The sequence below is a fragment of the Streptomyces griseicoloratus genome (assembly GCF_014534645.1).
In the GTDB taxonomy this organism is placed as follows: domain Bacteria; phylum Actinomycetota; class Actinomycetes; order Streptomycetales; family Streptomycetaceae; genus Streptomyces; species Streptomyces griseicoloratus.
Map to the genome: position 1 here is coordinate 57,672 of NZ_JACVQF010000101.1, position 56,482 is coordinate 114,153.

The following is a 56,482-nucleotide window of genomic DNA, read 5'->3' on the forward strand; positions in this document are numbered from 1 at the left end:
GCGGTCCTCCGGCCGGGCGGGGCCGGTGAACTCCAGTACCTGGCCCCGGACCAGGCGCTCGGACGCCTCGGCCTGCAGGGGTATCGCCTCGGGCGTGAGTCCGGCCGAGAGCTGGGCGGCCTTGGCGAGCAGCCAGTTGCCGGACCGGACGGCGACGGTGTTGCCCCAGCACGCGTTCACGCTGGCGACGCCGTGCCGGACACGGGCCTCGTCCATGACGTCGTCGTGGTGCAGGGAAGCCGTGTGGACCAGCTCGGAGACGACGGCGGCGTCGATGACGCCCGGGCGGCCGAGGTCCCCGAACTCGGCGCCCAGCAGGGTGAGCAGCGGGCGGAAACGTTTCCCTCCGGCGGTGACCAGATGGCCGGCCACGTCGGCGAGCACCGGCACGGACGGCTCCCGCACGCAGGCCAGCAGCCGGTCCTCGACCAGGCCGAGGTTCCGCAGCATGCGGCGCTCCAGCGCCTTCTCCCGCACGGTGAGCCGGGCGACGATGGACCGTCCGCGCACGCGGTCGGTGAGCGCGGGCATCAGGTGTCTCCTCTGGGTCGCGGCCCACGGGCCGGTCCTCTGCGACCCCAACATTAGGAACACGCCCCGGACCGGCCGCAGCGGAACTGTCAGCTACCGGACACCCGGCAGGAGCCCGACGACCGGAGTTCCCGGCTCACGGCACACCCGACGGCATCAACCTGCCACAACCGCGTCCGCCGCCGCCCGGCGGGGGCCTCCCTGGGCCCGTACTCGACGGGGTGCGGGCCGTCCCCCGGAGGCAGGCGTCGCTCACCGGGGGTGTCCTCCGGCCAGGGCGCCGGCCTCCGGCTCGGTCTCCGGCTCGGCCTCCTGCTCGCCGATGTCGGCCGAGGACAGCGGGATCGGCGTGAACATGGGCGGTTCCTCGTCCGGCGTCAGCGCGGTCGGGCCGTACACCCAGTCGGTGAAGGAGTAGTCGTAGGTGTCCCGCGCCCGCATGATCGCGTTGCGCCGGAGCCGGGGCTCCCCGTCGAGGTGCCACAGCTCGCCCCAGGCGCGGGCCGTGGTCTGCACCCGCCGGCAGTGCTCCACCCGGACCGCCTCGTACGCCGTCAGCACGGCGTCCCAGTCCGGTCGGCCGCCCGCCGGGGCGGCGCCGGCCCGCAGGGCGTGGTGCCGGGCGAGGACCCAGCCGTCCTCGATCGCCATGATCGCGCCCTGTGCCATGTACTGGAGGGGCGGATGGGCGGCGTCGCCGAGCAGGGCGATCCGGCCGTGCACCCACGTCTCGACCGGGTCGCGGTCGAGCATCTGCCACCAGCGGTCGCGCCACATCAGCGGGATGCCCTTGCGCACGGTGTCGCAGGTGGCCCCGAAGGCCGCGTCGAGTTCGTCGGGCGTGCCCCAGTCGTCGCGGCCGGCCAGCGCCTTGGGCGACTGGAACACGGCGACCTGGTTGAACATGTCGCCGCCGCGCAGGGCGTACTGGACGAAGTGGCAGCGGGGTCCGACGTAGACGGTGACGTCCTTCTCCGCGATGCCGTTGTCCCGGACCCGCTCGATCGGGACGGCGGCCCGGTAGGCGACGTAGTCGGAGCTGACCACGTCGTCGCCGACCAGTGTGCGGCGGGCCACGGAGTGCAGCCCGTCGGCGGCGACGACCAGCGGCGCCTCCTCCGTGCTGCCGTCCTCCAGGCGGACCCGGGCGCCGCCGTCGGTGTGCTCGTAGTCGACGACGGTCCGGTCGGTCAGCAGCTCGACGCCGGCGCGTTCGCAGGCGCGCAGGAAGATGCCGTGCAGGTCGCTGCGGTGGATGACCATGTACGGGAAGCCGTAGCGGCGTTCGAGGTCGCGCAGGTCCAGCCGGGTCAGCTCCCGGGCGTCGAGCGCGTCGCGCATGACCATGTTCTCGGGGACGACGCCGAGGGTCCTGGCCTCCTCCAGCAGGCCGTACTCGGCGAGGATGCGGGTGCAGTTGGGCGCGATCTGCAGGCCGGCGCCCACCTCGCCGAACTCCTTGGCGCGTTCGAGGACGCGCACGCGCAGGCCCTGGCGGGCCAGGGCGAAGGCGGCGCTGAGGCCGCCGATGCCGCCGCCGACGACGATCACGTCGGGCCGGCCGCCGGCGGGGCTGGATTCAGGGTTCATGATCTGTTCCTTCGGTGGCGGGGCCGGCCCGGGTCAGAGCCAGGCGCCCAGCGTGGGGGCGGGTGTGCCGTCCGCGGTGAGCGGGCCGGCGTCCCGTCCGGTCAGGTAGGCCGCGATGTCGTGCAACTCGCCCGTGACCAGGGCGGATGCGCCGTCGCCCGGCAGCTCCCAGGCGGCGCCCGCCTCCGGCGCCCGCAGCAGCACGGCCGGGCCGGGGAGCGCGGCGCGCTTGGCCACCACGTCGTCGCACAGGGCGGTGAGGAAATCGGGCGGCAGATCGGCGAAGGACACGCCGTTCGCCAGGTCGACGGCGTGCACGCAGACCTCCCGGGAGCGCAGCCAGGGCACCTCGGTGGCCGGCACGGTCCGGCCCTGCGCGGTGACGACCCGGGCACGCCACTGCTCCTCGCCTAGCGCGGCCATTCCCTGCTCCAGCGCGCCGGCCGAGTCGCGCAGCCGGGCGACCAGGCGGGCGGCCGGCAGGGCGCGGCCCCGTTCGATGCCGGCGGCGCGTTCCCCGGGCGAGGCGTACATCGGCGTGGGTTCGCCGGTGGCGGCCCAGTGCACCAGGTTGGACAGCGCCTCGGCGTTGGCGGCGACGTGCGCCGCCACGTGGGCCCGGCTCCAGCCGGGCAGGGCGCTCGGCGCGGCGAAGGCGTCGTCGTCGAGGTCTGCGGCGGCCTCGAGGACCAGCTCGGTGCCGAGCCGGGCCCAGCGGTGGGCGTCGTCGAAGGTCCGGCGCATCAGGACGTCTTCTCCCGGACGACCCGGTTCTCCAGTCGGCCGATGCCCTCGATCTCGGTGACGACCGTCTCGCCGCCGAGGAGGTAGCGCTCGGGCCTGCGGGCGTGGCCGACGCCGCCGGGGGTGCCGGTGGCGATGATGTCACCGGGGTTCAGGCGGACGATCGTGGAGACGTACTCGACCAGGTCGACCGGGTCGAAGAGCAGGTCGCCGGTGGAGTCGGACTGCATGACCTCGCCGTCGACGAGCAGGCGCACGTCGAGCGACGGGCGGACCCCGCCGGGCAGCTCGTCGGGGGTGACCAGGTACGGGCCGACGGGGGTGGTGGAGTCCCACGTCTTGCCCTGCAGCCACTCGCGGCTGCGGAACTGCCAGTCCCGGCAGGTGATGTCGTTCAGCACCGTGAAGCCGGCGACGGCCCGCTCGGCCTCCTCGCCGCGCGCCCGGCGCACGGACGCGCCGACGACGACGGCGAGTTCCACCTCCCAGTCGAAGCGGTCGGTCTCCGCCGGGCGCACGATCTCGTCCCGCGCACCGATCAGGGCGTCGGCGAACTTGGCGAACAGCGTGGGGTGTTCCGGCAGGTCCCGGCCCATCTCCTGGATGTGGTTGCGGTAGTTGAGGCCGACGCACACCACCTTCGACGGGGCGGGCACCACGGGCGCGAAGTCGGCGCCCTCCACCGGGTACGTCGCCCCGGTCGCCGTCGCGGCGCGCTCGGCCCAGCCCTCCTGGGCGAGCAGGGCCCCCAGGTCGGGGGCGCCGAGGTCGACCAGGACCTCGCCGTCGAGCCTGACGGCCCGGGTGGCGCCGCCGGTGCGGAGGGTGGCGAGCTTCATCGGGGGTTTCCTTCCACATGGGTGCGGTCGAGCCGCAGGGCTTCGAAGACGGGCGAGTCGCTGAACCGGAAGAGGTCCAGGGCGCCGGAGTCGGAGTCGGTGGAGCCGGCCTCGGAGCGGACCGAGAGCGGCTGCCAGGAGGGGACGGCGAACAGGTCGCCGCGGGTGACCGACCAGGTGGTCCCGCCGACGGTGACGGTGCCGGAACCGTCGAAGACCTGGTAGACCGACGAGCCGGTCTCGCGCACCGGCGCGGTCTCGGCGCCGCGTGCGATGCGGTGCATCTCGGCCCGGAGGGTCGGCAGCACGTCGGCTCCGGTCGCCGGGTCGGTGAACCGTACGGCGGCGTGACCGGGCTCGACGGTGCCGCCGTACCCTTCCGCCTCCAGGGCGAGCTGGTCGGCCAGGGCGCGGTCGGTGTGCTCCCAGCGGTAGGCGAGCAGCGGCGAGCCGGGGCCGGTGATGCCGGCCGAGACCGGGCGCAGGCCGGGGTGGCCCCACAGGCGCTCGGCGCGGGAACGCTCGGGGGTGATCCGCTCGGCGTCGCCGATCTCGTCCCGCCCGAACTCGAAGAACTGCGTCTCGGTGGCGTACTGGAAGGGGATGTCCAGCCCGTCGATCCAGGCCATCGGCTCGGCGGTGGCGTTGTGGTGGGCGTGCCAGTTCCAGCCGGCCTGCGGGAGGAAGTCGCCGCGCCGCATGGCCACCGGGTCGCGCCCGACGACCGTCCACACGCCCTCGCCCTCGACGACGAAGCGGAAGGCGTGCTGGGTGTGCCGGTGCTCGGGGGCGTCCTCGCCCGGCATGAGGTACTGGATGGCCGCCCACAGCGTCGGGGTGGCGAACGGCCGCCCGCCGAGGGAGGGGTTGGCCAGCGCGATGGCCCGGCGCTCGCCGCCACGGCCGACGGGGACCAGGTCGCCGGCCCGCGCCGCCAGCTCCCGCAGCCGCTCCCAGCGCCACAGGTGCGGCACGGCGCGCGAGCGCGGGTGGGCCGGCATCAGGTCGCCGATCTCGGTCCACAGCGGTACGAGCAGCTCCTGCTCGAAGCCCCGGTACAGCTCTTCGAGCGCCGGGGTGACCTCGGGTTGCCCCTCCGCGGTGACGGCCTGGAGCCGGACCGGGGAACCCGTAGCGGTGTCTTGGGCGAGGGAGGACTGAGTCACGGACCACAGCGTGCGCCGCGTCCTCATCGCGGGCATGTAGATTCTGGAGAGCAGAATCGTGAGGACGTGCCATGGACAAGCCGCTCAAGACACCACCGCCGTATCCCATCGCCAGCGTGGACCACGCGCTGCGGGCGGCGACGATGCTGCAGATGGAGGGCGGCGCGACCGTGTCGCAGATCGCCGAGCGGCTGGGTGTCGCCAGGTCGACCGCGCACCGGGTCCTGGCGATGCTCGTCTACCGGGATTTCGCCGTGCAGGACGAGGACCGCGTCTACCGTGCCGGGCCGGTGCTGGAGCTCGCGGCGCACTCCCAGTCCCTCGTGTCCCGGCTGCGCGCGGCGGCGCTGCCGCATCTGCACCGGCTCGTCGGTCTCCTGGACGAGACCGCGAACCTGATCGTGCGCACGGGGGACACGGCCCGTTTCATCGCCAGTGTCGAATGCCGGCAGGCGCTGCGGGTCGGCTCCCGGGAGGGCATGGTCTTCCCGGCCCATCGCACGACGGCGGGGCTGCTCCTGCTGGCCGACCTCACCGACGAGGAACTGGAGGAGGTCTACGCCCCCGGGCGCTACCGCGACCGCCCGGCCGACCGCCCGGATCTCGCCCGGCTGCGGACGGAGCTGAGGCGGCTGCGCCGCAACGGGTTCGCCGTCAACAAGGAGCGGTCCGAACGCGGGCTGGTCGCCGTCGGCGTACCGGTGCGCGACGCGCGGGGCACCGCGCTGGCCGGCCTGTCGGTGTCGATGCCGGGCGTGCGGTACGACCCGCACGCGCTCCAGTCCCTGGTGGCCACGCTGAACGCCACGGCACGCGCCCTGGAGAGGGACCTGGCGGAGGGGCCCTGAGTCGCCGGCGGCCGGGCTGCGCCCTCGACGGGCACACGGACCCCACAGCCCTGCCGGTGCCCGCCGCCGACCCGCGGTTGGACGCCGTCCGCGCGCACCTTCACGAGTCCTCGTCGTCCCGGTCTTCCGGAGACCGCTCGTCGACGACCCCGGCGAAGGCCGAGGCGACGAGCGCGACCGCGCTGTCGCCGTCGCGGGCCAGTTGACGAAGGATCTCCTGAGCGGCGGTCCCCGGCAGCTCGACCAGCGCCTGGGTCAGACGTAGCCGCGTCGCGGAGTCCGCGGTGGGCGCGGCGAGTTCGTCGGCCAGTGCGGTCGTGATCCGGTCCGCGCACCCGGGGTCCTGGGACAGCGCTCCCAGGACCTCCGCCGCTTCGACGTCGTTGCAGCCCTCGACGACCATGGCGACGAGCGTCGGCACGGCGCCGGTGACGCCACGCCTGCCCAACGCGAGAGCCGCGTACCTGCGCACCGTGGGGTCCGGGTCCCCGAGCGCGTCCGCCAGCACCGCGGTCGCTCCCGGGGCGTCGGCCATCTCGGCGATCGCCCGCACCGCGCGTCGCCGGACGTCGACGTCCGGCGAGTGCACGCCGGCGGCCAGTGCCGCAACACCGTCGCCGCCCGAGCGGGCGAGCGCCCAGCGCAGGGCGCCCGCGACGTTGGGGTCGGACTCGGCGAGGACCGCCCCGGCCAGCAGCTCGACGGGAACCGGCACGCCCTCCGGCTGGGCCAGCACGGCCTGCTGCCTGCGCGCGGCACTGGCCGAGTCGAGCCCCTGCATGAGCTCGACGATGCGCAGGACGTCCTGCCAGCCGGTGGGCGCCGACGCGTCGACGGCGCGGAGCCGTTCCAGCAGCTCCCGTTCCCGCTCCAGGCGGTCTTCCGTCCACCGGATGAGGTCGCCGACCAGGGCGGACGGTGTGAAGGCGGGGTCCTGCAGCGCGCGCCCGATCTGCTTGAGCGAGAGCCCGAGGGACCGCAGGCTCTCCACGTGGAAGATCCTGCGGACGTCGTCTGCGGAGTACTCGCGGTAGCCGCCGGCGGTGCGGCCCGTCGGTCGTACCAGCCCGAGGGCGTCGTAGTGCCGGAGCATCCGCGCGCTCACCCCCGAGTGCCGGACCACGTCACCGATCAGCATTCCGCGGCCCCCGCGGCAGCGGCTCGTTCCGGACCGAGGGTCACGATGCGCTCAGCCTCGTCGACGGCCGCGTGGAAGCCGGTCTCCGGGTTCCGCCGCAGCAGCTCGGTGGCACGGGCGTGCGCGGCCACCGCCGGGTCGGGGCTCGCCGCGGCCCTCTCCAGGGCGGGCCCGGTCACGTCGCCGAGGCCGACGAGGGCCCGGCTCAGGCTCAGCTGCACGTCGCGGTCGCCGCGGCCGAGCTCCCTGACCAGTTCACCGGCCAGGTCCGCCTTCTCGTCCTCGGGCACGAGGACGACCGCGACGCGCCACGCGGTCCGCGCCACCTCGTCGTCGGCGTCGTGCAGCATGTCGCGCGTGATCCAGGCCCACGCACTCCTGTCGCCGATCTTGGAGAGCGTGTGCAACGCCTGGCTGCGGGCCCGCGTGCGCCCGGAGTCGAGTTCCCGGCGCATCCGGGGCAGGGTGATCTCCGGGGGGAGGCGGGTCAGCGCCCAGGACAGCATGTCCCGCACGAAGAAGTCCGGCTCGACCGCGCACCGCTCGACGAGCGTCTCCAGGAATCCGGGGTCGGGGTTCGAGCCGGCCGCCAGGGCCGCCTGAAGCCGGACCGACGAGTCCCCGGCACTCAGGACGGCGGCCACGCGGGCGTTGTGCGGGGTTGCGTGGGCTGCGTTTGTCGGGTTGATCGAAACCACCTCCTGCGCCCAGGGGACACCTTGTCACCGTGTCAAGGTCAAGTCCGTGACCGGCCTGCGGGTCAGCGCACGGTCAGGCCGCGGACTCTTTCTTGAGCGAGCGATCCAGATAAGTTACGGTGGAGCCGTGGCAAGGACACGGGAGTTCGACACCGAGGCAGCGGTGACCCGCGCCATGGAGCTGTTCTGGACGCGCGGCTACGAGGCGACCTCGGTGCGCGACCTGACCCAGCACCTGGGGATCGGACAGGGGTCCCTGTACGCCGCGTTCGGCGACAAGGACGGCCTGTACCGGGCCGCGCTGGAGCACTACCGCACCACCCTCGCGGCGGCCGCCCTGCGCAGTCTGGAGGAGGGGGCGGACGCCCGCGCGGCGATCCGTACGCTGCTGACGGAGCGGATCCGCATCGCCGTCGGAAACGGCGGCCAGGGCTGCCTGGCCGTCAACGCGGTCTGCGAGCGGCTGCCCCAGGACGCGGCGACCCGGCGCACCGTGCGCGACATGCAGGACGCGAGCCGGGAGGCGTTGACCGAGGTGCTGCGGGCCGCGATGGAGCGGGGCGAGATCGCGGCCCGGCACGACCCGCACACGATCGCCGCGTTCCTGGTCACCTTCCTCAACGGGCTGCTGGTCTCCTCGAAGATCACGCCGGACACGTCCTCCCTCGAACCCCTCGTCGAGGTCGCACTGACCGCTCTCGACTGAGGGGCGCCGCGACCACGGCCGGACGTTTTTCATGCCCCGAATCTGTAACGCTCGCCAAAGAAAGACGCCGACCACACCCACCGCACCCAAGGCAGGAAGCACCACGTCGTGATGTACGACCACACCTCAACGCCCCTGCGCACCGGCCGTGCCGCCGTCAACGGCACGAGCCTGCACTACCGGACGGCCGGGTCCGGCCCCGCCGTGGTGCTGCTGCACGGCGTGCCCAAGACCGGCTACCACTGGCGCCACCTGGTCCCGAAGCTGACGCCCCACCACACCGTCGTCGTTCCCGACCTGCGCGGTCTCGGCGACTCCGCCCGCCCCGCGGACGGCTACGACTCCGCGACGATGAGCGACGACATCGCCGAGCTGATGGCCCGCCTCGGACACGAGACATACGCCGTGATCGGCGAGGACTGGGGAGCGGTGATCGGCTACCAGCTCGCCGCCCGCCACCGCGACCACGCCACCGCCCTCGTCTTCGCCGAGGCGCTGTTCCCCGGCTTCGGCTTCGAGGACCACACCGCCCTCACCCCCGAGAACGTCTCCAGCGGCATGCACCTGTGGCACCTGGGCTTCTACTTCCAGCCCGACGTCCCCGAGATGCTGATCTCCGGGCGCGAACGCGAACTGATCACCTACATGATCAAGAACGAGCGCAGCCACCCCGACACCGCCACCCCCGACGCGATCGAGGAGTACGTGCGCTGCTACTCCATGCCCGGCGGCATCCGCGCGATGCTCGCCGTCTACCGGGCGATGCTCACCGACGCCGAACAGAACCGGCAGGCCGCCCGCAAGAAGCTGGACATCCCGGTCCTGGCACTCGGCGGCTCCGCCTTCATCGGCGCACGCAACGAGTCCCAGGCACGGCTCGTGGCCCACGACGTCACCGGACACGTCTTCGAGGCGGGCCACGACCTCGCGGAGGAAGTACCCGACGAGATGGCCGAGGTGGTCGTGCCGTTCCTGGCGGCGCACCGGTAGCCGACGTCCGTCCGCCGGGGGCCGGAGGGCCCCTGGCGGACGGTGATCGCCAGCTCGGCCTGCGCCGCTGCCGACATCGGGATTTCCTGTGGCGGCCTAGCCGACCGGGAAGGTGGTACCGGGTGCGGCATAGTCGACGGGACCGTCGAACCGGGCCGAGGCGCGTGCCACCGCCTGGTCCGGGGTGAGGAACCGGCCGACGTGGGTGACGATCAACCGGCCCGCCCGGGCCGCGCTCGCCGTGTCGCCGGTGTCTTCCGGCGTGTGGTGCACCTGTTCGTCCTCGGCCGGCGCCTGGGCGCTCTCGGCCTCGCACAGCAACACGTCGCACCCCTCGGCCAGTTCCGTGAGGTTCGCGCACGGTGCCGTGTCGCCGGAGTAGACCAGCGACCGGCCCCCGGCCTCGATGCGCACCGCGAAGGCCGGTATGCCGTGTGCCACTGCCCTGCTGGTCATGGTGAGCGCGCCGACGCGTGCCTGATGCCCGTCGGCCAGCTCGTGGACGGCGAAGGCGCGCTCGACCGGGCTGCGCGTCGCGCCGTTGGTGAGGAAATGAGCCAACCGGTCGGCGATTCCGGGCGGTCCGTACAGGGGGATGGGCGCGGCAAGCCGAATGTCCGCGAAGAGCGCCGCGTAGTAGGCGGTGAGCAGGTCCGCGCTGTGATCGGCATGCAGGTGCGAGATCCAGATCGCGTCCACCTCGTCGAGCCCGACATGCCGCTGCAACTGCGCCAGCGTCCCGCTGCCCGCGTCCACCCAGACGTGAGTGCCGCCGCTGGACACGAGGTAGCCGGAGCACGCGTTGTCCACGCTCGCATAGGGCGTCGCACAACCCAGCACGGTGAGACGGAGGGGATCACTGGCCATCCGGGGAGTCTATAGAACGTCGGGACCGGCTAGTTGATGGTCAGGGTCCGCTGTGCCGTGAGACTGCGGGACGAGCGTGCGATGGCGAAGGTGTAGGAACCGGGTACGAGCACCCAGGCACCCGCCTGCCGGACCGTGAGGTCCTGCGCGGGGATGGTGAGGGTGAGGCCCGTACGGCGAGTTCCCGGAGCCGGACACCGATCCGCACCCGGCGGTCGTCGTCCCGGCCCAGAAAACCGTGGGCGACCAGTTCACCCACGAGCCGGGATCATCGTGTCACTCCTCGTCCGTGCGGAGCAGTCGGGCCCCGACCCGCGCGGCCGTCTCGCGCAGCCAGATGTGGGCCGCGTCATGGGTGTGGACCGGGTGCCACCACAACGCTTCCCGCAGCGGCACCGCCTCGTAGGGCGGTTCCACCACCCGCACCGCGGCGATCGGCGCCAGCATCCGCGCCAGCCGTGCCTGGATCAGGGCGATGCGCCGGGTGCCGGCGATCATCAGGGGCAGCAGCTGGAAGCTGTCGACGGAGACCTCGACGCGCGGCTCGATGCCGAGCATGCCCAGCTGCCGGACCGCGGGGGCGTCATAAGTGCGCTGGTACGTCACCCACGGCAGCCGGGCCAGGTCACGCCGGGTGAGCCGGTCCTCGACGCCGGCGTGGTCCCGCGCCACGAGGAACACCCAGCGGTCGTCGTAGAGGTCGGTGGCGGGGAAGTCGCTGATCACGCCGTGCGGCATGAGCAGGCCGTCGGTGGCGCTGAGCAGGGTGGCGGTGTCGTCGACGACGGTCGGCGGGGTCTGGGTGAAGCGGAGCCGGATGCCGGGGGCCTCCTCGTGCACGACGCGCGCGAGTCCGGTGCCGAAGACGGCGACGGCGTAGTCGGACGCCATCAGCCGGAACTCGCGGTTCTCCCTGGCCGGGTCGAAGTCGGCCTGGCTGGAGAAGAGGCGTTCGAGTACGTCGTAGGCGGTGGAGGTGCGGTCCAGGAGCACCTGGCCGAGTGCGGTCAGCTCGTAGTGGCCGCCGACGCGGGCGAGCAGGTCGTCGTCGAAGTGCCGGCGCAGCCGGGCCAGCGCCGCGCTCATCGCGGGCTGGCTCAGACCGACGCGCTGCCCGGCCCGGGTGACGTTCCGCTCCTCCAGCAGGGCGCGCAGCGCGACGACGAGATTGAGGTCGAGACGGGCCAGGTTCACGGGTCGGTCCCTTGCTGTTGGGCGAGGAGCAGGGGGAATAAACCCCGTGGATGCCGATCATCCACAGAATCGATTTCCCTGATCGCGGGGAGCGGGTCCAGATTAGTCCCACCGCAATCAGGAGGACACGTCCGTGAAACCCGAACCCTCGTCCGCCCTCTTCGCCGGACCGTTCGCCCTCGCCACCCTCTCGACCCCGGACGGGCCGGAGTTCCCCGCCCTCGTCACCCCCGACGGCCAGGCCCTCGACCTGCGGGACGTCTTCGGCGACGAACGGCTGACCACCCTCGACGTGCTGGACCGCTGGGAGACGGCCCTGCCGCGGCTGCGCGCCGTCGCGGCCGACGCCGGCCCGGCCCGCACGGCCGTCACGGACCTGCGCGTGCACGCGCCGGTGGCCCCGCGCCAGGTGTTCCAGTCGGGCGCGAACTACCGGCAGCACGTCATCGACCTGCACGTCGCCCACCGCGCCCCCGGTGACGAACGGCCGGAGGGCGAGCGGCGCGCGGAGGCGGCGGAGATCATGGACCGGCGGGCGGCCGAGGACCTGCCGTACGTCTTCACCGGTCTGCCGAGCGCGATCACCGGTCCGTACGACGACGTCGTCCTGCCCGCCTGGGCCGAGAAGCCGGACTGGGAGCTGGAGCTGGCGGTCGTGATCGGCAAGGCGGCCCACCGGGTGCCGGTGGAGGACGCGCCGCAGTACATCGCCGGCTACACCATCGCCAACGACCTGACCGACCGGGCCACCGTCTTCCGCCGGGACATGCCGCAGATCGGCACCGACTGGCTGCGCAGCAAGAACGCGCCCGGGTTCACCCCGCTCGGTCCCTGGATCGTGCCGTCCGAGTCCATCACGGACCCCGATGACCTTCGCGTCCGGCTCGAGCTCAACGGCGAGACGATGCAGGACGAGTCGACCGCAGACATGATCTTCAAGGTCGCGCGCATGGTGTCCTACGCCTCGCAGACCGCCCGTCTGCTCCCCGGCGATCTGGTGCTCACCGGCAGCCCGGCCGGCAACGGCATGCACTGGGGCCGGCTGCTGCGCGACGGCGATGTCATGGAGGGCACGATCACCGGTCTCGGGGTGCAGCGCACCCGTTGTGTCGCGGAGGGCGCCGCGTGAACCGCCACGACCCCGAGGGCGCGATCGCCGAGGCCGCCAAGGCGTACTCCAACTGGGGCCGTTGGGGCGAGGACGACCGGCTCGGCACCCTGAACTTCCTCACCGAGGACAAGCGCCGCGAGGGCGCCGCCCTCATCCGGCGCGGCGTCAGCTTCTCCCTGTCCCAGGCGTTCGACATGAACGGCCCGCAGAAGGGCTGGCGGCGGCGCACCAACCCGGTGCACACCATGCTGGACACCGGCACCGACGCCGCCCTCGGCATCCAGGGCTTCCCGCACGGCATCGGCGGCGCGGACGACGTGATCGCGATGCCGCTCCAGTGCTCGACCCAGTGGGACGGGCTCGGGCACATCTTCGACCACGGCAAGGCGTGGAACGGGCGGGCGGCCGAGCAGGTCGTCACCTCCGACGGCGACCTCGTCACCGGCATCGAGCACATGGCACCGTATGTCGCCGGGCGTGGCGTGCTGCTCGACGTGGGCCGGGTGATCGGTGAGGACGGGGAGCTGCCGGACGGGTTCGCCGTCACCGAGGAGCATCTGACGGTGACGGCCGAGGCGCACGGGGTGGCCGTCGGCCGGGGTGACATCGTGCTGGTCCGCACCGGGCAGCTGGCCCGTGCACGCCGCGAGGGCTGGGGCGACTACGCCGGTGGCCCCGCGCCCGGTCTGTCGTTCACCACGGCCGGCTGGCTGCACGCGACCGAGATCGCCGCGATCGCGACGGACACCTGGGGTTTCGAGGTGCGGCCGAACGAGTTCGAGAACGCCTTCCAGCCGCTGCACCAGGTCGCCATCCCGAACATCGGGCTGCTGATCGGCGAGATGTGGGACCTGGACGCGCTGGCCGGGGACTGCGCGGCCGACGGCGTGTACGCGTTCTGGCTCACCGCCGCGCCCCTCCCCATCACCGGCGCGGTCGGCTCCCCCGTCAACCCGATCGCCGTCAAGTAACGTACGGAACAAGGGAGTTCCCTCATGAGCACAGCCCGCACGGTCCTGGTGATCGGTGGCGGCGCGGCAGGCAACGCCGCGACGGTCTTCCTGCGCCGAGCCGGCATCGCGGTGGACCTGATCGAGGCCAAGGACGACTGGAACGCCACCGCGGGATCCGGCATCACCCTCCAGGGCAACGCCCTGCGCGTCCTGCGTGAACTCGGCGTCTGGGACCAGGTGAAGGCGTCCGGCTTCGGTTTCGGCTCCGTCGGCATCACCACCCCCGACGGCACGGTCCTGCACGTCGCCCGGGACCTGCGCACGGGCGGCGACGACCTGCCCGCCACCGTCGGCATGCAGCGCCCGCGTCTCCAGCGGATCCTGATCGACGCCGTACGGGACAGCGGTGCCTCCGTGCGGCTCGGCACGACCGCCGAGATCCTCGGCCAGGACGCGGACGGTGTCTCGGTACGGTTCTCCGACGGCAGCGAGGGCCGCTACGACCTCGTCGTCGCCGCCGACGGCCTCGGTTCCGCGACCCGCGCGGCCATCGGCATCGGCGACAAGCCGGAGCCGACCGGCATGGCCATCTGGCGCGTCGCCGCCCCGCGCCCCGCCGGAGTGATCCGCACCGACCTCGCCTACGGCGGTCCGGCCTACATCGCCGGGTACTGCCCGACTGGCGACACCACCCTCTACGCGTACGTCGTCGAGGCGAACCGCGACCGCGCCTCCATCCCACCGGAGACGTACGCCGACGAGATGCGCCGCCTCGCCTCCGCCTACGGGGGCCACTGGCCGGACATCACCGAACACATCACCGACCCGGCGAAGGTCAACTACACCTGGTTCGACCGACTGCTGGTGGAGGGCTCCTGGCACCGCGGCCGTGTGGTCCTCGCCGGGGACGCGGCGCACTGCTGCCCGCCCACGCTGGCGCAGGGCGCGGCCCTGTCCCTGGAGGACGCCTGGGTGCTCGCCCGGCTGCTGACCGCCTCGGACACCTGGGACGACGCCCTCTTCCAGGCGTACTACGAGCGGCGCGTGGCCCGCGTCCGCCCGGTCGTGGAGGCGTCCGTGCAGATCGGCCGGTGGCAGCTCGACGGCGTCCGTGACGCGGACGTCCCCGGCCTGATGGGCCGCACGATGACGATGCTGCGGGAGCTGCCGTGAGCACCGCCCCCACTGTGGACGTCCACGCCCATGTGCTGCTCCCCGAGACGGAGGCCCTGGTGGCCGGACTGCCGGGGCTGGCGGAAGCAAAGGCGCTGGACGCCCGGCGCAATGGTCCGGCGGCACTCGCCGTGAGCGGGCCCATGGTGCGCGAGCGCATCCCGCGACTGACCGACCCCGCCGTGCGGCTGGCCGCGATGGACGCCCAGGGCGTGGACATCCAGTTGGTCAGCCCCTCCCCCTCGCACTACCACTACTGGGCGGACGAGGAGACGGCCGAGAAGGTGTACCGGCTGGCCAACGAGGCGACGGCGGCGCACTGTTCCGCCGCGCCCGACCGGCTGCGCGGGCTCGGCCTGGTACCACTGCAGCATCCTGATCACACGGTACGCGCCCTCGATCACGCGCTGGGCCAGGGCCTGCTGGGCGTCGAAATCTCCAGCCACGCACCGGGGCGAGAACTCTCCGACCCGGCCTTCGAGCCCTTCTGGACCCGGGCCGAGGAGACCGGCGCGCTCGTCTTCCTGCACCCCTTCGGCTGCACGCTCGACGAACGGCTCGACCGGTGGTACCTGTCCAACACCGTGGGCCAGCCGGTCGAGAACGCCGTCGCGCTCTCCCACCTGATCTTCTCCGGAGTCCTGGACCGGCACCCGGGCCTGAAGCTGATCGCCGCGCACGGCGGCGGCTACCTGCCGACCCACATCGGCCGCTCCGACCACGCCTGGTCGACCCGCTCCGACGCCGGGGCCGCCTGCGCCCACCTGCCCAGCAGCTACCTCGGGCGCCTGTACTTCGACTCCCTCGTCCACGACCCCCACGTGCTGCGGGAGCTGGTCCGGACCGCGGGCGCGGACCGGGTGCTGCTCGGCTCCGACTTCCCCTTCGACATGGGCACCGAGGACCCCGTCGGCGCGCTGCGCGCGGCCGGTCTGCCCGACGCCGACTTCCACGCCGTACGCGGCGGCAACGCCTACGCCCTCCTTCGGAAGGACTGACACCATGCGTCTGCTCACCCATCTGCGGCACGTCGACCTCGCCGTGCCCGACTACGACAAGCAGCTCGACTTCTACGCGGGCGTCTGGGGCCTGACGAAGGTCGCCGAGGACTCCGGGATCGCCTTCCTCGCCGCCGAGGGCTCCCCCGAGCAGTACGTCGTACGGCTGCGCAAGGCCGGGGAGAAGCGCCTCGACCTGGTCTCCTACGGCGCCGCTTCCGCCGCCGACGTCGACACGCTCGCCGAGCGACTCATCGCCGGAGGCGTGCAGTTGATCACTCAGCCGGGCAGGGTGGACACGCCCGGCGGCGGCTACGGCTTCCGCTTCTTCGACGTCGACGGCCGCACCATCGAGGTCTCCGCCGGCGTCGAGGCACGGCAGCACCGCAAGATCGAGGAGAGGGAGTCGATCCCGGTCAAGCTGAGCCATGTGGTCCTCAACTCCCCCGACCTGAACCGCACCCGCGAGTGGTACGAGACCCACCTCGGCTTCCGCCTGTCCGACACGCTCAGCTCGCCGCACATGGGCGAGGTCATGCACTTCATGCGGATCTCCAACCAGCACCACTCCATGGCCATCGCACAGGGCCCGCACACCTCCCTGCACCACATCTCCTTCGAGATGCGCGGCCTCGACGAGTACATGCGCGGCAGCGGCCGCGTCATCCGCGCCGGGTACCGCAAGATCTGGGGCCCGGGCCGGCACATGGCGGGCGACAACACCTTCACCTACTTCCTCGACCCGCACGGCAACACCGTCGAGTACACGACGGAGCTGGAGTGCCTGGACGAGGACACCTGGCACCCGCACGTCTACGACTTCTCGCAGCCCGAGGTCACCGACCAGTGGGGCACGGCCAACCCCATGAACGAGCTGGTCGCGAAGGAGTCCTTCAACGACCCCGACCGCGGCGTCTTCGTCGCCCCGCCGGTCTGATCCGCCAGGAGCCGCACCATGCGTTTCGCCGCCTACGAACACCATCACCGCCGCCGCGTGGCCGTCGTCGAGGACGACGGCACCCTGCTGCCGCTGCCCGGCGTCACCTCGCTCACCACCCTGCTGTCGGAGTCCGGCGGTCTGCCCGGCCTGCTCGCCGCGGGCGCGGCGGCGCTCGACGTACCACCGGGTCCGCACGTGTCGGAGGTCCGGCTGCTGCCGCCGCTCCGACCCGCCTCCGTCCGGGACTTCGTCACCTTCGAGGAGCACGTCGAGGGCGTACGGCGCTCGGTGAGCGGCGCCGTCGGCGTGCCCGAGCAGTGGTACGCCGCGCCGACCTTCTACTTCACCAACCCGCACGCGGTCCACGGCCCGCACGACGACATCCCCGTCCCGCCCGGGTCGGGTGTGCTGGACTTCGAACTGGAGGTGGCCGCCGTCGTCGGCCGCGAGGGCCGCGACCTCACCCCCGGGCAGGCCCGTGACCACATCGTCGGCTACACGGTCTTCAACGACTGGTCGGCCAGGGACCTGCAGTCGGCGGAGATGAAGGTCGGCCTCGGCCCGTGCAAGGGCAAGGACACGGCCACCACCCTCGGCCCGTACCTGGTCACCGCGGACGAGCTGGAGCCGTACCGGGACGCCGACGGCTTCCTGCGCCTGGCCCTGACCGCCGAGGTCAACGGCGAGACCGTCGGCACGGACCTGCTGTCCAACATGAGCTGGACGTTCGAGGAGATGGTCGCCTACGCCTCGCGCGGCACCCGGGTCGTACCCGGCGACGTCCTCGGCTCGGGCACGTGCGGCAACGGCGGCTGCCTCGCCGAGCTGTGGGGCCTGCGCGGCGAACAGACCCCGCCGCCGTTGAAGCCCGGCGACACCGTCACCCTCACCGTGCAGGGGATCGGCAGCGTGTCCAACACCGTCGTGCCCGGCGCGGACCCGGTGCCGCTGCCCGCAGGCCGGCGCCGGTCCCGGGAGCGCCCGTGAGCGCCCCGCACTCCCAGAGGCTGCGGGGCAAGGTGGTCGTGGTCACCGGCGCGGCACGTGGCCAGGGCGCCGCCGAGGCGGAGGCGCTGGCCCGGGAGGGCGCGCGGGTGATCGCCACCGACGTACGGCCGGAAGGCGAGTGCCGCCGCCTCGACGTGACCAGCGAACGGGAATGGGCCGGCCTCGCCGCCGAGCTGCAGGAGTCGTACGGGCACGTGCACGGACTCGTCAACAACGCGGGCGTCACCTGGCGGGCCCGCCTCGGCGCGGTCCGCCCCGAGGATCTGGCACGCGTCCACGCCGTCAACGTCACCGGCCCGCTGCTCGGCATCCAGCACCTCGCCCCGCTGATGCCGCCCGGCTCCTCGGTCGTCAACGTCGGCTCCTCGGCCGCCCTCACCGCCCACTACCCGGTCGCGTACACCACCAGCAAGTGGGCGCTGCGGGGCCTGTCGAGGACGGCGGCGCTGGAACTCGGTCCGCGCGGCATCCGCGTCAACACGATCCACCCCGGCTACATCGAGACCGAGATGACCGCCTCCGCCGCCCCTGCCTTCCGCGAGGCCAACCTCCGCGAGACCCCGCTCGGCCGCACCGGAACCGCCGACGAGGTCGCCCCGCTGGTGGTGTTCCTGCTGTCGGACGAGTCGTCGTTCATCACCGGCACGGACATCCCCGTCGACGGCGGGCTGACCGCGCACGGCGGGGTCAAGTCGGTCTCCGACGCGCTGCGCGAGGAGTCCTCCTGAAGCGGCTGGAGGGCAAGTGCGCGCTCGTGGCCGGTCAGGCGTCGGGTGAGCCCGCGCAGGAAGACGGTTCGGCGTCGCTGACGTGGGCGGCGAGGTTGGTTTCGAGGCGTTCGAGGACGGCGAGGGCCTCGCCGCGTTCGGCAGGGGTGAAGTCGCCGGCGGCGTAGTCCTCGAGGCGGGCCCAGAGGTCTTCGACCTGTTGGCGCAGGGCCTGGCGGGCGGCGGTGGGTTCGACCAGGACGGAGCGCCTGTCGCTGGTGGAGCGCACGCGGCGCACGAAACCGGCCTTCTCCAGGCGCTGGATGGTGCGGGTCATGGTGGCGGCGTCGGCACCGACGTGCCGGGCCAGGTCGATCTGGCGTCGGAATGCGGACCTGAGGACCTGCACGCGGCAGTCCGGCCCAAGCGCCGACTGCCGCGGCGACGGCCCTGGCGGTCTCCACGGCGAAGCGGATGCGCTTCTCGGGGCTGCCGCCCCATGCGTCGGTGCGCTGGTTGCTGTTCGGCGCGAGGAACTGGTGGATGAGATACCCGTTGGCGCCGTGCAGCTCGACTCCGTCGAAGCCAGCCTCGATGGCCTTGCGGCGGCAGGCCATCACACTGGCCGTCGAAGACGAGGACTCACCTCTGTACGGGGTGAACGCCGAGGATGTCGTGGTGCGCAGCGGCCGCCTCCAAGTGAAGGACGCCCTCGACGCAGCCGCCGGGTCGTCGAGCCGCATCTCCTGCCGGTCCTGGAAGAAGCGGTCCAGGGCCGGCCCGTGGCTGTGGCCCAAGTCGTCGACGGCCCAGCCGCGTTGACCGGACGAACGGTGGCCGTCACGCCGTCCTCGAAGCCGTCGCCCGTGCCCTGCAGCTCGACGACGCCGAACGCGCCCACCTCCTCCATCTGGCGCAGGCCGCCGCCGGAGCCGATGCCCTCACCCGCCCCCGCCGCCGCGCCACCCGGCAGTGGACGCCGCACCGCAGCCTCCAGTGGACCCTGGACGCCATCACCGCCGGACCCGCCTTCGTCCGCAACGGCCGCATGGACCTGCTCGCCACCAACCAGCTCGCCCGCGCCTTCGACGACGACGTCTACGCCACCCCCGGCAACCAGGCGAATCTCGCCCGCTTCAACTTCCTCGACCCCGCCTCCCGGCGCTTCTACCCCGACTGGGACCAGGCCGCCGACGTCGCCGTCGCCATCCTGCGCACCGAGGCCGGCCGCAACCCTCACGACAAGGGCCTGCACGACCTCGTCGGGGAACTGTCCACCCGCAGCGACGAATTCCGCACCCGCTGGGGCGCCCACAACGTCCGCCATCACGGCACCGGCACCAAACGCTTCCATCACCACGCCGTCGGCGACCTCACCCTCGCCTACGAAGGACTGGAGATGGCCGCCGAACCCGGCCTCACCCTCACCATCTACGCCGCCGAGCCCGGATCCGCCTCCGAAGAGGGCCTGCGGCTGCTCGCCTCCTGGGCAGCCACTCACCAGAACGAAGCGCCCCCGATGCCCTCACGGACAGCCTGACAGCTCCCGTCCCAGACCCCGATCCAGAAGAGAGAACGCACTGCTTGACGGTTTGCCGGTCCGGCGCGAGATCGCGGCCCGGCGGACGTATGAGGGACCACCGTCCGGTACGCGGAGCCGGGTCGGGCCGGACTCGTGGGCGAGCGCGAGGTCGGCGCCCCCTGGAGACGAGGTCCGCGCACCGCTCGCCCATGACGGACCGCATACAAACAGACGGCCCCTCCTCCGGACAGGAAGGGCCCCTGATCACGGTCGTCTCCGCACACGCCGACGGCTACACGGGATCCAGCACGGGCTTCGCGGGGAGCCCACCGTTCTTCTCGCAGCGCAGCTCCTTGGCCATGGCCAGCGAGAAGGAGTGGGCCACGGTCGCGTAAGCGTCCTTCAACGCCTCGACGTCGCCCTCAGGCTCCGTGGGCATACCCCAGCGCTCCACGCCGATGGCGACGTGAGCCGCATTCGTCGAGTTGGTGAGCCTGTCGCTCCGGCACGCGAAACGGACCGACGCCCTGTTCGCCGCCGCCAGGGTGCGCTCCCCCATCTTCAGCACGGTGAAATCCGGGGCCGGAGTTCCCGTCGGGGGGCCGCCATACAGCCCCCAGGTGACTCGTACCGCGAAATCCGACGTACCGTCGGCCGTGTAGATGCGGCAGACGTCGTCGCGCCCCCCGGTGGCGGCCGGAAACGCCTCGACGAGGTCCGTCGCCGCCCGCGCGACGGTGGACTTCTCCGCCGTCGTCCCGAACCGCGACGACCCCGTGATCACCTTCAGCGCCTTGGACGCCTGGGCGGACACGGCGTCACCACCGCACAGTTGCGTCCCCGCCACAGCCTTGTCGGCCGCCTCCTCGTCCCCGTCCCCGTCCCCACTACAACCAGTGGCGCCGAGACACAACAAGCCGGCCACGGCCGTGGCAAGGAGTCCAACGCGCACCGGCCTACGACTGATCACTATCCGCATCCTTACGTGTCCTCGGCCGTCCACCGACATCAGCCGGTCTCCGGCCGGTTGCCCTGCTGGTTCTCCCGGTCGTTGCCGACCCCGTAGCCGATCACCATCGATTCGCGAAGGTCCTGCGCGAACGTGCTGTTCTCGGGCTCCGGGACGTGCAGCCGCAGAAACTCCTCCATCGGTGCCTCGGCCAGGGCCTCACCGGCGGAGAAGATCGCGATTCTCTCCTCGTCGGTGAGCTCCTCCATCTTCTCCTTGTGCTCATCCACCGAGTTGTCGGAGATGTCGCCGACCACCTGGCCGATGACCTGCTCGGCAGCACCGCTGGCGGTATCGGTCGCCAGCGGGACGAGCACAGCTGCCGTGCCCACGGCCGCGGTCGCGGGCAGGAAGGCGACCCCCGCCGCGATGCCCGCCGTTGCCCCGAACTCGACCCAGCCCGCCCGCTTGGCGACCGCCTTCTCGTAGTCCTCGTGAGTCTTGAGGTTCGTCGCCTCGACCTGGTCGGCCCGGGACTGGTCGAGCATGCCCTGCACCTCTGCGCCCACGCGCACAGCCGCCCTGGCCCTGGCCTCGACCTCCTCGGTGATCCTTCCGTCCGGGCCCACTGCCCCTTCCAGCACGCTGCGCGTGTAGACCTGCTCCGCGGTCGAGACCGTCGCGTAGGCGTCCGGATGCTGGCCGAGGGTGCTGAGGAAGCCCCGGACGACGCTCCGCCCGTTCCCGTCCACGGTGTCCGCGAAGTCGACGTGCCCGTCCGGGTTCTTGCCCGGCGCGAACACGCTGTTCGGATCGTTCTTCTCCAGCGCCCAGTTGATGTCGTCGATGTACCCGGCGCCCATGACGCCCAGGCTGTCGGCCATCGCCTCGTGGCGCTCCTTGAGCAGACCCGGGTCCGCGCTGTACTTCTCCATGACCTTTTGCATGACCGCGGCGTTGTCCTCGTCCCGCACCACGCCGGCGTCCGGGTGCCCGGCCGGGTAGCCGAGTGTCGCTGCCTCCAGGGCGTGGCCGAGGGCGTCGGGCATGTAGCCGAGCGACGCCTCGTATTCCTTCACATCGAGCGAGTTGACGTCGGGGAAGGACTCCCACTTCTCGTTGGTGAAGAAGTCGAGGTAGTTGTCGATCGCCTCGCCGTCCTTGTCCTTGCCGAGGTCGGCTGTGGCGCCGTGGTTGACCGTACCGTCCTCGTTGTACGCGGTCGGGGGGTCGGCGAAGAACTTCTTCGCCGCTTCCGGGCTGTTGCCGAGCGCCTCCAGCATGGCGGTGGCCGGGTCGTAGCCGGGGCCGTTCACTCCTGAGGGGTTGTAGGGGTTCTTGAACCAACTGTTCACCATCTTGGTGTCGGCGAACAGGTCCGGGTCCTTCTGGTGCAGTTGCGCCACGTGTTCGGCGATCGGGTTGAGGAACTTCGCGTCGTAGTTCCCGTACCGCATGATCCCGCCGAGCAGTTGGTATCCGAACGGCCCGCCGGGATCGTGCTTGGACAACGCAATGTGCTCCGTGCCCAACCTGCGGAGCTCCGGGCCCCAATTGTCGGTGAACTGCTTGTCGTGGGAGGCGGTGGCCAGGTTGAGGCCGAGGTTCTTCTGAAGCTCCTGGACGTCCTTGAGGCGCTCCGAGTCGACCTTGCCGTAATCGTGCGTATCCATGGCGAGCTGGCCGAAGAACGCGAGCGACTTCTCGGGTCCGAGCTTCTCGTAGAAGTTCTTGGCGAACTCCTGCGACGAACTGTTGTCCCTCAGCAGTTCGTTGAGCTGCTGAAGTTCCTTGTGCGTGAGGTCCGCACCCTTGGCCGCCAGGGCGGCGGCACGGGCGGCCTCCTCCTGGTCCAGCTTCGTGTACGTCGGGGCGCTGAAGTCCTTGCGGTCGGTGACGTTGGCCTCCAGGGTGTTCTTGAGGGCGAGGTCGGTGTCGTTGCAGTTCTCGACGATGAGGTCGATCCTCTTCTGCCACGACTCGATGTTCCGCCTCTCCTCCTGCAGAAGCGCGCTGCAGTCGGGGTCGTGCCGCGCCGCGGGGATCTCGGACAACGGGTTCCGCGCCGTGACCTTGCCCTTGCCGTCCACGCGGATGCCGGCCGCGGGCCCCTCGTGGTCCCGGATGTTGACCAGGTCGTCCTTGGCCTTCTTGATGGCCGCGTAACCCTCTTCCAGGATCAGCTTCACGCCCTTGGCCTCGGCCGCGGCATCCGCGAACTCCTTGGCCGTCTTACCGATGAACGTCTTGGTGACCCCTGCGTTGACGCCCTCCCAGGCCGCTTTGTCCGCCTTTGCCTTCATTCCGTCGGCGGCGTCGGTGGCGAGTTTGTCCAGCTTCCCCGCCATCTCCGACCAGTCGTCGGCGGCATCCTTCAGCTTCGCCACCGGAGCGTCGATGATGTCCTCGTACTTCAGCATGTAGCGCGCTCCCCCGAGCCCTATTTCATGTATTCCGTGAGCACGGAAATCCGCGTCAGCTCTCCCTCGATCTTCGCCTCGTCCTTGGCGTGCCGGGCCTTGCTGTAATCGAGGTGATTCGAAATCTGCGCGCAGGCGTCCAGCAGCGTCTTCAGGTGGGTCTGCCAGAAGTCGTGCACCTTCAGCACGGCCGAACCGCTCACGAAGTTCCCGTTGGTCAGCGCCGTCGCCGCGTCGAACGTGGAGGCACGGGCGATGTCGCCGTCCTTCCCCAGCCGTCCCAGCAGGTCGTACGCGTCATTGCCGATGGCGCCGAGGTCGTCCCGATGGACCACCAGGTCTTTCCCGCCACCACCGCCCCCGCCGCCCTCGGCCGGAATGCTGTTGATCTGCATGGCGGTCCGCTCGGCCGCCGCCGCGCGCAGCTCGGCCCATTCTTGCTCGAACGTCACGAAGTCCCCCAAGTCCATCCGGGCAGGCCACTCCACCGTATTCGCGCGGCCAACGGCCTGAACACCTGTCTCTTGTATCATCACCGGGCCCAGCGGTAGAGCCTGGCCGTTCTCCGGTGTTCGGTGCGGCGCCGGAGCTTGCCGGAGTCGTTCACTGCGACCGTCTCGACCGGTCGCGCGTCTGGCTGGAGTCGGGCTGCATGCGCACCGGTGGAACTCTCCTGGGCACAGCCATGGTCGCTCTCGTCATCGCGGGCTGCGGCGGGTCGGGATCGGATGACAACGCCTCCCGCCCCGATACCGGGGAAGACCAGCGCCGCCTGCGAGGGCGGCCAGGTGAGCGAGGAGCCGGGCGTGACCACACGGTGCACCGTCACCTACAACGGCGTGAAGGTCCCCTGGTCCATCCGTTTCGACGAGCCGGCCGGTGACTTGAAACCGTACGAAATCACCAACGCGGGCCAGGCCGTGCTGACGGCGAAGTCTGTCTACGGCAATTTCTGGAGAGAGTACAACCGGGTCAGCAAGCACTACGTTGCGGAAAGGTGCCGGACCTCGTTCTCGTCACATACGGCCAGGACACCGGTCACCGCTGTCGGTACGCCTCGTTCGCCGACGGCAAGGCCCGGTGGGTCAATGTTCCGGTGAGCGTGGGCGAGCGCGGGGTCGTCTTCGACAACGGCCGCTCGCCGGGATCCTCTTGTGGACCGGCCGCTCGGGCAGCAGGACCGCGAATCGGTCCCAGAGCAGTTCGGTCAGCGAGAACCGGGGCCCGAATGAGGACCCGCCATTGAGGGGGCAGTGTGATCGAAATTCACTGACGAGGCCGCTCCGGGCTGCGATGATTGACCTATCCGACCCAAAAGGGCGCCTTCCGTGCGCGGTCAGTACGATCCGGGCCCCTTGAAAGGTGCCGGGAGGCGACCGGCCTGGTCAGGCCTGCCGCCTCCCGTGGGTATTCAGGAGACGCGCTTCATCACGCTCCCAGAGATCCCGTGGAGGTGTCCCCGGCGATGAGGGGTCAGTGAACCCGTCACCGCCGATGTCCCCGGACGATCCGGGATCGGTGGTCGGCCTCGTGCTCGTGGGGTGGGATGCCGCCGATCGGTGGGGGGAGGTGCTGGTCCCGTAGCCGATTGTTCGGCGGACGGAGGTCAGCCGCTGACCGTGATGTTCGAGCTTCCGCTGCTCTGGTAACCCTCGGTGGCCATGATCATGTAGTACCTGAACTGGCCCATGTTCATGCCCGCGCGCGCCCAGGCGTCGAAGTGGTTGCCGGTGGTGATGGTACCGGAGCCACTGGTCACCTTCGACTGCCGGACGCTCCAGTACTGGTCGAAGGTGCGGGTGCCCTCGACGGAGGGGGCGTTGTACCGCGTCGTCTTGTAGATGTCGTACGTGCCGCCGTCGCTGTAGACCGTGCCCCTGTGCTCGCCGGTGGGCCGGTAGCTGCCCCAGTTGTCGACGATGTAGTACTCCACCAGCGGGTTCGACGTCCAGCCGTAGAGGCAGCCGTAGCCGTTGCCCGACGGGTTGAAGTAGCCGGTGTAGCGGACCGTCCTGCGCCCGCCGGTGTTCCACCCCTTGCCGGCGACGAAGTTGCCGCAGTTGGTCCACCGGGTGCTGTAGCTGCCGCCGCCGTTGAGCGTCATGGAGACGGAGCCGCCGCCGTCGGTCCAGAACGAGTAGTACATGCCGTCGTAGCCGGTCTGATTGGTGGTGATGGTGGTGGCGGCGTTGGCGGTGCCGGGCAGCAGCAGCCCGGACGCGGTGGCGAGCGCGACGGTGCCGGCGCCGCCGAGGAAGCCACGTCGGCTCAAGCTGCTGAAGGGAGCGGGGTTCTGCTGGATCGGGTCCTGCTGCGTGCCGTCCTGCTGCATGCGTCCTCCCGATGAAGGCTGGTGGGGGGCGGGCGGCTTCTGCCGCCCGCGGCCTTGCATGGAACACGGTGGAACACGGCGGGGGTCGCCCGTCGTCGTGCCGCAACGACCCTGCCGTTCGGTTGGCCACAGTTTTCGTAGAGCGCCATGACCCTGTCAACACTTTCGACGACCTTTCGGAAACACTTCTTTAACCAGAAGAGGTCTTGGCGAATACGTCTTCGCTGGTCAAGCCACCCATCATGCGAACCGTTGCGTGGAGTGGAACGAGACGAGGAAGGGATGTAACGCAAGCATGCGCGCAACGTCCGAAACTTTCGAAGACCAACGCCCGTGTCGGCCCCGTCGGCGTACCGTCGCCGTGAACCCCGGCTGCGAATCGACCGGCCGTGACCCGCCGATCCGACTCGCGTCGTCGCCACTGGCCGGCCCACAGCCTCCAGATGTTCCACGGTGCGCGGTCCGGTGATGGACGAGGTGACGCCGGGTGCGCTGGCTGGCGGGGCTGCTCATGTCGAAGCGAGCCTGGGGGCGCGCCGCGGAGGCGGCGCCCTCAGTGGCGTTCTTGCGGTAGCGGCCGGAGAGCCAGCCGCCGGAGATCGGGCTGTAGGTGAGGGTGCCCATGCCGTGGCGGCGGACGGTGGGCAGCACGTCCTCCTCGATCCCGCGGACCAGGATGGAGTACGGCGGCAGCCCGGTCACGAACCGTTCCAGGTGACGCTCTCGCGAGAACCACTGGGCCTCGACGATCTGGGCGCCGGAGTATGACGACGAGTCGATGTAGCGCCCCTTGCCCTGGTGCTCGAGAGCGGAGAGAGCACCGAGGTTTTCGGCGACGTCGGTGTCAGGGTCGGCGAGGCGGACCTGGTAGAGGTCGATGTGGTCGGCACCGAGCCACACATCCCCGCAGCGGCCCTTCAGGGCCTTGGCGACGATCTCCTCCGAGACACCGGCGGAGTACACGTCCGCGGTCTCGACGAAATCGATGCCCGCGTCGAGGGCGCGGTGGGTGATCCGGAGCGCCACGGTGCGGGCGAGATGGGCAGGCTTGGCGCGTCCGGCGGCGAACACGCCGAAGCGGGGTCCGAACGCCTCGACCCCTTCGAGGACGGGCCGGGCCGCGGCAACGGCACCGGAAATGGGAGGAACCCCGGCCGCTGCACGGCTGGGGTTCCTCGAGGCGGTGAGTGCCGGTCAGCGGGTGGTGTCGCCCACGCCGTAAATCGTTCGCCCACACGCCTGCAGACCGCACCACATCACGGTCACCGTGCAGCGGGAAGCTCAGCGCTGCAGGGTGAGGACTCCCGGCCGCCACGGCAGTTGGTCGTAAGGGCCGCCCGCGGTGGGGGACTTGCCCTGGTAGAGGAACTGCAGGTTGCAGGGGTCGATGGTCATGGTCTGGTCGGGGTTGTTGCGGACCAGGTCACCGTGGCTGATGTCGTTGGTCCAGGTGGCACCGCTGTTGGCCTTGCCCGCGAAGGGGTTGCTCTCGCTTGCGGCCTGCGGGGTCCACGAGCCGCTCAGGCTGGAGGCCGTGAAGGAACGGAAGTAGCGTCCGTTCGCGCCCATGGCCTCGACGATCATGAGGTACTGGTTCTGGCCCTGGACCTTGTAGACCTGTACGCCCTCGAAGAGGTTGGCCTTCGTGTCGCTCATGATGGTCGTGTACGACGAGCCGAAGTTGCCCGGGAAGTTCCCGATCGGCATGCTCGCCCGGTAGATCTTGCCGTTGTCACCGGCGAAGAACAGGTACATGTTCTGGCCGTCGGCGATCAGGGTCTGGTCGATGGGGCCGGTGTCGGAGCCGGAGATGCTCCCGGTGAACAGCGGCTGCGGAGAGGACCAGCCGTTGGGGTTGGTGGGGTCGCTCGACGTGCGGTAGATGAAGGGCCACGCACCCCACTGGTACGCCAGCACCCAGATGTTCTTGGGCGCGAAGTAGAACAGCGTGGGCGCCACCGCGGCCTGGCTCATGCCGGTCTGGCCGGCCGACGCCATGTCCGACCAGTTCGTGAAGGGACTGAACATCATCGAGCCGTACGACGAACCCGACACGTTCGACGCGTAGACCAGGTGCCTGCCGTTGTGCGTGACGGTGGTGAAGTCCTTCACCGCGGCCCACCCGTTCGCCGGCTGCGCCAGCACACCCGTCGACGTCCACCGGTACGTCGACGGAAGAGAGCACGAGCCGTCCGGCGGGGTCGGGGTCCCGGACAGGCCAGTCCACTTCTGGTTGCTGCCGCCGTTGCACGTCCCGATCTGCACCGCTGTGCCGTTGGCCGTACCGGCGCCCGCCACCTCCAGGCAGAGCCCGGACTCCACGCCGCGTACCGTGCCGTCGGAGTTGACCCGCCACTGCTGGTTCGTACCGCCGGAACAGGTCCAGATCTGTACCCGGGTACCGGCCGTGGTGGCGTGGCCCGGAACGTCCAGGCACTTGTTGTCGTACACGGTGAGCTGGTTGCCGTCCGTCAGCGTCCACTGCTGGTTGGTCCCGCCCCAGCAGTCGTAAATCTGCAGATACGTGCCGTTGGTCTGGCTGGCGCCCAGCACATCGAGACACCGGTTCGAACCAACACCGCGCAAGGCGCCAGTGGTAGCCGCCTGAGCCGGGGTGGCGACGAGCATCGCTGCCAACGCGGCCAGCACCGCAAACGCGGCGGCGAGCACCGCAGACGGATGCCTGCGGCTGAAACTTCCTCTGTGCATGGGGACTTCCTCAACCTTCAGTAGGCGGTTCCGGTCGGCCTCGTCAGAGGTTGTCCGGACTGTCGGTGCAGTGCGGTGTGCAGCAGCCTGTGAGCACGACGGCAGAGATTGGCGAGTCCATGACATTTGCATGTGGCACGGCTCCTTACGGCTCTGCGTTCGGGCGGCGCGACCCGGAGTTGCCCTGCTGTGCGATGGAGCGACCTTGATGTTCGCAATATCGAACATGGGTCGGAGTGTCGAGCAACCTGAATGATAGGGAACCGGTGAACGGCGTCAATACCCCTCGCATGTGTCGCTACATAGACCGAAAGCTTCGAAGGAGCCGTGCACAAAACGTCGTACGTCACAGCGACAGAACGGCCAAGTCGCACCACCCTTGGCGCCGGAGTGCAGCGATCTCGCGGACAGCGCCGACACCCGGTGGAGCGCCGGCTGCAGCGACTGGAGGTCACCCCGTCCGCATACCGGAGTTCCGAATGTTTCGGACGAGAAACGGAAACTTCTTCTGCGAGGAGTATTGACGATTCATCGTCAACACCTCAATCATCCCTGTCTGAGAACCGGCCGCAGTTCGAGATATCGAACGGCGTCGGCCCTGGGCAATCTGTGCTGCACGGCAGATCCACGCGCAGCCGCACGACAGATCCGCGCACCAAAGCACCCGCGCCACCCCGTTTCGTTCCGGTGAGGTTCGCACCAGCGCACCTTGACTCTTCGCGCAATTGGAGAGGTGCGCGACGCCGCATGGCGGTCTCCCGGCTGAGCCGCGATGGAGCTCCCCCATGCCTGTGTCGAAGCACCGCCGCCGCCCGCCGTACGTCACCCGCCGGCCGAGCGGGTGCTGTCCGTGCCGGTTGAGATCGTCCCGGATCCCTGACCGCAGAGTCCGGGGATGCGCGCTGCCCGGGGTTCCGGCCCGCCCCGTCCGTCCGCCGAGAGGGAGCGGAGGGGGCATTCCCCTGCGCTTCAGTCCTTCCGTGATTTCTACCTTGGAGGCACAGTCATGGGCTCGTATGCCCTTCCCAGACCCGTTATCCGCCGGAATATCCGCGGCCTGCTGTTGGCGCTGGTCGTCGGCGTCCTCAGTGCGGTCGCCACGCTGGCCGCGCCGCCGACCGCACACGCCGCCGAGAGCACGCTCGGCGCCGCAGCGGCGCAGAGCGGCCGTTACTTCGGCACCGCCATCGCCTCGGGCAGGCTGGGCGACTCGGCGTACACGTCGATCGCGAGCCGCGAGTTCAACTCGGTGACGGCCGAGAACGAGATGAAGATCGACGCCACCCAGCCCCAGCGAGGCCAGTTCAACTTCACCGCCGGTGACCGCGTCTACAACTGGGCGGTGCAGAACGGCAAGCAGGTGCGCGGTCACACCCTGGCCTGGCACTCCCAGCAGCCCGGCTGGATGCAGAGCCTCAGCGGCAGCGCACTGCGCCAAGCGATGATCGACCACATCAACGGCGTGATGGGCCACTACAAGGGCAAGATCGCCCAGTGGGACGTCGTGAACGAGGCCTTCGCCGACGGCAGCACGGGAGCCCGGCGCGACTCCAACCTGCAGCGCACCGGAAACGACTGGATCGAGGTCGCCTTCCGCACCGCGCGCGCCGCGGACCCGGCCGCCAAGCTCTGCTACAACGACTACAACGTCGAGAACTGGACCTGGGCCAAGACCCAGGCCATGTACGCCATGGTCCGGGACTTCAAGCAGCGCGGCGTGCCGATCGACTGCGTCGGCTTCCAGTCGCACTTCAACAGCGGCAGCCCCTACAACAGCAACTTCCGCACCACCCTGCAGAACTTCGCCGCCCTCGGCGTCGACGTGGCCATCACCGAACTCGACATCCAGGGCGCCTCGCCCACGACCTACGCCAACGTGACCAACGACTGCCTGGCCGTCTCGCGCTGCCTGGGCATCACCGTCTGGGGTGTGCGCGACACCGACTCCTGGCGGTCGCAGGACACACCGCTGCTGTTCAACGGCGACGGCAGCAAGAAGCCCGCCTACACCGCCGTCCTCAACGCGCTCAACGGTGGCTCCACTACGCCCCCTGGGGATTCCGGACAGATCAAGGGCATCGGATCGGGCCGCTGCCTGGACGTGCCGAACGCCGGCACCACCGACGGCACCCAGGTCCAGCTGTGGGACTGCCACAGCGGCACCAATCAGCAGTGGACCCCAACCGCCGCCGGCGAACTCAGGGTTTACGGCAACAAGTGCCTGGACGCCGCCGGCACCGGCAACGGCACCAAAGTCCAGATCTACAGCTGCTGGGGCGGCGACAACCAGAAATGGCGCCTCAACTCCGACGGATCCATCGTCGGTGTCCAGTCCGGCCTCTGCCTCGACGCCGTCGGAGCCGGCACCGCCAACGGCACCCTGATCCAGCTCCACTCCTGCTCGAACGGCAGCAACCAACGCTGGACCCTCACCTGATGGGACCTGCCACATTCGAAAGGGTGAATCGATGACGGCCAACGGTGCGGCGTCTCCCGCCCCTCCAGGAAGACATCGTTGGTGGTCCCGGGTCGCCGCCGTGGTGGCGGCGACCCTCGCGATCGGCATGCTCACCGCGGTGAATCCGGCGCCCGCCGAGGCGGCGACGGTGGACACCAATGCCTGGTACGTCCTGGTCAACCGCAACAGCGGAAAGGCGCTGGACGTCTCTGGCGCGTCCACCGCCGACGGCGCGCGGGTCAGCCAGGGGACGCGCCAGGACGGGACCAACCAGCAGTGGCAGTTCGTGGACTCCGGCGGCGGCTTCTACCGCCTCAAGGCCCGGCATTCGGACAAGGTTCTCGACGTGGCCGGCGCCTCGACCGCAGACGGTGCCGCGATCCAGCAGTGGGCCGACCACAACGGGGCCAACCAGCAGTTCCGCCTGGCCGACTCCGACGCGGGCCACGTCCGGCTGATCAACCGCAACAGCGGCAAGGCGGTGGAGGTGCAGGGCGCCTCCACCGCCGACGGCGGCAGCGTCGTCCAGTACACCGACTGGGGCGGCGCCAACCAGCAATGGCAGATGATCAAGCTGTCGTCCGGTGGCGGCGGATGCGGCAGCGCCCCGACCCTGGCCAGCGGTACGCACACGATTCAAAGCGGCGGTAAGAGCCGCAGCTTCATCCTCAGGGTCCCCGCCGACTACGACAACAGCCGCCCCTACCGGCTGATCTTCGCGTTCCACTGGCGGGGCGGAACCGCCGGCGACGTCGCCTCGGGCGGCACGAGCGGGAACGCCTGGTCCTACTACGGCCAACAGGAACAGTCGAACAACAGCGCGATCCTCGTCGCTCCGCAGGGCCTCGGCAACGGCTGGGCCAATTCGGGCGGTGAGGACGTCACCTTCGTCGACGACATGATCCGGCGAATCGAGGGCGGCCTCTGCGTCAACCCGGCACAGCGTTTCGCCACGGGATTCAGCTGGGGCGGCGGTATGAGCTACGCACTCGCATGCAGCCGGGCGAACGTCTTCAGGGCCGTCGCGGTCATATCCGGCGCCCAGATCAGCGGCTGCAGCGGCGGCACCCAGCCGATCGCCTACTTCGGAATCCACGGCATCAGCGACTCCGTCCTCGGCATCGCGCAAGGACGGTCCCTGCGCGACAAGTTCGTCAGCAACAACGGCTGCACCCCCCAGAGCCCGCGCGAACCCGCACCGGGCAGCCGAACGCACATCACCACGACCTACTCGGGCTGCCGTGCCGGATACCCGGTCCAATGGGCCGCGTTCGACGGCGGCCACATACCCGGTCCGGTCGACGGCTCCCCCAACGAAAGCGGCGTCGCCACCTGGACCAAAGCAGAGATCTGGAGGTTCTTCGCACAGTTCCAGTGACACACCCGCACCACGGGGTGGAGCCAGGGTGATCCCGGCTCCACCCCGTCGACGCCCATGCCAGTCCGAAGGACGGAGAGGCCTGTCGGGAGAGAAGAACACGTCGCGGAGGGAGGTCTCGCCCCGCCCGGTTCACGACCTCGCAGGCCGCCACGGCCTTCGCAATGATCCGCGGAGGCCACATCGACACCGCCGTCCTCTGCGCCACGCAGGTCTCGGCAGATGGTGACCTTGCCAACTGGGAGGAAGTCCGCAGAGAGATATTGCCGACGTGAGGTGCAGGTGAGAGCGACCGCACCGTGCCCTCATCCAGCGCGACGTCTCCACCACCTCCAGTCCCGCGCTCAACGACTGACCCGCGCGTACGCGGCCTGGTCACTTCTCCGAGGGCCGACGAGCCCTCGGCGCTCAGGACGTCGGCCATGCGACAACGACCGAGCGAGCGTCATGACGCCCCGTCAAAATCAGCGTCGAACGAGAGTCAAGACGTTCCCCAGCCGTCCCTCACAAAGATGAGACGGACCGCTCCCACCCTGCGCCGGTGCGCGAAGCCGCAGGTGACACACGTGGCGGGAACCTGCGACACCCTCCACACGGTGGAGACCCGGAAACAGGTCGACTCGACTCGTCATCATCGACCTGGCCACAAAGCAGCAGGTCAGGAGCCCTTCTGCGCGGGCTCCAAAATCGCCACGCACTCCACGTGATGCGTCATCGGGAACAGATCGAACACCCGCAGCGTCCGCACCCGGTACCCCCCGTCCCGGAAGTACCCCAGATCCCGTGCCAGCGCCGCCGGGTCGCAGGCCACGTACGCGATCCTACGGGCGCCCAGCGACGACAGGTGCTCCACCGTCTTGCGGCCGGCGCCGGCCCGCGGCGGGTCCAGGACGACGATGTCGACCTCGGTGATTCCGGTGCGCGGGAGGACGGATTCGACCTTGCCCTGTTCGATGCGGACGCGGTCGAAGCCGGCGAGGTTGTGCCGGGCGTCCTCCACCGCGCGCTTGCCGGACTCGATGCCGAGCACCGCGCCCTTGTCGCCGACCCGGTCGGCCAGGGCGCCCGCGAAGAGGCCGACGCCGCAGTAGAGGTCGAGCGCCATGTCGCCCTTGCGCGGCAGCAGTCCCTGCATGACCGCCTTCGTCAGCGTGTCCGCCGCCTTCGGGTGGACCTGCCAGAAGCCGCCGGCGCCGACCCGGTACGTACGGTCGTCCGCCCGCTCGCGGACGAAGGGGCGGCCGTGGACGCGGTGGACGCCGCCGGACTTCTCGTCGACCCGCATCACCGACACCGGCCGGTCCAGTTCGACGATCGGCAGCCGTGCGCCCGGCCGCGGGGTCAGGATGACCTGTCGGTCCTGCGAGCCGCTGGCCGCGATCGCCTCGACGGACTCCATGCCGGTCCAGTCCCGGCGCTCGATGCCCAGCTCGCTGACGCCCTCGGCGGCGATCATGCAGTGGTCGATCCGCTCGACCTCGTGCGAGCGGTGCCGGCGCAGTCCGGCGTGACCCTCGGCGTCCACGGCGTACTGCACCCGCGTACGCCACTGCGGCACCTGGCCGGCGGGCAGCTTGTCGCCCTCGGCCGGCATCACCGTGCCGTCCCAGCCGGCCTCCTCGGGGGTGAGACCGGCGAGGCGCTTGAGCTGCTCGGCGACGACCTCGCCCTTCAGACGGCGCTGGGCGCCCGGCTTGGCGTGCTGCCAGTCGCAGCCGCCGCAGCGGCCGGGGCCGGCGAAGGGGCAGGGAGCCTCGATGCGGTCCTTCGACGGCTCCAGGATCTCGACGGCGTCCGCGCGCAGGAACCGCGCGCCTTCCTCCCCCTCGGTCACCCGCGCCACGACGCGCTCACCGGGCAGCGTGTGCCGGACGAACAGCACCTGCCCCTCGGACGTACGGGCGATGCAGTGGCCGCCGTGGGCGACGGGGCCGACCTCGACCTCGTACTCCTCGCCCACCAGCGACTTCTTCGGTTCTGCCTGCATGGCGGGGTGACTCCAGTGACGAGAGGGTGATCAGCTGACGGGACGGGTCGCCCAAGAGAGACGACAGCCGACCAGTCTACGTCGACGGCGAGGACTCCTTCGCCCGGTCGGTCTGCGCGGGACCGCGGCGCACCGCGCCGGGAGCGTTCCACTCCTGCCGCTTGCGGGCCCGCCGCTTGGCCGCCTCGGAGGACTGCAGCTGGTACGGGACCGACGTCACCATGACGCCGGGCGTGAACAGCAGGCGGCCCTTGAGACGGAGCGCGCTCTGGTTGTGCAGCAGGTGCTCGTACCAGTGACCGACCACGTACTCGGGGATGATCACGGACACGGCGTCGCGCGGGGACTCCTTGCGCAGGCTCTTGACGTACTCGATGACCGGCCGGGTGATCTCGCGGTAGGGCGAGTCCAGCACCTTCAGCGGTACGTCGATGCCGCGCCGCTCCCACTCCTCGCGCAGCGCCTTGGTCTCCGCGGGGTCCACGTTGACGCTGAGCGCCTCCAGGCTGTCCGAGCGCAGCAGCTTGGCGTAGGCGAGGGCGCGCAGGGTCGGGCGGTGGATCTTGGAGATCAGGACGACGGAGTGGACGCGGGAGGGCCGCACGATGTCGTCGCTCGGGGCCTCCTCGGGGTCCTCGGGGGCCGCGATCTCCTCGCTGACGCGGTCGTAGTGCTTACGGATCGCCGTCATCGTCGCGTAGAAGATGCACATGCCGAGCAGCGCGACCCAGGCGCCGTGGGTGAACTTCGTGGCCAGGACGACGACGAGCACCAGACCGGTGAAGAAGGCGCCGAAGGTGTTGATGGCCCGGGAGCGGATCATGTGGCGGCGCTTGGCCTGGTCCCGCTCGGTGGCCAGGTGGCGGTTCCAGTGGCGGACCATGCCGATCTGGCTGAGCGTGAAGGAGACGAACACGCCGACGATGTAGAGCTGGATCAGGCGGGTGGAGTCGGCGCCGTAGATCCACACCAGGAGCATGGCCGCTCCGGCGAGCAGCACGATGCCGTTGGAGAAGGCCAGGCGGTCGCCACGGGTGTGCAGCTGGCGCGGCAGGTAGCGGTCCTGGGCGAGGATCGATCCGAGCAGCGGGAAGCCGTTGTAGGCGGTGTTGGCGGCGAGGAACAGCACGAGGGCGGTGGCCGCGGCCAGCACGATGAACAGGAAGCTGCCCTTGCCGAACACGGCCTCGGCGACCTGGGAGATCACCGGGTTCTGGACGTAGTCGGCGCCGACCGCGACACCGTTGTGGATCAGGTCGACGGCCGGGTTCTCGGCCATGCGGACGTTGGTCGCGGCGGCCAGCGCGATGATGCCGCAGAACATGGTGACGGCGAGCAGGCCCATCAGCGCCAGCGTGGTGCCCGCGTTCTTCGACTTGGGCTTGCGGAACGCGGGGACGCCGTTGGAGATCGCCTCGACGCCGGTGAGGGCGGCGCAGCCGGAGGAGAAGGCCCTCAGCAGGAGGAAGACCAGCGCGAAACCGGCGAGGCCCTGGTGCTCGGGTTTGATCTCGTAGTCGGCGGTCGGCGCCCTCATGGTGTCGTCGAGGACCAGCCCGCGGAACGCGCCCCACACGATCATGATGAAGACGCCCGCGACGAAGACGTACGTCGGGATCGCGAAGAGGGTGCCCGACTCCTTGACCCCGCGCAGGTTCATCAGCGTCAGCAGCAGGATCACGGCGATCGCGCAGAACACCTTGTGCTCGACGACGAACGGGATCGCGGAGCCGAGGTTCTCGATGCCGGAGGAGATGGAGACCGCGACGGTGAGGACGTAGTCGACGAGCAGGGCGCTCGCCACCGTGAGCCCGGCCTTGGGGCCGAGGTTGGTGGTGGCCACCTCGTAGTCGCCGCCGCCGCTCGGGTAGGCGTGCACGTTCTGCCGGTAGGAGGCGACCACGGTGAACATCAGCACGACGACCGCGACGGCGATCCAGGGGCTGAAGTGGTACGCCGACACGCCCGCGATGGACAGGACCAGCAGGACCTCGCCGGGGGCGTACGCCACGGAGGACAGCGGGTCGGAGGCGAAGACGGGTAGGGCGATGCGCTTCGGCAGGAGGGTTTCCCCCAGCCGGTCACTGCGCAGTGCGCGCCCGATCAGAATCCGCTTGGGCACGTCGGTCAGTTTGGACACAACAGAGGATCGTAAGCGTTCGAACGGGGGGTCGCCCACCCGCCACCCCTGATCCGCCCGCCGTCTGCTCTCCGGGTGAATCGCGGAGGCGGTGCGGCTGCGGATTCCGCAGGCTGCGGGGTTCGCATGCCTATATGACAAAACGCCGCCCGCTTCCCGGCGGTTGCCGCCCCCTGGAGGTTCCATGCATCTGACCGCGGAGATGATCGGCGGCGCCGCCACGCTCGTCGGCCTCGGATTCCTGACACTTGCCAGCATCCGCAGCATCGGCCGCCGCCGGTCCTCGGCCGGGGGGTGAGTACGGGGGCGGTGAGTACGAGGGCTGAGTACGGGAGCGAGCGGGGCGGGTGCCGAGCAGGGCGGGTGGGGCGGGTAGGCTCCCCGGGTCCCCAGCCCCTGTGGCTCGGGGAGGCTTGCCGATACGTTGGGCGTGGACAGGGGAACCCGGCATCCCGGGCCCCGAGGCGCGTCACGGCCGGTGCCCACCGGCATGATGTTCCCCCGCGGCCCGCACACCGGCCGCGACACGTCGCCAGGCGAGCCGAAAGAGAGACATGAGCAGGACATTCACGAAGGTCACAGGGCCCGTAGGAAGCACGGTGTGACGCGATGCATATTGTCATCATGGGCTGCGGGCGCGTGGGCTCCGCTCTCGCCCAGACCCTGGAACAGCAGGGGCACACGGTCGCCGTGATCGACCAGGACCCCACGGCCTTCCGTCGCCTCGGCTCGGCGTTCGGCGGCCGCCGGGTGACCGGGATCGGCTTCGACCAGGACACCCTGCGCGAGGCGGGCATCGAGGAGGCCGGCGCCTTCGCCGCCGTCTCCAGCGGTGACAACTCGAACATCATCGCCGCCCGCGTGGCCCGTGAGATGTTCGGCGTGGAGAACGTCGCCGCCCGCATCTACGACCCCCGCCGCGCCGAGGTCTACCAGCGCCTCGGCATTCCCACGGTCGCCACCGTCCGCTGGACGGCCGACCAGATGCTGCGCCGGCTGCTTCCCTCGGGGGCCGAGCCGCTGTGGCGCGACCCCACCGGCGGTGTCCAGCTCGCCGAGGTGCACACCTCGACCGCCTGGGTCGGCCACAAGATCAGCCGGATCCAGGAGGAGACCGGCGTGCGGGTGGCGTTCCTCACCCGGCTCGGTGAGGCGATCCTGCCCAGCTCGCAGACGGTGTTGCAGGAGGGCGACCTGGTGCACGTGATGATGCGCACCGACGAGGTCGACAAGGTCGAGGCGGCGTTCGCCACGGGACCCGAGAAGGAGGGCGGTCACTGATGAGGGTCGCCATTGCCGGAGCCGGTGCGGTCGGCCGCTCGATCGCGGGCGAACTGCTGGAGAACGGCCACGAGGTCCTGCTGATCGACAAGGCGCCGACCGCCATCTCGGTCGAGCGCGTCCCGCTGGCCGAGTGGCTGCTCGCCGACGCCTGCGAGATCACGTCCCTGGACGAGGCCGCGCTGCAGCGCTGCAACGTCGTCATCGCCGCGACGGGCGACGACAAGGTCAACCTGGTGGTCTCCCTCCTCGCCAAGACGGAGTACGGCGTTCCGCGCGTCGTCGCCCGGGTCAACAACCCCAAGAACGAGTGGCTCTTCAACGAGTCCTGGGGCGTGGACGTCGCCGTCTCGACCCCGCGGCTGATGTCGGCCCTGGTCGAGGAGGCGGTGAGCGTCGGCGACCTGGTCCGGCTGCTGCGCTTCAGCCACGGGGACGCCAACCTCGTCGAGCTGACCCTGCCGGAGGAGTCGGCGCTGGCCGGCACCCAGGTCGGCGACGTCCAGTGGCCCGAGGACACGTCCCTGGTCACGATCATCCGCGGCACCCGCGTGCTGACGCCGACCCAGGAGGACTCCCTGGAGGCCGGCGACGAGCTGCTGTTCGTCGCGGCGCAGGCCCGCGAGGAGCAGCTGGAGGACCTGCTGTCGGCGCGGCGGAGCGACGCGGTGAGCTGACCGCCGCAGGAGCACATGACGACGGTGGGGCGCCCGGGGATCCCGGGCGCCCCACCGTCGTCATGTCCGGCCCAGCACGCGTCGTCATGTCCGGCCGAGCACGCGTCGTCATGTCCGGCCGGGCACGCGTCGTCATGTCCGGCCGAGCACGCGTCCGCATGTACGGCACCGTACGGCCGAGCGTCTCTATGCCCCCACGAGCACGGCACCCCGCCGCCGGGCGGTGAGGCCGCCGGCGGTCACGCCTTGCGGTGCCTGCCGCCCGGAGAGTCGGCGGTGCCGCCCTCGCCGTCCGTGAGCCGCCGCAGCGAGTCCCGCTCCGCCTTCTCCTGCTCGGCCTTCTCCGCCGCCTCCATCTCCGCGAACACGTCGATGGGGGCCGGCGCCTTCGCCAGGAACACCCAGGTCAGCCAGACGGCGAGCAGGAAGGGCGGGATCTTCAGGGTGACCAGGACCCAGCCGAGCTGCTCGGTGTCGGCCCACCAGTACAGCGGGAAGAGGATCGCGCACTTGGCGAGCAGGATCAGGCCCCAGGCCCAGCTGGCCTTCGCGTACGCCTTCTTGCGGCCGGGGTTGCGGGTGCGCCAGGAGAGGTTCTCCTTGAAGACCGGGCCGAGGATCAGACCGATCAGCGGCACGCCGGCCAGGGTCGTGATGATGTACGCCAGGCCCAGGCCCAGCGTGTAGAGCATGCCGGGCAGGTAGAAGTTCTTGGCGTTGTCGGTCATCATCGCGAAGACGACGCCGAAGGCGACCCCGAAGACGCCGCTGAAGGCGTGCTTGACGGTGTCCTTCATCGCCAGGCGGACCACGACCAGCACCAGCGACACGCCGAGGGCCGCGATCGCCGACAGGTGCAGGTTGTTGTTGATCGTGTAGATGGTGACGAACAGGAGACCCGGCAGGACCGTCTCGATCATGCCCCGGACGCCACCGAAGGCTTCGAAGAGCGCGGCCTCCGTCACCGCCCGCGCGTCGCCCGCTTCCGCTTCAGTGTCTCCGGTCGGCTTGTCGAGGGACGTCACCGGCTACTCCCGTCCGAGGGGTCGCAGTTCGTATTTCGGGTTGAAGAGCACCCGGCGGCCCCGGCTCATCGAGATCCGGCCCGATGCGATGAGCTTGCGCCCCGGCTCTATGCCGACGATCGAGCGCCTGCCCAGCCACACCACGTCCAGCGCGGCGGAGCCGTCGAACAGCTCGGCCTCCAGGGCCGGGACTCCCGCGCGTGGTCGGAGGGTGACCGTGCGCAAGGTACCAGTAACCGTGACGATCTGCCGGTCCTGGCAGTCACCGATACGTGTACAGCCGGCGGTCTCGGCGTCCTCCCGCAGCTCCTCGGACTCCAGGTCCTCCTGCGATGAGGAGAGCCGGTCGAGCATGCGCCGGAACCGGCCCACCGGCTTGTCGGAACGAGGAACAGCACTCATATCTGAAGCGTACCGGGGCATGCCAAGCGGCTGGCACCCCCTCCGGGGCCGGTATCGGAATGCTCACTTCTCGAACCGGTACCCCATGCCCGGCTCGGTGATGAAGTGCCGCGGATGCGACGGGTCCGCCTCCAGCTTGCGGCGCAGCTGCGCCATATAGACCCGCAGGTAGTTGGTCTCCGTCCCGTACGACGGCCCCCACACCTCCTGGAGCAGCTGCTTCTGGCCGACCAGCCGGCCGGTGTTGCGCACCAGCACCTCCAGCAGATGCCACTCGGTGGGCGTCAGCCGTACGTCCTTCCCGGCCCGGTTCACCTTCTTCGCGGCCAGGTCGACGGTGAACTGCTCGGTCTCCACGATCACGTCGTCCCCGTCGGCCGGCACCGGCTCGGCCCGGCGGACGGCGGCGCGCAGCCTGGCCAGCAGCTCGTCCATGCCGAAGGGCTTGGTGACGTAGTCGTCGGCGCCCGCGTCCAGCGCCTCGACCTTCTCGTCGGAGGAGTGCCGGGCGGACAGCACCAGGATCGGCACCCGGGTCCAGCCGCGCAGGCCCCTGATCACCTCGACGCCGTCCATGTCGGGCAGGCCCAGGTCGAGCACGACCACGTCGGGGTGACGGGCGGCGGCGAGCCGGAGGGCGGTGGCGCCGTCGTGGGCGGCGTCGACCTCGTAGCGGCGCGCCTTGAGGTTGATCACGAGGGCGCGGACGATCTGCGGCTCGTCGTCTATCACGAGCACCCTCGTGGGGGCCTGGGGAGTCCCCCCGGTCGGGCTCAGCATGTGGCCTGCCTTTCTGCTGTCGTGGTGCCGAGGAGTTCAGGGGTGGTGCCCGCCGCGCGGAGGCTGAGGACCATGGTGAGGCCGCCGCCGGGGGTGTCCTCGGCGTTGAGGGTGCCGCCCATGGCCTCGGCGAAGCCGCGGGCCACGGCCAGGCCGAGGCCGACGCCGGCGCCGCGCGGGGCGTCGCCGTAGCGCTGGAAGGGCTCGAAGATACGGTCCTTCGCGTCGTCCGGCACCCCCGGCCCCCGGTCGACGACCCGGACCTCGACGCGGTCGCCGAGTGCGCTGGCGGAGACGAGGACGGTCCGGCCGGCCGGACTGTACTTGACGGCGTTCTCCACCAGGTTGGCCATCGACCGTTCCAGGAGCCCGGCGTCCACGGCGACCATCGGCAGCGTTTCGGGGATGTCCAGCTCGACGCTTCCCTCGGGCACCCCGCCGAGGGCCATCGGGACCACCTCGTCGACGTCGATCTCGCGGATCAGCGGGGTGACGGTGCCGGTCTGCAGACGGGACATGTCGAGCAGGTTGCCCACGAGGTGGTCGAGGCGGTCGGCGCCGTCCTCGATGCCCTCCAGCAGCTCCGCCTGATCCTCCTCGGACCAGGCCACGTCGTCGGACCTGAGACTCGTCACCGCCGCCTTGATCCCGGCGAGCGGCGTTCGCAGGTCATGGCTGACGGCGGCCAGCAGGGCCGTGCGGATGCGGTTGCCCTCGGCCAGCGCGCGGGCCCGGTCGGCCTCCTCGCGCAGCCTCTGCCGGTCCAGTACGACGGCGGCCTGGGCGGCGAAGGCGGCCAGCACCCGGCGGTCCTCGGCGGGCAGGACGCGGCCCGTCAGCGCGAGGGCCATGTGGTCCCCGACCGGCATGTCCACGTCGGCGTCCTCGGGCCGCTCCACGGCGGGGCCGAGGCCGGCCCGGCCGGCGCAGGTCCAGGGCGCCACGTCGCCCTGCCGTTCCAGCAGGGCGGCGGACTCCATGCCGAAGGTCTCGCGGACCCGTTCCAGCAGCGCCTCCAGGCTGGTCTCGCCGCGCAGGACGCTGCCGGCGAGGAAGGACAGGATCTCCGACTCCGCGCGCAGCCGGGCGGCCTGGTGGGTGCGGCGGGCCGCGAGGTCGACCACCGAGGCCACGGACACCGCGACGCCCACGAATATCGCCAGGGCGAGGATGTTCTTCGGGTCGGCGATGGTGATGCGGTTGACCGGCGGTGTGAAGAACCAGTTCAGCAGCAGGGACCCGATCGCGGCGGAGGCGAGCGCCGGGTACAGGCCGCCGAGCAGGGCGGCGGCCACGGTCAGCGCCAGGTAGAGCAGGACGTCGTTGGCGAGCCCGAGGTGGACGGTGTTCAGCAGCAGCGTCAGCAGCAGCGGGCCGACGAGGCCGGCGGCCCAGCCCCAGACGATCCGGGAGCGCCCGAGGCGCGCGCCCCTGGCCACGGGCAGCCCGCGCCCCTTGGCGACCTCCTCGTGGGTGACGATGTGGACGTCCAGGTCGGGGCCGGACTCGCGGGCGACGGTGGCGCCGACGCCGGGCCCGAAGACGTACTGCCAGGTCTTGCGCCGGGAGGAGCCGAGGACGATCTGGGTGGCGTTGACGCCGCGCGCGAAGTCGAGCAGGGCGACCGGTATGTCGTCGCCGACCACGTGGTGGAAGGTGCCGCCCAGGTCCTCGACCAGGGTCCGCTGCACCGCGAGTTCCTTCGGGGAGGCCGAGGTCAGTCCGTCGCTGCGGGCGATGTACACGGCCAGCACCTCCCCGCCCGCCCCCTTCTCCGCCAGCCGCGCGGCCCGTCGTATCAGCGTCCGGCCCTCCGGACCGCCGGTCAGCCCGACCACGATCCGCTCGCGCGAGCCCCAGATCTTCGACACCCGGTGCTCGCTGCGGTACTGCTTCAGGTACTCGTCGACCCGGTCGGCGACCCACAGCAGCGCCAGCTCGCGCAGTGCGGTGAGGTTGCCGGGCCGGAAGTAGTTCGACAGGGCCGCGTCGACCTTGTCGGGCTGGTAGACGTTGCCGTGGGCCATGCGCCTGCGCAGCGCCTCGGGCGACATGTCGACGAGCTCTATCTGGTCCGCGCGCCGCACGACCTCGTCCGGGACGGTCTCCTGCTGGCGCACCCCGGTGATCGACTCGACCACGTCGCCGAGTGACTCCAGGTGCTGGATGTTGACCGTCGAGATCACGTCGATCCCGGCGGCCAGCAGCTCCTCCACGTCCTGCCACCGCTTGGCGTTGCGCGTGCCGGGCACGTTGGTGTGCGCCAGTTCGTCGACCAGGGCCACTCGGGGGGCGCGGGCCAGCACGGCGTCGAGGTCCATCTCCGTGAACACCGCGCCGCGGTACTCCAGCTCCCGGCGCGGCACCTGCTCGAGGCCGTGCAGCAGCACCTCGGTGCGTGGCCGGTCGTGGTGCTCGACGAACGCCACGACGCAGTCGGTGCCGCGCTCCACCCGGCGGTGCGCCTCGGCCAGCATGGCGTACGTCTTGCCGACGCCCGGCGCCGCACCGAGGTAGATCCGAAGCTTGCCGCGTCCCATGGCCCCATTGTCTTCCGGTCACTGCTGACTGCGCAGCGTCGACCTTACGGCCAACAATCCCGACATAACGGGGCGGGGTGCGGCGCCGGGGCCGTCATTGACGCAACTCTGACGCCCGCGGCGGTCAGGACTCGGCGATCTGCCCGTCGCGCAGCTCCAGCACCCGGTCGGCCAGGTCGAGCAGGGTGGCGTCGTGCGTCGCGACCAGGGCGGTGACCCGTTCGCTGTGGACGACCGCGCGCAGCAGCTCCATCACGGCGTGGCCCGTCTCCGCGTCCAGCTGGCCGGTCGGCTCGTCGGCGACGAGCAGCGCGGGGCTGTTGGCGAGGGCGCGGGCGATGGCGACCCGCTGCTGCTGCCCGCCGGACAGTTCGCCGGGCCGCTGGGCGGCGTGGTCGGCGAGGCCGACCAGGGACAGCAGCAGCTCGACGCGTTCCTCCCGCTCGCGCGGGGCGACCCGGCGCAGCCGCATCGGCACGCCCACGTTCTCGGCGGCCGTGAGGATCGGGACGAGCCCGAAGGACTGGAAGACGAAACCGATGCGGTCCCGGCGCAGGGCGAGCAGCCCGTCCTCGTCCAGCCCGGCCAGGTCACGGCCGTCGACGGCGACCCGCCCGGCGTCGGGGACGTCGAGGCCGCCGACGATGTTGAGCAGCGTGGTCTTGCCGGATCCCGACCGCCCCTTGAGGGCGACGAGCTCTCCGCGCGGCACCTCGAAGGAGACCCCGCGCAGGGCGTGGACGGCGGCGGTGCCGTGGCCGTACGACTTGTGCACGTCCTCGACCCGCACCATGGTCTCGGTGACCACCTGACGCATACGCCCTCCCCCGCCGGATCCGGGCGCCAGTATCGCCAGCGGGCGGGGGACGTTCAACGGTCCGGACGGGATCGTGCCGGGGACGGTCCGCGGGCCTGACGACGGGTGGGCGTCCGCCCGGCCCGGTCCGGGCCCGTGCAGGACGGGCGCCGATCCGGCAGTCCGCGGGCCGGCGCCTGACGGACGACACGGACCGGCGCCTCAGGGACTGCGCGGGTCGGCTCCCACCGCGTGACGGCGCCGGCCGAATGACGTCGGCCGTCCGTCGAAAGACAACGCCCCGCACATGACAAAACGGCCCGCGCTCCCGAGTGCTGCGGGGCGCGGGCCGTCCTGCGCGTGCCTGCGGGGCCGGGGTCCGTTACCGGACCTCGGTGATCTCCGGTCCGCGCTGCAGCTGGCCCATGCCGCCGGAGAAGCGGGAGCCCTCCTCCTGCTGGACGCCCTCGGGGACCATCTGCGCGTCGTTCGGCAGCTTCAGGACGATCGGGTCGCGCGGCGCCATCGGGCCTTCGCCGCGGACCACCACGGTGTCCCGGAAGATCTGCTCCAGCAGTCCCGCGGCCTGCGGCTGCACCGCGCCCTGGCCGGAGATCACGCCGCGCAGGAACCAGCGGGGACCGTCCACGCCGACGAACCGCACGACCTGGAAGCCGCCCGTGCCGTCCGGCAGCTGCACCGGCACCTGGGCCCGCAGCTCCCAGCCGAGCGGGCCCTCGACCTCGTCGATGATGCCGCCCTGCTGGGTGATGCCGGCCGCGATCTCCTCGCGCACCTCGCCCCAGATGCCCTCGCGCTTGGGCGCGGCGAAGGCCTGCAGCTGGATGGCGCTGTCGCGCAGCACGACGGTCGCCGCGACGATCGCGTCGCCGGCGACCTCCACGCGCAGTTCCATGCCCTCGACCCCGGGTACGAACAGGCCGCCCAGGTCGACCCGGCCCTCGGCGGGGTCGCGGACCTCGGTGCTGTCCCAGGGCCCGTCGGGCCGCGGTTCGGGTTCGAGCCGCACCCGCTCGCCCTCGGTGTCCGCCTCGGTGTCGACGCTGTCGACGACCTGCTCGGCCTCGCCGGCCGCGTCCTCGGCGGCACCCTTCCTCTTGCGACGTCCGAACACGTCACTGTCCTTCCCGGTCGGATACGACCGAAGCGTATCGATTCCCACCCGTCGGGCCGCCCTCGGCGACCTGACCGCTTGTGCCGCTTGCCGGGTCCGTCTCGGCGTGTCCGCCGGTGGACCCGAAGCCCCCTCCGGCCCGCGCCGAGTCGGGAAGCTCCGCCACCTGACGGAAGCGGACCCTCTCGACCTGCTGGACGACCAGTTGGGCAATCCGGTCGAAGCGCTCGAACCGCACGCTCTCGCGCGGATCGAGATTCACCACGATCACCTTGATCTCCCCACGGTACCCGGCATCAATCGTCCCCGGGGCATTCACGAGGGCGACACCGCAGCGGGCGGCGAGACCGGATCGCGGGTGCACGAAGGCCGCGTACCCCTCGGGGAGCGCCACAGACACCCCCGTGGGCAGGACGGCACGCTCGCCGGGGGCGAGTTCGCAGCCGACCGTGGTGCACAGGTCGGCGCCCGCGTCGCCCGGCTGCGCGTAGGCCGGAAGCGGTACGTCCGGGTCGACCCGCCGGATCAGGACCTCCAGCTCGGGGCGGCTCACGGGTTCACCTCGAAGGCGCGGGCGCGGCGGAGCTGGTCGGGGTCGTCCATCGCGGCGCGGATCTCCGCCTCGCGGCCGTGGTTGACGAAGTGCTCGACCTTGACCTCGATGAACACCGCGTCGGCGCGGACGGCGACGGGGCCGTCGGGCCCGCCGATCCGGCCGGTGGCGGTGGAGTAGATCTTCCGCCCGGCCACCGCGGTCACCTCGGCCTGGAGGTGCAGTGTCGTGCCGACGGGCACGGGCCGCAGGAAGTCGGTCTCCAGCCGTCCGGTCACCGCGATCGTCCGCAGCAGCCAGTTCAGCGAGCCGAGCGTCTCGTCCAGGGCGGTGGCCAGCACGCCTCCGTGGGCGAGGCCGGGTGCGCCCTGGTGGGCGGGCTGCACGGTGAACTCCGCGGTGATCGACACGTCTTCGCCGGCCCGCGCCTGCAGGTGCAGTCCGTGGGGCTGGTCGCCGCCGCAGCCGAAGCACTGGCCGTAGTGCGCGCCGAGCAGTTCGCCGGGTGCGGGCGCGTCGGGGTGCCGTACGGGTTTCGTCGCGTCGGCGGGGGGCTGAAGAGCCGGGGAAGTACCACTCACAGGCGCAGACCTTACCCGCGCGTCGGCCCGGGGCCGACACCGTGCCAAGCTGGTTCCATGCAGCTCTCCGCCACCCCGTACGAAGAACGCCTCACCGCGCCCCGCTCCTGGTGGCTGATCTCCTTGCTGGTGGGTCTGTCCATCGCGCTGATGCTGGTGCCCTTCGGCACCCTGCCGATTCTCGGCGGGCTGGCCGGCGGCACGGCGGTGGCGGCGGTCGCCGCCAGTTCGTACGGCGCGGTCCGCATCCGGGTCGTGGGCGGCTCGCTGGTCGCGGGCGACGCGAAGGTCCCGGTCACGGCCCTCGGCGAGGCGGAGATCCTGGACCCGGAGGAGGCCCGGGCCTGGCGCACGTACAAGGCCGACACCCGCGCCTTCCTCCTGCTGCGCGCCTACATCCCGACGGCCGTGCGCATCGAGGTCACCGACCCCGACGACCCGACCCCGTACCTCTACCTGTCGACCCGGGAACCGGAGCGTCTGGCCGAGGCGCTGAGGACGGCGAAGGCCGCGGTCTAGCGCGGGCGTCACGGAGGTCAGTCCCCGGTGCCGTCGCGGCGGTGTCCGGGGTCCTTCACGAGGTCGCCCATGTCCAGCGCGTCCCGCGGTCGCTCCAGGGCGGGAAGTCCCTCCAGGGCGTCCCACGGCACCTGCCTCTTGCGCAGGTCGGCTCGGATGCGGTCGGCCAGTTTCCTGGTGTCGCGGCGGTTCATCACGGCGCCGACGGCGGCGCCCACCATGAACGGCATCAGGTTCGGCAGGTTCCGCACCATCCGCTTCATGATCTGCTGGCGCAGATGACGCTTCATGGGGCCGTTCAGCGCCGAGCTGACGGTCGAGGGTTTCGTCACGTCGATGCCGCGCTCGTCCGACCAGGAGTTCAGATACGCGGTGCTGCGCTGCGCGAGGTTGCCCGGCGGGCGTACGCCGTACACCTCGTGGAGTTCGGCGATCAGCTTCAGCTCGATCGCCGCGACGCCGGTGATCTCGGCGGCCAGTTCCGTGGGCATCGCCGGCGGCACGGGAAGCATCGCGGCCGCTCCGATCCCCGCTCCGACCGTCGCCGTGGCCCTGGCGGCGCCGGCCACGAGCCGGTCCGCGAGCTCCTCGGGTCCGAGGCCGGGGAACTGCCTGCGCAGCGTCGCCAGGTCCCGTACGGGGATCCGCGGGGCCATCTCGATGATCCGGTCGGCGAGGTGCCCCAGGGCTGCCCTGGCGCGGTCGCCGCCCTTGCGGACGCCTTCCCGGGCCCTGTACCGGAGCGCCGCTGCCCGGCGCCGGGCAGCGGGCACCGGAGGCTCCACGGTCGCCGGGAGGTCACCCCGGCCGGCCGCCGGTTCGAGCGAGGCCGCCCCCGTGCCGGTTGGGCCTCGCTCGTCGTCACGCGCGCCGTGCGGGCCGTCGGACGGCCCTTCGTCCGCTCCTCGGGAGAAGCGGCGCTTCCAGGGAGGGGTCGAGCCGGTCACGGCCGACCCCGCCTCAGTCGCAGTCGCGGCAGATCGGCTGACCGTTCTTCTCCCGGGCCAGCTGGCTGCGGTGGTGTACCAGGAAGCAGCTCATGCAGGTGAACTCGTCCTGCTGCTTCGGCAGCACACGGACGGCCAGCTCCTCGTTCGAGAGGTCGGCGCCGGGGAGCTCGAGGCCCTCTGCGGCCTCGAACTCGTCGACGTCCACTGCGGAGGCGGACTTGTCGTTCCGCCGAGCCTTCAGTTCTTCGAGGCTGTCCGAGTCGACGTCGTCGTCGGTCTTGCGTGGAGTGTCGTAATCGGTTGCCATGTCGCTCTCCCCCTCTGGGTGTCTGCGGTGTCTCCAGCGCACGTAACGCGTGAGAGGCCGGACTTGTGCCCGACCCGAGGCGGAGATTTTGCCTCACATCAAGGTCTGTTACTCAATCGACACCCAACCGGACTCCTCATGAGTGATCGGCTTGGATGGCGATGGGGACCGTACACGGTCCGAAGGCCGCACTTCAAAGGCGTCTCACCGTGTACTTCCCGTGATCAGGACCCCTGAAAACCAGGATTTTCCCGGCTTTCCGCCAGGGTGCATGATCACGGAGAGTAGATGGCCGAAATAGCGTCGCTGTGATCGATCACACATGCGAGCGACCGGCCGCCGGTCCGAAAATTCCGCGCAAAGCGAACATCCCAGGACCCGGTGAAACGGGCGGGGTCATGATCTCAGACGGGCAGCGTGACTCGCATCACGAGGCCTCCCCCCTCGCGCGGCTGGGCGTAGATGTGCCCGCCGTGGGCCCGGGCCACGGACCGGACGATGGACAGGCCGAGGCCGACGCCCTTGTCGCTCCCCGTGCGCTCCGTGCGCAGCCGCCGGAACGGCTCGAAGAGGTTGTCGATCTCGTACGCCGGCACGACCGGGCCCGTGTTGGTGACCACCAGGACCGCCTGACCGTTCTCCACCGCCGTCGTGACCTCCACCCAGCCCTGCTCGGCCACGTTGTAGCGCACGGCGTTCTGCAGGAGGTTCAGGGCGATCCGCTCCAGCAGGACGCCGTTGCCCTGGACGACCGCCGGCTCGCGTCTGCCGCGGATCTCCACGCCCTTGGCCTGCGCCTCCGCGTGCACCTGGTCGATGGCCTGGGTGGCGACCTCGGCGAGGTCCACCGGTTTGCGCTCGACGATCTGGTTGTCGCTGCGGGCGAGCAGCAGCAGGCCCTCGACGAGCTGCTCGCTGCGCTCGTTGGTGGCCAGCAGGGTCCTGCCCAGCTGCTGGAGCTCCACCGGGGCGCCCGGGTCGGACAGGTGCACCTCGAGGAGCGTGCGGTTGATCGCCAGCGGCGTCCGCAGCTCGTGCGAGGCGTTGCCGACGAAGCGCTGCTGGGCGGTGAACGCCCGCTGCAGCCGCTCCAGCATGTCGTCGAAGGTGTCCGCCAGCTCCTTCAGCTCGTCGTCCGGGCCGTCCAGCTCGATCCGGCGGGACAGGTCGGATCCGGCCACGGCGCGGGCGGTGCGGGTGATCCGGCCCAGTGGGGACAGGACACGGCCGGCCATGGCGTAGCCGAAGGCGAACGCGATCACTGCGAGCCCGAGCAGTGCCAGGAGGGAGCGGCTGAGCAGGCTGTCCAGGGCGTGCTGGCGCTGCTCGTTGACGCAGTCGTTCATGGCGCTGTTGAACTCGCTGGGCGGGGCCCGGTCGGGCAGGGTGCAGATCTCACTGGTGACCTTGCCCTCGGTGATCTTGAAGGGAAGGTCGCTGCCCACGTTCAGCGCCTGGGCCGCCAGCAGGTAGATGATCGACAGCAGCAGGATGCCGGCGATCAGGAACATGCCGCCGTACAGCAGCGTGAGCCTTATCCGGATGGTCGGGCGCAGCCACGGGAAGGGGGTGGTCGGCCGGGGGTCCCAGGTGGGCTTCGGGGGTGCCTGGGGAGGCGCGGGTGTGCCAGCCACGTCGATCAGATCCGGTAGCCGGAACCGGGGACCGTCACGATGACGGGCGGCTCGCCCAGCTTGCGGCGCAGGGTCATCACGGTCACGCGCACCACGTTGGTGAACGGGTCGGTGTTCTCGTCCCAGGCCTTCTCCAGCAGCTGCTCCGCGGAGACGACCGCGCCCTCGCTGCGCATGAGCACCTCCAGCACGGCGAACTCCTTGGGCGCGAGCTGCACCTCCTTGCCGTCACGGAAGACCTCGCGGCGATTGGGGTCGAGCTTGATCCCGGCACGCTCCAGGACCGGCGGCAGGGGCACGCTGGTCCGCCGGCCGAGGGCGCGGACGCGCGCGATGAGCTCGCTGAACGCGAAGGGCTTGGGCAGATAGTCGTCGGCGCCGATCTCCAGGCCCTCGACGCGGTCGCTGACGTCGCCGGACGCCGTGAGCATCAGCACGCGCGTGGGCATGCCCAGCTCGACGATCCTGCGGCACACGTCGTCGCCGTGCACGAGGGGGAGGTCGCGGTCGAGGACGACCACGTCGTAGTCGTTGACGCCGATGCGCTCGAGGGCGGCCGCACCGTCGTACACGACGTCGACGGCCATGGCCTCCCGGCGCAGTCCGGTGGCCACCGCATCGGCGAGCAGCTGCTCGTCCTCGACGACGAGTACGCGCACGTCGCTTGTCCTTCCTGTGTCCACCCGCGTAGCGCCGCTCGGGCGCACGAGGGCAGGGGGCTCGTGGGTGTGTTGACCTCCATCCTGCCCTTTTCGGCCATAAGTCGGCTGTAAGACGAGTGAGGGGCTGGTGCGCAACCCCAGGGAACCAGCGGGGAACCGGCGGGGAACCGGGAAGAAGAACCGTCACGGGAACGGGAATGCGAGATTTTCCCGTGCGGTTGAGGTTTCCGCGGGAGGGAGCAGGGGGAGGACCGCTTTACATCCCGCGATCACGCTCTGTCTGTACCGCACGACCAAGCGGTACGCCTCGGTCCGCTTCCGCAGAGCGGGCGTGGGTGTCCGGCACCGTCGCCGCCCAGCAGGGCAGCGCTGGGCACTCCACCGGAGACGTGATCGCCCCTTCCGAACGGCACACCCCCGTGCCACCGACCCACGACCCAGGACGAGGGGGCGCAGCATGGACGCTTTCACCGCAGGACTTCTGCAGCGCATAAAGACGACCGAGTCCGACCTCTCGCGGGCCCGCGACGAGGGCGACGACTTCCTCGTCGAGGTGGAGCTCGGCGAGCTCGACGACCTGCGCCGTCTCGCTGCCGAGCACGGCGTGGAGGTCGGCACGACCGGCGTCTGACCGGTCCGTGAGCGGTGGCGCCCCGGCGGATCCGGTGCCGGGGCGCTCCCTTTTCGCGTTCGTCCGCCCCCGGGGCGCCCGACCGCTCCCGCCGGGGCGGAGCGGGCGGAGCCGTCAGGCGCCGAAGTCCTCCAGGAGGCGCTGGAGGGGCTCGAAGACACCCGGACTGGCAGCGATCGTCAGCTCTCCCGACAGGCGCTCTCCGGGGCGTCCACCGGTCACGGCGCCCGCCTCCCGGGCGATCAGATCGCCCGCCGCGCGGTCCCAGGGGTGCAGCCCGCGCTCGTAGTAGCCGTCGAGGCGTCCCGCGGCCACGTCGCACAGGTCGATCGCGGCCGAGCCGCCGCGCCGGATGTCGCGCACCAGCGGGATCAGCCTGCGCGCGATCTCCGCCTGCTCGGCGCGGACCTCGGCGACGTAGTTGAAGCCCGTGGAGACCAGGGCCTGGTCCAGCGGCGGCGAGGGACGGCAGGCGAGCCGGCGCTCGCCGTCCCAGGCGCCCGTCGCCCAGGCCCCGCCGCCGCGCACCGCGTGGTACGTCTCACCGCGCATCGGCGCCGCGACCACCCCGGCGACGGTCTCGCCGTCCCGCTCGGCGGCGATGGAGACCGCCCAGGTGGGCAGGCCGTACAGGTAGTTGACCGTGCCGTCGAGCGGGTCGATGACCCAGCGGACGCCGGTCGTGCCCTGCGTGGCGGCACCCTCCTCGCCGAGGAATCCGTCCTGCGGGCGGCGGTCGGCGATCAGGCCGGTGATCAGCTTCTCGGCCGCGATGTCCATCTCGGTGACGACGTCGATGGGGCTGGACTTGGTGGCGGCGACCGCGAGGTCGGCCGGGCGGCCGTCCCGCAGCAGCTCGCCGGCGCGGCGGGCGGCCTCCTGCGCGATCTCCAGCAGTTCCGCGTGCAGAGGGTCGGTCACGTCGGTCACGGCACTCCTCACGCGTAGGGGCTGTCGGCGCCCGCGGCGGCGGGGCGCGGGGTGCGGGCGGGGCAGCAGCCCACCGGGCACAGGTCGTGGCTCGCGCCGAGGGCGCCGAGGGCGCACGGCGCGACCTCCTGGCCGCGCTCGCCGGCGGCCCGCTCCAGGACGAGGTCGCGCACCGCGGCGGCGAAGCGCGGGTCGGCACCGACGGTCGCCGAGCGGCGCACCGGCAGACCCAGCTCCTCGGCCTTGGCCCTGGCCTCGGTGTCGAGGTCGTACAGGACCTCCATGTGGTCGGAGACGAAGCCGATGGGGGCCATCACGACGGCGGGGACGCCGGCCGCGTGCCGCTCCTCCAGGTGGTCGCAGATATCGGGCTCCAGCCACGGGATGTGCGGGGCTCCGGAACGCGACTGGTACACGAGCTGCCAGGGGTGGTCCACGCCGGTGCGCTCGCGGACCGCGTCGGCGATCAGCCGGGCCACGTCCAGGTGCTGCCGGACGTAGGCACCACCGTCGCCGTGCTCCTCGACCGGGCCGGAGGTGTCGGCCGCCGAGGTCGGGATCGAGTGGGTCGTGAAGGCGATGTGCGCGCCGTCCCGGACGTCCTCGGGGAGGTCGGCGAGGGACCGGACGACACCGTCGATCATGGGCTCGACGAAGCCCGGGTGGTTGAAGTAGTGCCGCAGCTTGTCGATCTTCGGCAGCTCCAGGCCCTCGGCCTGGAGGGTCGCCAGGGCGTCGGCGAGGTTCTCGCGGTACTGGCGGCAGCCCGAGTAGGAGGCGTAGGCGCTGGTGGCGAGGACGAGGATGCGGCGGCGGCCGTCGCGGACCATGTCACGCAGGGTGTCCGTCAGGTACGGCGCCCAGTTGCGGTTGCCCCAGTAGACGGGCAGGTCCAGGCCGTGCTCGGCGAAGTCCTTGCGGAGGGCGTCCAGCAGGGCGCGGTTCTGGTCGTTGATGGGGCTGACCCCGCCGAAGAGGAAGTAGTGCCGGCCGACTTCCTTCAGGCGTTCCTTGGGGATGCCGCGTCCGCGCGTCACGTTCTCCAGGAACGGGAGCACGTCGTCCGGGCCCTCCGGACCTCCGAACGAGAGCAGGAGCAGGGCGTCGTAGGGGGTGGCATCGAGCACGTCTGGCATGCCTCGATCCTGCCACCCGGCACTGACAGCCCGGAAACGGCGGGGGCACCCGCGCGTCCGGAGGGTCCACAAGGGGGGTGCGTGAGGGTTACATGACGATTATCTGACCAGTAAGCTGTATTGGTTGCGTTCGCACCTTACTGAGCCGCTTCGGAGTCCTCGTTGCCCAGCCCTTACCGCGCCCTGTTCGCCGCCCCCGGCACGAAGGGTTTCTCCACCGCGGGCTTCCTCGGCCGGATGCCGCTGTCGATGATGGGCATCGGCGTGGTGACGATGATCTCCCAGCTGACCGGGCGGTACGGGCTGGCCGGCGCCCTGTCGGCCACCATCGCGCTCGCCGCCGCCGTGGCGGGACCGCAGGTCTCGCGGCTGGTGGACCGGTACGGGCAGCGGCGGGTGCTGCGCCCGGCGACGCTGGTGTCGCTCACCGCCGCGGCCGTGCTGCTGGCGGCCGCGCACTACGAGTGGCCGGACTGGGTGCTGTTCGTGGCCTGTGTCGGCATCGGCTGCGTGCCGAGCGTCGGCGCGATGGTCCGGGCCCGCTGGGCCGCCCTGTACCGGGGCACCCCGCAGCTGCACACCGCGTACTCCTTCGAGTCCGTGGTGGACGAGGTCTGCTTCATCTTCGGGCCGATCATCTCCATCGGCCTGTCCACGGCGTGGTTCCCGGAGGCCGGTCCGCTGCTGGCCGCCTGCTTCCTGGCGACCGGCGTCTTCTGGCTGACCGCGCAGCGCGCCACCGAGCCCGAGCCGCACCCGCGCGAGAAGCACGGCGGCGGCACGGCGCTGAGCTCTCCCGGCCTGCAGGTCCTGGTGGCCACGTTCGTGGCGACGGGGACGATCTTCGGGGCGGTCGACGTGGTCACGGTGGCGTTCGCCGAGGAGGAGGGGCACAAGGCGGCGGCCAGTCTCGTGCTCGCCGTGTACGCGGCCGGCTCCTGCGTCGCGGGCATGGTCTTCGGGCTGCTGCGCTTCGCGGGGGCGCCGGAGCGCCGCTGGCTGCTGGGCGTCTGTGCGATGGCCGTGAGTATGATCCCCCTCCTACTGGTCGGGAACCTGCCGTTTCTGGCCGTGGCGCTGTTCGTTGCGGGTCTGTCCATCGCTCCCACGATGATCACGACCATGTCCCTCATCGAAGAGCACGTACCGCGCGCGCAGCTGACCGAGGGCATGACCTGGGTGAGCACCGGGCTGGCGGTGGGGGTCGCGCTCGGCTCCTCCGCGGGCGGCTGGGTGATCGACGAGGCCGGGGCGCGCACGGGGTACGGGGTTCCGGCGGTGGCCGGGGCCGTCGCGGTCGCGGTCGGTTTCCTCGGGTACCGCCGGCTCAAGCGGCCGGCTCCGCGTCGGGGAGGGACCGTTGGTCGGCACAGCGAGCGGGAAGAGCGGCACGTGGCGTAACTGGGGCGGAAACGTCTCGGCGCATCCCCTGCGGGAGGTCGCTCCCGCCTCCGTCGAGGAGCTGGCCGAGGCGGTGCGTGCGGCCGCCGAGGACGGGCTGCGGGTCAAGGCCGTCGGCACCGGCCACTCCTTCACGTCCATAGCCGCGACGGACGGCGTGCTGATACGCCCTCACCTGCTGACGGGTATCCGCGCCATCGATCGCGATGCCATGACGGTCACGGTCGAGGCCGGCACCCCGCTCAAGAGGCTCAACGCGGCCCTCGCGCGCGAGGGGCTGTCGCTGGCCAACATGGGCGACATCATGGAGCAGACGGTCTCCGGAGCCACCAGCACGGGCACGCACGGCACCGGCCGCGACTCCGCCTCGATCGCCGCCCAGATCCGGGGCCTGGAACTGGTCACGGCGGACGGCTCGGTCCTCACCTGCTCCGAGAAGGAGAACCCGGACGTCTTCGCCGCCGCCCGCATCGGCCTGGGCGCGCTGGGCGTCGTCACCGCGATCACGTTCGCCGTGGAGCCGTTGTTCCTGCTCACGGCCCGCGAGGAACCCATGCCCCTCGCCCGGGTCCTCGCCGAGTTCGACGAACTGTGGGCCGAGAACGAGCACTTCGAGTTCTACTGGTTCCCGCACACCGGCAGCACCAACACCAAGCGCAACAACCGAAGCGCGGGCCCGGAGAGGCCGGTGGGCCGGCTCCAGGGCTGGTTCGAGGACGAGTTCCTCTCCAACGGCGTCTTCCAGGTGGCCAACTGGGTCGGGCGCGCGGTGCCCGCCACCGTGCCGGCGATCGCCCGGATCTCCAGCAGGGCGCTGTCGGCGCGGACCTACACCGACATTCCGTACAAGGTCTTCACATCTCCGCGCCGGGTGCGCTTCGTGGAGATGGAGTACGCCGTTCCGCGGGAGGCCGTCGTCGAGACGCTGCGCGAACTGAAGACGATGGTCGACCGGTCGCCGCTGCGGATCAGCTTCCCGGTCGAGGTGCGCACCGCGCCGGCCGACGACATCACGCTGTCCACCGCCTCCGGCCGCGACAGCGCGTACATCGCCGTCCACATGTTCCAGGGCACGCCCTACCGGGCGTACTTCACGGCCGCCGAGCGCATCTTCACCGCGCACGAAGGGCGGCCGCACTGGGGCAAGGTGCACACCCGGGACACCGAGTACCTCTCCCGGGTGTATCCGCGCTTCACCGAGTTCACGGCGCTGAGGGACCGCCTGGACCCTGATCGCCTGTTCCAGAACGACTACTTGCGGAGGGTTCTGGGGCCGTAGCCGAGGCGTCGGGGGCCGGGCCCGTGGCGTCGCCGGAGACCTCGCCCTCCGTGGCCCCGGGGGTGGGCGTCGGGCTGGGCGCGGTGCCGCCGCCGTCCGGCGACGCGCTGCCCGACGGCTCGGTGCCGCCGGTCTCCCCGGCCGTGCCGGACGGAGCGTCCGTCGGCGCGCCCCCGCCGGAACCGGGCTCCTCGGAGTTCCCCGCGTTCCCGGAGGTGCCCGAGGTCCCGGAGTCACCGGTGTCCTCCTCGTCCCCGGTGCTTCCCGAGTCCGAGGAGGAACCGCTGCCGCCCGAGAAGGCGTTGCCCACGGTCGTGCTGCCGCCGCCGCTCATGCTGTGGCCGGAGGCGAGTTCGTACACGGTGATGCCGGTCATCGTGACGCCGAACACCACAGCCGCCGCGACCAGCGGCCGCTTCCAGCTCTTGACCCGCGCGCGGTAGACGGTGCCCTCGGTGAACTCGCCGGGAGCCGGTGGCGCCTGCCCCCCGGCCTGGTTCCTGGCCGGTTCCACGGCCTGCGTCCTGGTGTGCGTCCCGCTCCGCTCCCGGGTCACCACCGCGGTGCTGCGGATCTGTTCCCCGGTCCGCTTGAAGAAGTGCTGGAAGAGCGTGCCGCCGCAGGTGGCGATGACGCTGACCAGGCCGGCGCCGAGGATCGTGCCGTAGACGCCGAAGGACGAGGCCAGTTTGGCGGCGATCACCGCCGCCAGGGCGCTGCCCGCGACCTGGGGCACGCTCAGGTCGATCCGCTTGCGCTCCCCCTCCGCCTCCGTCCGCACATCCGTCCCATCGACGACATCGGGCCTTTCACGCATCCCCGGACCTTGCCTGTCTTTCCCGTACGTGGTTGATCAACTGCACGAGAAGGGGACGTACGGACGAAACCATTAGTTCCGTTTCTGGTGATTGCGTGAAATACGACACGCCGGAGATCGCGGGAATCGCACCAGGGACGGCCAAGTGCCGCCTCCCGCCAGAAGTTGGACGGCGCGCCAATCCACGCACGTGGCCCGAATGGAGTACTGTTGCGAGCCCTGGGTCCGGTCTCCCGACCGGGGGTCCAGGGCCTTGAAGGACCGCCGGGAGGGGGCTAGTTGCACAGGGTGACGGAGTTGGTCACTTAGCGTTGCGAACAGGTAACCGTGCCATAACGGCGATCCAGGGC

The 56,482-nt window shown here is 71.0% G+C and carries 53 protein-coding genes and 3 pseudogenes (1 of these 56 running past the window's edge); 22 read left to right on the forward strand and 34 right to left on the reverse strand.

Features of this window, described 5'->3' with window-relative positions; all coding sequences use genetic code 11:
* The 5 genes from H0H10_RS02775 to H0H10_RS02795 all read right to left on the reverse strand — a co-directional run.
* Positions 1–531: the 5' portion of a polyprenyl synthetase family protein gene (locus H0H10_RS02775; RefSeq protein ID WP_188179171.1), read on the reverse strand. 498 nt of this gene lie to the left of the window's left edge; 531 of the gene's 1,029 nt are visible here — the first part of the coding sequence; it begins with the start codon at positions 529–531; the stop codon falls past the left edge of the window.
* 252 nt (positions 532–783) lie between these two features.
* Positions 784–2,121: an FAD-dependent oxidoreductase gene (locus tag H0H10_RS02780; protein ID WP_188179172.1), complete on the reverse strand. Its 1,338-nt coding sequence runs from the start codon at positions 2,119–2,121 to the stop codon at positions 784–786.
* A gap of 33 nt (positions 2,122–2,154) precedes the next feature.
* Positions 2,155–2,865: a maleylpyruvate isomerase family mycothiol-dependent enzyme gene (locus H0H10_RS02785; RefSeq protein WP_188179173.1), complete on the reverse strand. Its 711-nt coding sequence runs from the start codon at positions 2,863–2,865 to the stop codon at positions 2,155–2,157.
* The gene (locus H0H10_RS02790; protein ID WP_188179174.1) at positions 2,865–3,704 is read right to left on the reverse strand and encodes a fumarylacetoacetate hydrolase family protein; all 840 of its coding nucleotides are present in this window, start codon (positions 3,702–3,704) and stop codon (positions 2,865–2,867) included. Before H0H10_RS02790 ends, H0H10_RS02785 begins: the two co-directional genes overlap by 1 nt.
* Positions 3,701–4,870, reverse strand: coding sequence for a cupin domain-containing protein (locus tag H0H10_RS02795; RefSeq protein WP_188179175.1), 1,170 nt, complete (start codon positions 4,868–4,870; stop codon positions 3,701–3,703). The genes H0H10_RS02790 and H0H10_RS02795 overlap by 4 nt, the downstream gene beginning before the upstream one ends.
* Positions 4,871–4,941: 71 nt before the next feature.
* Between H0H10_RS02795 and H0H10_RS02800 the strand changes: the two genes are divergently transcribed.
* Positions 4,942–5,718, forward strand: a complete 777-nt coding sequence (locus H0H10_RS02800; protein ID WP_188179176.1) for an IclR family transcriptional regulator — start codon at positions 4,942–4,944, stop codon at positions 5,716–5,718.
* 100 nt (positions 5,719–5,818) lie between these two features.
* On the opposite strand, the gene H0H10_RS02805 is transcribed toward H0H10_RS02800, so the two are convergent.
* A complete protein-coding gene (locus H0H10_RS02805) occupies positions 5,819–6,856 on the reverse strand; it encodes a HEAT repeat domain-containing protein (RefSeq protein WP_188179177.1) in 1,038 nt (345 codons plus the stop codon).
* Positions 6,850–7,500 carry a HEAT repeat domain-containing protein gene (locus H0H10_RS02810; RefSeq protein ID WP_309141717.1) on the reverse strand — a complete coding sequence of 217 codons (651 nt, stop codon included), beginning with the start codon at positions 7,498–7,500 and terminating at the stop codon, positions 6,850–6,852. The genes H0H10_RS02805 and H0H10_RS02810 overlap by 7 nt, the downstream gene beginning before the upstream one ends.
* Positions 7,501–7,681: 181 nt before the next feature.
* On the opposite strand from H0H10_RS02810, the gene H0H10_RS02815 reads away from it, so the two are divergent.
* Positions 7,682–8,260, forward strand: coding sequence for a TetR/AcrR family transcriptional regulator (locus tag H0H10_RS02815; RefSeq protein ID WP_188179179.1), 579 nt, complete (start codon positions 7,682–7,684; stop codon positions 8,258–8,260).
* Positions 8,261–8,371: 111 nt separating this feature from the next.
* Positions 8,372–9,250, forward strand: a complete 879-nt coding sequence (locus H0H10_RS02820) for an alpha/beta fold hydrolase (protein ID WP_223179297.1) — start codon at positions 8,372–8,374, stop codon at positions 9,248–9,250.
* A gap of 96 nt (positions 9,251–9,346) precedes the next feature.
* Here the strand turns inward: H0H10_RS02820 and H0H10_RS02825 are convergent, their stop codons facing one another.
* Both H0H10_RS02825 and H0H10_RS02830 read right to left on the reverse strand, forming a co-directional pair.
* Positions 9,347–10,117 carry an MBL fold metallo-hydrolase gene (locus tag H0H10_RS02825; RefSeq protein WP_188179181.1) on the reverse strand — a complete coding sequence of 257 codons (771 nt, stop codon included), beginning with the start codon at positions 10,115–10,117 and terminating at the stop codon, positions 9,347–9,349.
* 276 nt (positions 10,118–10,393) lie between these two features.
* Positions 10,394–11,311, reverse strand: a complete 918-nt coding sequence (locus tag H0H10_RS02830; RefSeq protein WP_188179182.1) for a LysR family transcriptional regulator — start codon at positions 11,309–11,311, stop codon at positions 10,394–10,396.
* A 133-nt stretch (positions 11,312–11,444) separates the two neighbouring features.
* Here H0H10_RS02830 and H0H10_RS02835 point away from each other — a divergent pair, with 133 nt between their 5' ends.
* From H0H10_RS02835 to H0H10_RS02865, 7 genes are read left to right on the forward strand one after another with little or no spacing between them, the layout of a single operon-like run.
* Entirely contained in the window at positions 11,445–12,440 is a 996-nt protein-coding gene (locus tag H0H10_RS02835; RefSeq protein WP_188179183.1) for a fumarylacetoacetate hydrolase family protein, read from the forward strand.
* On the forward strand, positions 12,437–13,393 hold the full coding sequence (locus H0H10_RS02840; protein ID WP_188179184.1) for a cyclase family protein: 957 nt from the start codon (positions 12,437–12,439) through the stop codon (positions 13,391–13,393). Before H0H10_RS02835 ends, H0H10_RS02840 begins: the two co-directional genes overlap by 4 nt.
* Before the next feature lie 24 nt (positions 13,394–13,417).
* A complete protein-coding gene (locus H0H10_RS02845) occupies positions 13,418–14,548 on the forward strand; it encodes an FAD-dependent oxidoreductase (protein WP_188179185.1) in 1,131 nt (376 codons plus the stop codon).
* Positions 14,545–15,546: an amidohydrolase family protein gene (locus H0H10_RS02850; protein ID WP_188179186.1), complete on the forward strand. Its 1,002-nt coding sequence runs from the start codon at positions 14,545–14,547 to the stop codon at positions 15,544–15,546. Before H0H10_RS02845 ends, H0H10_RS02850 begins: the two co-directional genes overlap by 4 nt.
* 4 nt (positions 15,547–15,550) lie before the next feature.
* Positions 15,551–16,483 carry a VOC family protein gene (locus tag H0H10_RS02855; protein ID WP_188179187.1) on the forward strand — a complete coding sequence of 311 codons (933 nt, stop codon included), beginning with the start codon at positions 15,551–15,553 and terminating at the stop codon, positions 16,481–16,483.
* A gap of 18 nt (positions 16,484–16,501) precedes the next feature.
* Positions 16,502–17,473: a fumarylacetoacetate hydrolase family protein gene (locus H0H10_RS02860; protein WP_188179188.1), complete on the forward strand. Its 972-nt coding sequence runs from the start codon at positions 16,502–16,504 to the stop codon at positions 17,471–17,473.
* Positions 17,470–18,222: an SDR family NAD(P)-dependent oxidoreductase gene (locus H0H10_RS02865; protein ID WP_188179189.1), complete on the forward strand. Its 753-nt coding sequence runs from the start codon at positions 17,470–17,472 to the stop codon at positions 18,220–18,222. Before H0H10_RS02860 ends, H0H10_RS02865 begins: the two co-directional genes overlap by 4 nt.
* 34 nt (positions 18,223–18,256) lie before the next feature.
* Here the strand turns inward: H0H10_RS02865 and H0H10_RS02870 are convergent, their stop codons facing one another.
* Together H0H10_RS02870 and H0H10_RS02875 are read right to left on the reverse strand one after the other, a co-directional pair.
* On the reverse strand, positions 18,257–18,610 hold the full coding sequence (locus H0H10_RS02870; RefSeq protein WP_188179190.1) for a MarR family winged helix-turn-helix transcriptional regulator: 354 nt from the start codon (positions 18,608–18,610) through the stop codon (positions 18,257–18,259).
* An 18-nt stretch (positions 18,611–18,628) separates the two neighbouring features.
* Positions 18,629–18,806: pseudogene (locus H0H10_RS02875) on the reverse strand (oxidoreductase); the annotation flags it as partial.
* Here H0H10_RS02875 and H0H10_RS02880 point away from each other — a divergent pair.
* Both H0H10_RS02880 and H0H10_RS02885 read left to right on the forward strand, forming a co-directional pair.
* The gene (locus H0H10_RS02880; protein WP_188179242.1) at positions 18,796–19,023 is read left to right on the forward strand and encodes a hypothetical protein; all 228 of its coding nucleotides are present in this window, start codon (positions 18,796–18,798) and stop codon (positions 19,021–19,023) included. The pseudogene H0H10_RS02875 and the gene H0H10_RS02880 overlap by 11 nt on opposite strands.
* A 19-nt stretch (positions 19,024–19,042) precedes the next feature.
* Positions 19,043–19,741 (forward strand): annotated as a pseudogene (locus H0H10_RS02885) (MmyB family transcriptional regulator); the annotation flags it as partial.
* Positions 19,742–20,015: 274 nt separating this feature from the next.
* Here the strand turns inward: H0H10_RS02885 and H0H10_RS02890 are convergent.
* Genes H0H10_RS02890 through H0H10_RS02900 form a run of 3 tightly spaced genes read right to left on the reverse strand, consistent with a single transcriptional unit; the run spans position 20,016 to position 23,544 of the window.
* The gene (locus tag H0H10_RS02890; RefSeq protein ID WP_188179191.1) at positions 20,016–20,702 is read right to left on the reverse strand and encodes a hypothetical protein; all 687 of its coding nucleotides are present in this window, start codon (positions 20,700–20,702) and stop codon (positions 20,016–20,018) included.
* 29 nt (positions 20,703–20,731) lie between these two features.
* On the reverse strand, positions 20,732–23,092 hold the full coding sequence (locus H0H10_RS02895) for a DUF6571 family protein (protein ID WP_188179192.1): 2,361 nt from the start codon (positions 23,090–23,092) through the stop codon (positions 20,732–20,734).
* A 20-nt stretch (positions 23,093–23,112) separates the two neighbouring features.
* Positions 23,113–23,544: a hypothetical protein gene (locus tag H0H10_RS02900; protein ID WP_188179193.1), complete on the reverse strand. Its 432-nt coding sequence runs from the start codon at positions 23,542–23,544 to the stop codon at positions 23,113–23,115.
* A 336-nt stretch (positions 23,545–23,880) separates the two neighbouring features.
* Here H0H10_RS02900 and H0H10_RS02905 point away from each other — a divergent pair, with 336 nt between their 5' ends.
* A complete protein-coding gene (locus tag H0H10_RS02905; RefSeq protein WP_188179194.1) occupies positions 23,881–24,192 on the forward strand; it encodes a hypothetical protein in 312 nt (103 codons plus the stop codon).
* 506 nt (positions 24,193–24,698) lie between these two features.
* Here H0H10_RS02905 and xynA read toward each other — a convergent pair.
* The 3 genes from xynA to H0H10_RS02920 all read right to left on the reverse strand — a co-directional run bounded on the left by xynA (position 24,699) and on the right by H0H10_RS02920 (position 28,133).
* Positions 24,699–25,424: an endo-1,4-beta-xylanase XynA gene (gene xynA, locus H0H10_RS02910; RefSeq protein WP_188179195.1), complete on the reverse strand. Its 726-nt coding sequence runs from the start codon at positions 25,422–25,424 to the stop codon at positions 24,699–24,701.
* 240 nt (positions 25,425–25,664) lie between these two features.
* Positions 25,665–26,495, reverse strand: a complete 831-nt coding sequence (locus H0H10_RS02915; RefSeq protein ID WP_309141718.1) for an aldo/keto reductase — start codon at positions 26,493–26,495, stop codon at positions 25,665–25,667.
* 210 nt (positions 26,496–26,705) lie between these two features.
* Positions 26,706–28,133: a non-reducing end alpha-L-arabinofuranosidase family hydrolase gene (locus H0H10_RS02920; RefSeq protein ID WP_188179196.1), complete on the reverse strand. Its 1,428-nt coding sequence runs from the start codon at positions 28,131–28,133 to the stop codon at positions 26,706–26,708.
* Positions 28,134–29,139: 1,006 nt separating this feature from the next.
* Between H0H10_RS02920 and H0H10_RS02925 the strand changes: the two genes are divergently transcribed.
* The 3 genes and pseudogenes from H0H10_RS02925 to H0H10_RS39585 all read left to right on the forward strand — a co-directional run.
* Complete coding sequence (locus tag H0H10_RS02925; protein ID WP_188179197.1) at positions 29,140–30,570, forward strand: endo-1,4-beta-xylanase; 1,431 nt, start codon at positions 29,140–29,142, stop codon at positions 30,568–30,570.
* Between the two features lie 100 nt (positions 30,571–30,670).
* The gene (locus H0H10_RS02930; protein WP_188179239.1) at positions 30,671–31,969 is read left to right on the forward strand and encodes an RICIN domain-containing protein; all 1,299 of its coding nucleotides are present in this window, start codon (positions 30,671–30,673) and stop codon (positions 31,967–31,969) included.
* 146 nt (positions 31,970–32,115) lie between these two features.
* Positions 32,116–32,211, forward strand: a pseudogene (locus H0H10_RS39585) (succinyl-CoA--3-ketoacid-CoA transferase); the annotation flags it as partial.
* Positions 32,212–32,627: 416 nt separating this feature from the next.
* Here the strand turns inward: H0H10_RS39585 and H0H10_RS02935 are convergent.
* Positions 32,628–33,956 carry a class I SAM-dependent RNA methyltransferase gene (locus H0H10_RS02935; RefSeq protein ID WP_188179198.1) on the reverse strand — a complete coding sequence of 443 codons (1,329 nt, stop codon included), beginning with the start codon at positions 33,954–33,956 and terminating at the stop codon, positions 32,628–32,630.
* A 76-nt stretch (positions 33,957–34,032) separates the two neighbouring features.
* Positions 34,033–36,096: an APC family permease gene (locus tag H0H10_RS02940; protein ID WP_188179199.1), complete on the reverse strand. Its 2,064-nt coding sequence runs from the start codon at positions 36,094–36,096 to the stop codon at positions 34,033–34,035.
* 609 nt (positions 36,097–36,705) lie between these two features.
* Here H0H10_RS02940 and H0H10_RS02945 point away from each other — a divergent pair.
* Together H0H10_RS02945 and H0H10_RS02950 are read left to right on the forward strand one after the other, a co-directional pair.
* Positions 36,706–37,377 carry a potassium channel family protein gene (locus H0H10_RS02945; RefSeq protein WP_188179200.1) on the forward strand — a complete coding sequence of 224 codons (672 nt, stop codon included), beginning with the start codon at positions 36,706–36,708 and terminating at the stop codon, positions 37,375–37,377.
* Entirely contained in the window at positions 37,377–38,054 is a 678-nt protein-coding gene (locus H0H10_RS02950; RefSeq protein WP_188179201.1) for a potassium channel family protein, read from the forward strand. Before H0H10_RS02945 ends, H0H10_RS02950 begins: the two co-directional genes overlap by 1 nt.
* A gap of 239 nt (positions 38,055–38,293) precedes the next feature.
* Here H0H10_RS02950 and H0H10_RS02955 read toward each other — a convergent pair whose 3' ends face one another.
* The 8 genes from H0H10_RS02955 to H0H10_RS02990 all read right to left on the reverse strand — a co-directional run bounded on the left by H0H10_RS02955 (position 38,294) and on the right by H0H10_RS02990 (position 45,866).
* Positions 38,294–39,079: a DUF3159 domain-containing protein gene (locus tag H0H10_RS02955; protein WP_188179202.1), complete on the reverse strand. Its 786-nt coding sequence runs from the start codon at positions 39,077–39,079 to the stop codon at positions 38,294–38,296.
* A gap of 3 nt (positions 39,080–39,082) precedes the next feature.
* Complete coding sequence (locus tag H0H10_RS02960; protein ID WP_188179203.1) at positions 39,083–39,481, reverse strand: OB-fold nucleic acid binding domain-containing protein; 399 nt, start codon at positions 39,479–39,481, stop codon at positions 39,083–39,085.
* Positions 39,482–39,544: 63 nt separating this feature from the next.
* On the reverse strand, positions 39,545–40,261 hold the full coding sequence (locus H0H10_RS02965; RefSeq protein ID WP_188179204.1) for a response regulator: 717 nt from the start codon (positions 40,259–40,261) through the stop codon (positions 39,545–39,547).
* Complete coding sequence (locus H0H10_RS02970; RefSeq protein WP_188179205.1) at positions 40,255–42,801, reverse strand: DUF4118 domain-containing protein; 2,547 nt, start codon at positions 42,799–42,801, stop codon at positions 40,255–40,257. Before H0H10_RS02970 ends, H0H10_RS02965 begins: the two co-directional genes overlap by 7 nt.
* A gap of 124 nt (positions 42,802–42,925) precedes the next feature.
* Positions 42,926–43,618 carry an ABC transporter ATP-binding protein gene (locus H0H10_RS02975; RefSeq protein ID WP_188179206.1) on the reverse strand — a complete coding sequence of 231 codons (693 nt, stop codon included), beginning with the start codon at positions 43,616–43,618 and terminating at the stop codon, positions 42,926–42,928.
* Between the two features lie 361 nt (positions 43,619–43,979).
* The gene (locus H0H10_RS02980; protein WP_188179207.1) at positions 43,980–44,732 is read right to left on the reverse strand and encodes a DUF3710 domain-containing protein; all 753 of its coding nucleotides are present in this window, start codon (positions 44,730–44,732) and stop codon (positions 43,980–43,982) included.
* 1 nt (position 44,733) lies between these two features.
* Positions 44,734–45,285 carry a dUTP diphosphatase gene (gene dut, locus H0H10_RS02985; RefSeq protein WP_309141719.1) on the reverse strand — a complete coding sequence of 184 codons (552 nt, stop codon included), beginning with the start codon at positions 45,283–45,285 and terminating at the stop codon, positions 44,734–44,736.
* Complete coding sequence (locus H0H10_RS02990; RefSeq protein ID WP_188179208.1) at positions 45,282–45,866, reverse strand: PaaI family thioesterase; 585 nt, start codon at positions 45,864–45,866, stop codon at positions 45,282–45,284. Before H0H10_RS02990 ends, dut begins: the two co-directional genes overlap by 4 nt.
* Positions 45,867–45,923: 57 nt before the next feature.
* On the opposite strand from H0H10_RS02990, the gene H0H10_RS02995 reads away from it, so the two are divergent.
* Positions 45,924–46,385, forward strand: a complete 462-nt coding sequence (locus H0H10_RS02995; RefSeq protein ID WP_188179209.1) for a DUF3093 domain-containing protein — start codon at positions 45,924–45,926, stop codon at positions 46,383–46,385.
* Between the two features lie 17 nt (positions 46,386–46,402).
* Here the strand turns inward: H0H10_RS02995 and H0H10_RS03000 are convergent, their stop codons facing one another.
* From H0H10_RS03000 to H0H10_RS03015, 4 genes are all read right to left on the reverse strand, one after another.
* Positions 46,403–47,332 carry a hypothetical protein gene (locus tag H0H10_RS03000; protein ID WP_188179210.1) on the reverse strand — a complete coding sequence of 310 codons (930 nt, stop codon included), beginning with the start codon at positions 47,330–47,332 and terminating at the stop codon, positions 46,403–46,405.
* A gap of 13 nt (positions 47,333–47,345) precedes the next feature.
* Positions 47,346–47,642 carry a DUF4193 domain-containing protein gene (locus H0H10_RS03005; protein ID WP_003993510.1) on the reverse strand — a complete coding sequence of 99 codons (297 nt, stop codon included), beginning with the start codon at positions 47,640–47,642 and terminating at the stop codon, positions 47,346–47,348.
* Positions 47,643–48,046: 404 nt separating this feature from the next.
* Entirely contained in the window at positions 48,047–49,276 is a 1,230-nt protein-coding gene (locus H0H10_RS03010; RefSeq protein WP_188179211.1) for a sensor histidine kinase, read from the reverse strand.
* Between the two features lie 5 nt (positions 49,277–49,281).
* Entirely contained in the window at positions 49,282–49,935 is a 654-nt protein-coding gene (locus H0H10_RS03015) for a response regulator transcription factor (protein ID WP_007387794.1), read from the reverse strand.
* A 460-nt stretch (positions 49,936–50,395) separates the two neighbouring features.
* Here H0H10_RS03015 and H0H10_RS03020 point away from each other — a divergent pair, with 460 nt between their 5' ends.
* On the forward strand, positions 50,396–50,569 hold the full coding sequence (locus H0H10_RS03020) for a hypothetical protein (RefSeq protein WP_188179212.1): 174 nt from the start codon (positions 50,396–50,398) through the stop codon (positions 50,567–50,569).
* 114 nt (positions 50,570–50,683) lie between these two features.
* Here H0H10_RS03020 and H0H10_RS03025 read toward each other — a convergent pair whose 3' ends face one another.
* Together H0H10_RS03025 and H0H10_RS03030 are read right to left on the reverse strand one after the other, a co-directional pair.
* Positions 50,684–51,490: an inositol monophosphatase family protein gene (locus H0H10_RS03025; protein ID WP_188179241.1), complete on the reverse strand. Its 807-nt coding sequence runs from the start codon at positions 51,488–51,490 to the stop codon at positions 50,684–50,686.
* 17 nt (positions 51,491–51,507) lie between these two features.
* Positions 51,508–52,635 carry a ferrochelatase gene (locus tag H0H10_RS03030; protein ID WP_188179213.1) on the reverse strand — a complete coding sequence of 376 codons (1,128 nt, stop codon included), beginning with the start codon at positions 52,633–52,635 and terminating at the stop codon, positions 51,508–51,510.
* Between the two features lie 162 nt (positions 52,636–52,797).
* Here H0H10_RS03030 and H0H10_RS03035 point away from each other — a divergent pair, with 162 nt between their 5' ends.
* On the forward strand, positions 52,798–54,036 hold the full coding sequence (locus H0H10_RS03035) for an MFS transporter (protein WP_188179214.1): 1,239 nt from the start codon (positions 52,798–52,800) through the stop codon (positions 54,034–54,036).
* Positions 53,996–55,315, forward strand: coding sequence for a D-arabinono-1,4-lactone oxidase (locus H0H10_RS03040; protein ID WP_188179215.1), 1,320 nt, complete (start codon positions 53,996–53,998; stop codon positions 55,313–55,315). Before H0H10_RS03035 ends, H0H10_RS03040 begins: the two co-directional genes overlap by 41 nt.
* On the opposite strand, the gene H0H10_RS03045 is transcribed toward H0H10_RS03040, so the two are convergent.
* Positions 55,239–56,132 carry a hypothetical protein gene (locus H0H10_RS03045; RefSeq protein ID WP_188179216.1) on the reverse strand — a complete coding sequence of 298 codons (894 nt, stop codon included), beginning with the start codon at positions 56,130–56,132 and terminating at the stop codon, positions 55,239–55,241. The two genes, H0H10_RS03040 and H0H10_RS03045, sit on opposite strands and share 77 nt — an antisense overlap.
* Positions 56,133–56,482: the final 350 nt, after the last annotated feature.

Bases quoted from the DNA above. Each gene is read 5' to 3' on its own strand.
- H0H10_RS02945 (WP_188179200.1), top strand. From the start codon at position 36,706: ATGCATATTGTCATCATGGGCTGCGGGCGCGTGGGCTCCGCTCTCGCC.
- H0H10_RS02895 (WP_188179192.1), bottom strand. From the start codon at position 23,092: ATGCTGAAGTACGAGGACATCATCGACGCTCCGGTGGCGAAGCTGAAG.
- H0H10_RS03030 (WP_188179213.1), bottom strand. From the start codon at position 52,635: ATGCCAGACGTGCTCGATGCCACCCCCTACGACGCCCTGCTCCTGCTC.
- H0H10_RS02890 (WP_188179191.1), bottom strand. From the start codon at position 20,702: ATGCGGATAGTGATCAGTCGTAGGCCGGTGCGCGTTGGACTCCTTGCC.
- xynA (WP_188179195.1), bottom strand. From the start codon at position 25,424: ATGCAGCAGGACGGCACGCAGCAGGACCCGATCCAGCAGAACCCCGCT.
- H0H10_RS02925 (WP_188179197.1), top strand. From the start codon at position 29,140: ATGGGCTCGTATGCCCTTCCCAGACCCGTTATCCGCCGGAATATCCGC.
- H0H10_RS02995 (WP_188179209.1), top strand. From the start codon at position 45,924: ATGCAGCTCTCCGCCACCCCGTACGAAGAACGCCTCACCGCGCCCCGC.
- H0H10_RS02970 (WP_188179205.1), bottom strand. From the start codon at position 42,801: ATGGGACGCGGCAAGCTTCGGATCTACCTCGGTGCGGCGCCGGGCGTC.
- H0H10_RS02950 (WP_188179201.1), top strand. From the start codon at position 37,377: ATGAGGGTCGCCATTGCCGGAGCCGGTGCGGTCGGCCGCTCGATCGCG.
- H0H10_RS02975 (WP_188179206.1), bottom strand. From the start codon at position 43,618: ATGCGTCAGGTGGTCACCGAGACCATGGTGCGGGTCGAGGACGTGCAC.
- H0H10_RS02820 (WP_223179297.1), top strand. From the start codon at position 8,372: ATGTACGACCACACCTCAACGCCCCTGCGCACCGGCCGTGCCGCCGTC.
- H0H10_RS02860 (WP_188179188.1), top strand. From the start codon at position 16,502: ATGCGTTTCGCCGCCTACGAACACCATCACCGCCGCCGCGTGGCCGTC.
- H0H10_RS02960 (WP_188179203.1), bottom strand. From the start codon at position 39,481: ATGAGTGCTGTTCCTCGTTCCGACAAGCCGGTGGGCCGGTTCCGGCGC.
- H0H10_RS02805 (WP_188179177.1), bottom strand. From the start codon at position 6,856: ATGCTGATCGGTGACGTGGTCCGGCACTCGGGGGTGAGCGCGCGGATG.
- H0H10_RS02965 (WP_188179204.1), bottom strand. From the start codon at position 40,261: ATGCTGAGCCCGACCGGGGGGACTCCCCAGGCCCCCACGAGGGTGCTC.
- H0H10_RS02855 (WP_188179187.1), top strand. From the start codon at position 15,551: ATGCGTCTGCTCACCCATCTGCGGCACGTCGACCTCGCCGTGCCCGAC.
- H0H10_RS02920 (WP_188179196.1), bottom strand. From the start codon at position 28,133: ATGCACAGAGGAAGTTTCAGCCGCAGGCATCCGTCTGCGGTGCTCGCC.
- H0H10_RS02800 (WP_188179176.1), top strand. From the start codon at position 4,942: ATGGACAAGCCGCTCAAGACACCACCGCCGTATCCCATCGCCAGCGTG.
- H0H10_RS02845 (WP_188179185.1), top strand. From the start codon at position 13,418: ATGAGCACAGCCCGCACGGTCCTGGTGATCGGTGGCGGCGCGGCAGGC.
- H0H10_RS03005 (WP_003993510.1), bottom strand. From the start codon at position 47,642: ATGGCAACCGATTACGACACTCCACGCAAGACCGACGACGACGTCGAC.
- H0H10_RS03020 (WP_188179212.1), top strand. From the start codon at position 50,396: ATGGACGCTTTCACCGCAGGACTTCTGCAGCGCATAAAGACGACCGAG.
- H0H10_RS02790 (WP_188179174.1), bottom strand. From the start codon at position 3,704: ATGAAGCTCGCCACCCTCCGCACCGGCGGCGCCACCCGGGCCGTCAGG.
- H0H10_RS02880 (WP_188179242.1), top strand. From the start codon at position 18,796: ATGGCCTTGCGGCGGCAGGCCATCACACTGGCCGTCGAAGACGAGGAC.
- H0H10_RS02780 (WP_188179172.1), bottom strand. From the start codon at position 2,121: ATGAACCCTGAATCCAGCCCCGCCGGCGGCCGGCCCGACGTGATCGTC.
- H0H10_RS02825 (WP_188179181.1), bottom strand. From the start codon at position 10,117: ATGGCCAGTGATCCCCTCCGTCTCACCGTGCTGGGTTGTGCGACGCCC.
- H0H10_RS03045 (WP_188179216.1), bottom strand. From the start codon at position 56,132: ATGCGTGAAAGGCCCGATGTCGTCGATGGGACGGATGTGCGGACGGAG.
- H0H10_RS02785 (WP_188179173.1), bottom strand. From the start codon at position 2,865: ATGCGCCGGACCTTCGACGACGCCCACCGCTGGGCCCGGCTCGGCACC.
- H0H10_RS02935 (WP_188179198.1), bottom strand. From the start codon at position 33,956: ATGCAGGCAGAACCGAAGAAGTCGCTGGTGGGCGAGGAGTACGAGGTC.